Source organism: Streptomyces sp. NPDC102462, assembly GCF_044765425.1.
Lineage (GTDB): Bacteria > Actinomycetota > Actinomycetes > Streptomycetales > Streptomycetaceae > Streptomyces.
Window position 1 is genome coordinate 57672 of record NZ_JBIWKB010000030.1, and the last position, 55132, is coordinate 112803.

Genomic DNA, 55132 nt, shown 5'->3' on the forward strand with positions numbered 1-55132 from the left:
CCGTGCTGAGGGTGGCAAGGCGGCTGTTGACGCGGGCACCGATGCAGGCGTGCGCGTCCTCGCCGTACTGGGCGTAGGCGGCGTCCACGCAGGTGGCCCCCTCGGGCAGGCCCAGCGTGCCGCCGTCGGGCCGGAAGACGGTGATCTCGCGGTCCTGGGCGAGGTCTTCGCGCAGCGTGGACCAGAAGGTGTCGGGGTCGGGTGCGCCCCGCTGCCATTCGAGGAGCCGGGACAGCCAGCCGGGGCGGGTCGGGTCGGCGCGCTCCCCGTCGGCCGCCGACGCGTGCTCGTCCGCGGGTGGGGCGTAGGGGTTGCCGAGGGCGACCACGCCCGCCTCGGCGACGCGGTGCATCTGGTGGGTGCGGATGAGGACTTCGACGACCTGGCCGTCCGCGCGGGCGACGGCCGTGTGCAGCGACTGGTACAGGTTGAACTTGGGTACGGCGATGAAGTCCTTGAACTCCGAGACGACGGGCGTCATGCAGGTGTGCAGCTCGCCCAGCACGCCGTAGCAGTCCGCGTCCTCGTTGACCAGCACGAGCAGCCGCCCGAAGTCGGCGCCGCGCAGTCGTCCACGCTTGCGGGTCACGCGGTGAACGGAGACGAAGTGCCGCGGGCGGATGAGGACTTCGCCCTGGATGCCGGCTTCGCGCAGGACCGTGCGGGCCTCGTCGGCGACCTCGGTGAGGGGGTCGTCGGACCGGGCCGCGTTGGCGGCGATCAGCTGCCGCGTGTGCTCGTACTCCTCGGGATGGAGGATCGCGAAGACCAGGTCCTCCAGTTCGGTCTTCAGTGCCTGGACGCCCAGCCGCTCGGCGAGCGGAATGAGGACATCGCGGGTCACCTTGGCGATCCGGGCCTGTTTCTCGGGGCGCATCACGCCGAGGGTGCGCATGTTGTGCAGCCGGTCGGCGAGCTTGATCGACATCACCCGGACGTCGTTGCCGGTGGCGACGAGCATCTTGCGGAAGGTCTCGGGCTCGGCGGCGGCGCCGTAGTCGACCTTCTCCAGCTTGGTGACCCCGTCGACCAGGTAGCGGACCTCCTCGCCGAACTGGTCGCGCACCTGGTCCAGCGTCACATCGGTGTCCTCGACGGTGTCGTGCAGCAGGGAGGCCGTCAAGGTCGTGGTCTCGGCGCCGAGTTCGGCGAGGATCAGGGTCACGGCGAGGGGGTGCGTGATGTACGGCTCGCCGCTCTTGCGCATCTGGCCGCGGTGCGATGACTCCGCCAGGACGTAGGCGCGGCGCAGCGGTTCGAGGTCGGCGTCGGGGTGGTGGGCGCGGTGGGCTTCGACGACGTGGCCGATGGCGTCGGGCAGCCGGTCACGGGCGGCCGGGCCGAGCAGCGCGGCCCGGCCGAGCCGGCGCAGGTCGATCCGGGGGCGGGCCTTCCTGCGGGGCGCTGTAGGGGCTACAGGACCAGGGGTCGCGGGGTTCGTGGCCTCCGCACTCATGGGCACCTCCGGCTCGTGGACCGGCGGACGGAGCCCCAGGGCGTACGCGGCTCAGGGATGGCGACGTTCCCCCGTCCGTGCCGGTGCTTGATGCTATCGAGCCCACCACGCCCGACTGACCGCCTCTCGCCGAGCGTGAAACGGATCACCCATTCGAGCGACGTTCTGGGGGTTTACGGTTTTGCGCCAGGTGCTCAGCGGTCGGCCGTGGTTTCGAACCGGCGCGGGTCCCGATGCCCGCGGATCCATGCGTCCGGGGCGGCCGGGGCCACGGTTCACGTGGTCAGCGGGCGGCGTTTTCCAGCCACTCGGCGTCGATCTCGCCCTCGGCCACGATCACCGCGGGGCCGGTCATCTCGATCTCGCCGTCCGGCCGCTCGGTGATCACGAGGCGTCCGCCGGGCACGTCCACGGCGTAGGTGGCCGGGCTTCCGGTGACGGCCGGGTCGGTGCCGTCGCGGCGGGCGGCGGCCACGGCGACGGCGCACGCGCCCGTGCCGCACGAGCGGGTCTCGCCGGAGCCGCGTTCGTGCACCCGCATGGCGACGTGCCGGGGACCGCGGTCGACGACGAACTCGATGTTGACCCCTTCGGGGTAGGCGGCGGCCGGGCTGAACGGGGGCTGGGTGCGGAGGTCGCCCGCGTGCGCGAGGTCGTCGACGAAGGCGACGGCGTGCGGGTTGCCCATGTTCACGTTCCGCGCGGGCCAGCTGCGCTCGCCGACGCTCACCGTCACGGCGCCCTCGGGCAGGCGCGCGCTGCCCATGCCGACCGTGACGTCGCCGTCCTTGGCGATGTGGACGCTCTTCACGCCCGCGCGCGTGGCGATGGCCAGGTCGCCTTCGGTCACATGCCCGGCGTGCTGGAGATAGCGCGCGAACACCCGGACTCCGTTGCCGCACATCTCCGCGACCGAGCCGTCGCCGTTGCGGTAGTCCATGAACCACTCCGCTCGGGGCGCCATCCCCGCGGCCTCCGGGTGCGCGGCGGAGCGCACCACGTGCAGCACGCCGTCGCCGCCGATGCCGGCGCGGCGGTCGCACAGGGCGGCGACGGCGGCCGGGGTGAGGTCCAGGGCGTTCTCCGGGTCGGGGACGATCACGAAGTCGTTCTCGGTGCCGTGACCCTTGAGGAAGGCGATCCGCGTGCTCATTCCTCGATCGTACGGGGTCACTACGACATCCCCACCGCCCGGCAACCGACGCGCCACCCCACCGACGCCCCGGGCCGCGCGGCCCTCGGGCGGCGGCCCCGTGGGCCTCCGCCGATGCCTGCGGCCGAGCGGGGTTCGGAGGGCGGCGCGGTCGGATCAGTGGCGGAGGCGGGCCACGCGCCACACGGCGAGGACCGCCACCACGGCCACGATCAGGACGTAGGCCAGGACGACCCGCCAGTCGGGGCGGCGTCCGGAGCCCCGCGGGGGCAGCCCCGGCAGGGTGTGGCCGACGCGGCGGGCGGCCATCATGCCCCAGCCCGCGGAGCAGGAGCAGATCAGCAGGCCCAGCATCGCGATCACCGCGCCGCTGTCCCCGAAGTCGAAGGCGAGCGGGAAGGCGAACATCAGGGAGCCGACCGCGGCCAGGCCCACAATGGGCGCGAGCTGCCAGATCCGCAGCCTGCGCTGCGGGCGCAGTTCGACCTCGACCTCCGGCCCGCCGGTGAACATCTCCTCGGGCTCGGGTCCGTCGGCGGTCACGCCGCCCGGCGTCTCGTCGGGTCCGTCGGGGCTCAGGCGGTCCTCACCCTGCTCCGCTTCGCCGCCGTCGGTGGTGATGTGTTCGGTGCCTTGTGCGGTGTCGCGAGGGCCGGCCTCCATCGCCACGCGCCCTCCCAACTCGGACTCCACTTGGTCGATCGAAGCTCGATGATGGCATGGCGCCGAAGGCCCCGATGACCGGCGGCGCATCCCGATGCCATCACGTGATCAGGCTGTGACCGGTCGTTCGAGCAACGCCAGTGCGAGGTGCGGGAGTTCCGAGCGATCCGCCGCGGCCCCACTCAACCAGTGCACCCGGGGGTCGCGCCTGAACCACGAATCCTGGCGGCGCGCGAAGCGTTTGGTGGCACGGACGGTCTCCGTGCGCGCCTCCTGTTCGGTGCAGTCCCCGGACAGCGCCGCGAGGACCTGCTGGTAGCCGAGCGCGCGCGACGCCGTACGCCCCTCGCGCAGGCCGCGCGCCTCCAGGGCCCGCACCTCGGCCACGAGGCCCGCCTCCCACATGCGGTCGACGCGGCGCGCGATGCGCTCGTCGAGTTCGGGGCGGGCCACGTCGACGCCGATCTGCACGGTGTCGTACACCGAGTCATGGCCGGGAAGGTTGGCGGTGAACGGCCGGCCGGTGATCTCGATCACTTCCAGGGCGCGGACGATACGGCGGCCGTTGCTGGGGAGGATCGCCCGGGCGGCCTCGGGGTCCGCGGCGGCGAGACGGGCGTGCAGCGCTCCGGAGCCGCGCAGCGCGAGTTCGTCCTCCAGCCGGGTCCTGACCTCGGGGTCGGTGCCGGGGAACTCCAGGTTGTCCACCGCGCCGCGGACGTACAGGCCGGAGCCGCCGACCAGGATGGGCCAGCGCCCCTCGCCGAGCAGTGCCTCGATCCGGGTGCGGGCCAGCCTCTGGTACTCGGCGACGGATGCGGTGACCGTGACGTCCCAGATGTCCAGCAGGTGGTGCGGGACGCCGCCGCGCTCCTCCGGTGGCAGTTTGGCCGTGCCGATGTCCATGCCGCGGTAGAGCTGCATGGAGTCTGCGTTGATCACCTCGCCGCCGAGCCGCTGGGCGAGGAGGACGCCGAGGTCGGACTTGCCCGCGGCGGTGGGTCCGACGACGGCGATGACTCGGGGGGCCAAGGGTGCACTGCTCACCGCACCAGTCTCGCAAACCCCGCGGCCACGCCTCGAACGGGTGCTGCGAGGGCCGGCGTGCGACCCGCCCCGGGGCTGCGGGGTCACGCCCGGGATGCGTCGGGTCACGCGGGATCGCGCCCACGCGGGTACCGTATGGAACGGATGTGGGCACTTCGGCCCGGCTTCTCGCGACCCTGGCAGGGGCCGTGGCGAGGGAGCCGCGGGGGCGGCGGGGAACGGTGCGGGTGCCCGCAGGCAACCGTCCCGCAAGGAAGGTGGACCATGGGTCTTTTCGACAATGTGAAGGCCAAGCTGGGCCCGGCCAAGGACAAGGTGTCCGACCTCGCGCAGCAGCACGGGGGCAAGATCCAGGGCGGCATCGACAAGGCCGCCAAGGTGGTCGACGAGAAGACCAAGGGCAAGTACAGCGACAGGATCCACGCGGGCACCGACAAGGCCAAGGGCGCCATGGACCGGCTCGCGCACAAGGGCGGTTCCGAAGCGGCCGGCGGCACGACCGGCACGAGCGGCACCGCGGGAAGCACGGGGGCGACGGAAACGAAGGGGACGACGGGCACGACGGAGACGCCCCCGCCGTCCTCCTGATCACGCGGGTCCGCGTCCGGGACGCGGACCCGCCGCCGTGGCCCCGTGGCACCGCGAAGGGTGCGCCCGAGGCCGCCGCAGGCCACGGCACCGGGGCGTGCGGTCGGCCATCACACGCCCGGGTCCTGGGCGCCTAGGACCAGGCCGCCACCAGGTACCCCACGCCGTAGGGCGCGTCCTCGTAGAGCAGGGTGCCGGTCAGGTCCGCGCCCTCGGCGGCGCCGGCGAGGACCTGCCAGGGTGCACGGCCCGACGCCTTCAGCTCCTGCGCCAGTTCGGCGTCCAGTGCCGCGAGTGCCGCCAGGTCCGCCGACCCCAGCGCATGCGCGACCTGCGCGTCGAACGGCGCCGCCCGCTCGTCCAGATAGCCCGGCGCCTTGAGCGTGCGGCAGGCGCTGGCGTCGCCCATCACCAGCAGTGCCGTCCGCGCGGCCCGCGCGCCGATTTCCCTTCCCACTTCGATACACCGCTCGGGCGCGAGCGGTTCCCCCACGCCGAGTCCCTCGATCGGGGCATCCGCCCAGCCGGTCCGCTCCAGCAGCCAGGCGGCGACGGCGAGCGACGGCGGCAGGGCACGCTCGGGGGCCGACCCGCCGTCCGGCCCGAGCCGCACGTCGAGGTCGACGCCGAAGCCGCGGAAGGAGCCCCGGGCGCCCTGCGGGTGGGCGCCGCGCCCGTCCGGCGCGGCGGGTCCCACGACGACCAGCCGGTCGGGGCGGGCGGCGGCGAGCACGCCGACCGCGTCCGCGCACGCGGCGCGCGCGGCGTCCAGCTCCGCCGCGGCGCCCGCGGCGACCTCGGGCACGAGGAGGGGCGGGCAGGGGCAGGCTGCGGCGGCGACAAGCATGATCGGCAGCGTACGTCAGTCGCAGCCGCAGGCACTGGTGGCGGCCGGCAGGGACTCCGGGACACCGATCCTGGGCAGGCCCAGCATGACGCCCGCCGGCTTGGCGGACTCGGCCGCGGTCCGCTTCTCCCATGCGTCGCCCGCGCGCGTGCGGCGCACGTCGAGGACCGGTCCCTCGGCGAGCAGGTGGTGCGGGGCGGCGTACGTCACCTCGACGGTGACCACGTCGCCGGGGCGCACCGGCTGCTCGGGCTTGGTGAAGTGGACCAGGCGGTTGTCGGGGGCGCGGCCGGACAGCCGGTGCGTGGCGCCGTCCTTGCGGCCCTCGCCCTCCGCGACCATCAGCTCCAGGGTGCGACCGACCTGCTTCTTGTTCTCCTCCCAGGAGATCTCCTCCTGGAGGGCGACCAGCCGTTCGTAGCGCGCCTGGACGACCTCCTTGGGGATCTGGTCGTCCATGGTGGCGGCCGGGGTGCCGGGGCGCTTGGAGTACTGGAAGGTGAACGCCTGCGTGAAGCGGGCCTCGCGGACGACATGGAGGGTCTGCTCGAAGTCCTCCTCCGTCTCCCCCGGGAAGCCCACGATGATGTCGGTGGTGATCGCCGCGTGCGGGATCGCGGCGCGGACCTTCTCGAGGATGCCGAGGTAGCGCTCCTGCCGGTACGAGCGGCGCATCGCCTTCAGGACGGTGTCGGAGCCGGACTGGAGCGGCATGTGGAGTTGCGGCATGACGTTCGGCGTCTCGGCCATGGCGGCGATCACGTCATCGGTGAAGTCCCGGGGGTGCGGCGAGGTGAAACGCACCCGCTCCAGGCCCTCGACGGCGCCGCAGGCACGCAGCAGCTTGCTGAACGCCTCGCGGTCGCCGATGTCGGAGCCGTAGGCGTTGACGTTCTGGCCGAGCAGCGTGATCTCGCTGACGCCCTCGGCGACCAGGGCCTCGACCTCGGCGAGGATGTCGCCGGGGCGGCGGTCCTTCTCCTTGCCGCGCAGCGCGGGGACGATGCAGAAGGTGCAGGTGTTGTTGCAGCCGACGGAGATCGACACCCACGCCGCGTACGCGCTCTCGCGGCGGGTCGGCAGCGTCGAGGGGAACGCCTCCAGGGACTCGGCGATCTCGACCTGGGCCTCCTCCTGCACGCGGGCGCGCTCCAGCAGGACGGGGAGCTTGCCGATGTTGTGCGTGCCGAAGACGACGTCCACCCAGGGCGCCTTCTTCACGATCGTGTCGCGGTCCTTCTGGGCCAGGCAGCCGCCGACCGCGATCTGCATGCCGGGGCGCCGGGCCTTCTTCGGCGCGAGCCGGCCGAGGTTGCCGTACAGCCGGTTGTCGGCGTTCTCTCGCACGGCGCACGTGTTGAAGACGACGACGTCGGCGTCGCCGTCGGAGCCTTCGGGGGCGCGCACGTAACCGGCTTCTTCGAGCAGCCCGGACAATCGCTCGGAATCATGAACGTTCATCTGGCACCCGTAGGTCCGGATTTCGTAGCTCTTGGATTCTCGAACGTCCACTGCGGGGCTCCGGTCGCTGCTGCTGGTCATTCCTCAAGGGTAGGCGCTTCGGGGAGGGCCCCCGCCCCCGGAGGCCCGGCCCAGGGCGCCGCGTGACCGTCAGGCGCCGCCGGGGATCCAGCCCTGGCGGCGCAGGACCGAGGAGACGTCCGGGGCCTCGTAGTGGTCGCCCTTGAGCACCTTGCCGTCGGCCCGGCGGGAGACCGGGCCGTCGGGTCCCCGCTTGCTCATGTTGGAGCGGTGCACCTCGGCCAGCACCGCGTCGAGGTCGATGCCGTGGACCAGCGCCGTGCCGTACGCCACATAGACCACGTCGGCCAGTTCGTGCGCGAGCCGGTCGAGGGGGCCCGCCAGCGAGACCTCGGCGACCTCCGCGGCCTCCTCTGCGAGCAGGTCCCCGCGGTGCGCGGCCAGTTCGGGGGACACCTCGGTGGGTCTGCTGCGGGCGTCGAGGCCGAAGGCCAGATGGAACTCACGGACGAGGTCGGCGGGCGAGAAGGTCATACGGCGACTGTAGCGGCCACCTGTGACATCGCCGGCGGCCCGTCCGGCTGCCACTCCATCCACGCCCTGCCCCGCGTGAGCACGGCACCAAGCACGCCCCTGGCTGCCGTGCACGCGCGCGGAGACGATCGTGCGGCTACCCGCCAACACACAGCCCTCACCCGGCCGTCAACGCCCCCACTCCGCTGTGCCCGGGTCCCGGCCGCCCTCCCCCGGCCTGGTCAGGAGTGTGGGCCGGCTGGCAGGATCGCGCGCATGTCCAAGGTGATCCCCCGTATCGGCAGGCGCCGTGCGGTGCAGGGCGCGGCCGTCGGTGTCGTCGCCCTCGCCCTGCTGGCGTGGTGGCTGCTGCCCCTGGGCGAGGACCCGCCGACCGGGACGATCGTCTTCAGCACCGGCACCCAGCGCGGGGTGTACCAGGAGTACGGGGAGCGGCTGCGCACCGAACTCGACAAGGACATGCCGGGCTTGAAGGTGAAGCTGCTGAACAGCGCCGGCTCGCAGGAGAACGTGCAGCGGGTGGCGACCGGCGAGGCCGACTTCACCATCGCGGCGGCCGACGCGGTGGAGACCTATGTGCTCGACGACCGGCCCGGCGCCCGGGACCTGCGCGGCGTGGCCCGGCTGTACGACGACTATGTGCAGTTGATCGTCCCGCGTAACTCCGATGTGCGGACGGTCGCGGACCTGAAGCACAAGCGGGTGGCCATAGGTCCGTTCGACTCCGGGGTGCGGCTGATCGCCAACCGGGTGCTCAGGGCCGCGGGCATCGATCCCGGCAAGGACATCACGCCCCTGGCCGACGGCATCGACACCGGGCCCGACCGGCTGAAGCGAGGCGACATCGACGCGTTCTTCTGGTCGGGCGGTCTGCCCACCAAGGGGCTGTCCGAGGTGGCCCGCACCTTCGCCCTCCGGTTCGTTCCGATCGGGGCCGACCTGGTGGCCCGGCTGCACGGCCAGGGCGACGTCACCCGCTACTACCGCACCACCAACATGCCCGAGTCCGCCTACCCGTCCGCCCAGCAGGGCATGACGGTGGCGACGATCGCGGTCTCCAACCTGTTGATGACCCGCAAGGACGCGGATCCGAGGCTCACCGAGTGGCTGACCCGCACGGTGATCAAGAGCCGTGACGACATCGGCAGCCACGTCCACTCCGCGCAGTTGGTCGACCTGCGCACCGCGATCTACACCGACCCGCTGACGCTGCACGAGGGCGCACGGCGGTACTACCGGTCGGTCAAGCCGTAGGCGCGCTCACGGCCACGGGCCGGTGCCGGGGCACCGTCACCGTCACCTTCAGGCCGCGCGGCGCGTGGTGCCCGTACGCGATCGAGCCGCCGCCCGCCGCGAGCAGGGCCCGGGTGATGGACAGGCCGAGGCCGGAGCCCTTGATGTTCTGGTGCCGGCCGCTGCGCCAGAAGCGGTCGCCGATGCGGGCCAGTTCCTCGTCGGACAGGCCGGGCCCGGTGTCCGTGACCACGACCGTCGAGGTCTCGCCGTCGCGGGCGACGGTCACCTCGACGGTGCCGTCCTCGGGCGTGAACTTCACCGCGTTGTCGATCACCGCGTCGAGGGCGCTGGACAGCGTGATCGGGTCGGCCCAGGCGGTGGTGGGCGGGCAGTCGCCGACCAGCCGGACGCCCTTGACCTCGGCGGCCGGTGCCCAGGCTGCCACCCGCTCCGCGGCGAGCTGGCCGATGTCGGTCAGTCGCAGGTCCGCCTCGGCGTGCTCGGCCAGGGCCAGGTCCAGCAGGTCGTCCAGGACCTGGGCGAGTCGTCTGCCCTCGGTCTGCACGGAGGCGATCTCCTCGTTGCCCTCGGGCAGTTCGAGGGCGAGCAGTTCGATGCGCAGCAGCAGCGCGGCGAGGGGGTTGCGCAACTGGTGGGAGGCGTCGGCGACGAAGGCCCGCTGCTGCTCCAGCACGCTTTCGACGTTGTCCGCCATCTCGTTGAACGAACGGGCCAGCCTGCGCAGTTCCGGCGGACCGCCGGCCGCGGCCACGCGTGACTTCAGGCGCCCGGTGGCGATGTCATGGGTGGTGGCGTCCAGGACGCGCACGGGCCGCAGCACCCAGCCGGTCAGCCTGAGGGCGGCACCGACGGCGAGCAGCATCGCGGCGATCTCACCGGCGCCGACGAGCAGCCAGCCGCGCAGCGTCCGTGAACGCATCGCTCCGGTCGGCGAGTCGGTGACCACCACGGCCGCCACGTCGCCGTCGCGGATCACCGGCGAGGCGACGACGAGCCGGGTGCGCTGCCAGGGCCACACCTGCTCCGGGTCGTGGCTGCGCCGGCTGAGCAGCGCCTCCTCGAAGGCGTCGCGCACCTCGCCCTCCTCGGGCAGCAGCCAGTCGCCGGGCGCGTTCGCCATCGGCGAGGCGTTGCGGTAGAAGACGCCGGCGCGGATGCCGTAGACCTCGAAGTAGCTGGTGAGTTCGCGGCGCAGGGTCTCCTTGCGCTCGTCCTCGGTCGAGCGGCGCGACCCGGCGGGCGCGTCGGTGACGAACTGGGCCAGCGCGGCGAACCGGGCCGTGTCGTCGATCCGGTCGACGACCACCGTCTGCTGCTCGGCCGCCGCGCTGCTGACGGCCAGCGGGACGCCGAGCGCGAGCAGCACGGCCGCCATCAGGACGATGAGCAGCGGGAGGAGACGTGTGCGCACCCGTGCCCGCTAGGCGGCCGGGGCGACGAGCCGGTAGCCCACGCCGCGTACGGTCTCGATCAGCGCGGGCATGCGCAGTTTGGCGCGCAGGGAGGCGACGTGCACCTCCAGGGTGCGGCCCGTGCCCTCCCAACTGGTGCGCCAGACCTCGCTGATGATCTGTTCCCGCCGGAACACCACGCCCGGCCGCTGGGCGAGGAGCGCGAGCAGGTCGAACTCCTTGCGGGTCAGCTGGATCACCGTGCCGTCCACCGTGACCTGGCGGGTGGGCAGTTCGATGTGCACGGGGCCGAGCCGCAGCGCGCTGTCGCCGCTGGTCGCTGTGGCCTCATGGACGGTGCGCCGGCTGACGGCATGGATCCGGGCGAGCAGTTCCCCGGTGTCGTACGGCTTCACCACGTAGTCGTCGGCGCCGAGGTTGAGGCCGTGGATCCGGGAGCGGACGTCGGAACGCGCGGTGACCATGATCACCGGGGTGCTGGTGCGTTTGCGGATCTTGCCGCACACCTCGTAGCCGTCCTGGTCGGGCAGGCCGAGGTCGAGCAGGACCACGCCGAAGCCGGGGCCCTCGGGGACGAGCGCCCGCAGCGCCTCCTCGCCGCTGCGCGCGTGCGTGACGTCGAAGCCGTGCCGGGCGAGGATCGCGGACAGTGCCGCCGCGACGTGGTTGTCGTCCTCGACGAGCAGCAGTCTCATCCCCGCCCCCTCCGGTTCAGCGGTCGTACCGTCCCGGTTCTCCATCGGCCACTAAAAGGTGCCCACGCACAGGAATGTTGCCCACGCGCGCGTGCACCATGGCAGTGACGCCGATGGACGAGGACGGCGTCAAGAGGGTTCCGGTTACCCACCGCATCCGTTACCCGGCCGATACGTGACCAGCTCGCAACTGCTACGACACGTGTCCGATTGCTATCGGATCGTGATGCTCAGATTCCCCTCAGATGTAATGACGCTTGTCGCAGGGGCTCACTACTGTCCTCCGAAACCGAGGAGGACGGAGCCTGAGAGCGATGACCGAAGTATCGGTGGCCAAGGAAGACGTGGCCGCGACCGGCGATCTGGTCGTCCTGAAGAGCGTCAACAAGCACTTCGGCGCGTTGCACGTGCTCCAGGACATCGATCTGACGATCGCTCGCGGCGAGGTCGTCGTGGTCATCGGACCCTCCGGGTCCGGTAAGTCGACCCTGTGCCGCACCATCAACCGCCTGGAGAGCATTGACTCGGGCACCATCACGATCGACGACAGGCCGCTGCCCGAGGAGGGCAGGGAACTGGCCCGGCTGCGGGCGGACGTCGGGATGGTGTTCCAGTCCTTCAATCTCTTCGCGCACAAGACCGTGCTCGACAACGTGATGCTGGGGCAGGTCAAGGTCCGCAAGGCGGACAAGAAGCAGGCCGAGGAGAAGGCCCGGGCCCTGCTCGACCGGGTCGGCGTCGGTACCCAGGCCGACAAGTACCCCGCGCAGCTCTCCGGCGGGCAGCAGCAGCGCGTGGCCATCGCCCGGGCCCTGGCGATGGACCCGAAGGTGATGCTTTTCGACGAGCCGACCTCCGCACTCGACCCCGAGATGATCAACGAGGTCCTGGAGGTCATGCAGCAACTCGCCCGCGACGGCATGACCATGATCGTCGTCACCCATGAGATGGGCTTCGCGCGCTCGGCCGCCAATCGCGTGGTCTTCATGGCGGACGGCCGCATCGTCGAACAGTCCACGCCGGACCAGTTCTTCAGCAACCCGCGCAGCGACCGGGCCAAGGACTTCCTGTCGAAGATCCTGCACCACTGACGGCACCCGCACGCTTGACGGACGAACCGGTTCACCCGCACCGCCGGCCCGCTTCCTCACCACACGAAGGATGTTCACCATGAAGCTCCGCAAGGTCACCGCAGCCTCGGCCGCCGTGCTCGCCCTCTCCCTGGCCGCCACCGCGTGCGGTTCCGACGACAAGGACGGCAGCGGTTCCTCCGGCGGTGGCAAGAAGATCACCGTCGGCATCAAGTTCGACCAGCCCGGCATCGGCCAGAAGACCCCGCAGGGCTACTCGGGCTTCGACGTGGACGTGGCCACGTATGTCGCCAAGAAGCTCGGCTACAGCGAGGGCCAGATCGAGTGGAAGGAGTCGAAGAGCGCCGACCGCGAGACGATGCTCAAGCGCGGTGACGTCGACTTCATCGCCGCCTCCTACTCGATCACCCCGGAGCGCCAGCAGCAGGTCGACTTCGCCGGCCCGTACCTGCTGGCCCACCAGGACGTGCTGATCCGCGCGGACGACGACAGCATCAAGTCAGCCTCGGACCTCAACAGCAAGAAGCTGTGTTCGGTGACCGGTTCGACCTCGGCGCAGAACGTCAAGGACAAGCTGGCTCCCAAGGCCCAGCTCCAGGAGTACCCGACGTACTCGGCGTGTCTGACCGGTCTGCAGAACAAGGTCATCGACGCGCTCACCACCGATGACTCGATCCTCGCCGGCTACGCCTCGCAGTCCCAGTTCAAGGGCAAGTTCAAGCTCGCCGGCCTCAAGATGACCAACGAGAACTACGGCATCGGGGTCAAGAAGGGCAGCGACCTCAAGGACAAGATCAACAAGGCCCTCGAGGACATGGTCTCCGACGGTTCCTGGCAGAAGGCCGTGGACAGCAACTTCGGTCCTGCCAACTACAAGAACGAGCCCGCCCCGAAGATCGGCGACGTCAAGAGCTGAGGCAGTGCCCGGCCGGTGCGCCGCCGTGACGGCGGCGCACCGGGGCATCCCTACACGCGGAAGCACGGGAGATCGTGTTCGACTTTCTTGAGGGTTACGACCTGCTGGGAGCCTTCTGGGTGACGGTGCAGCTGACGCTGCTGTCCGCCGTGGGCTCCCTGATCTGGGGCACCCTGCTGGCCGCCATGCGGGTGGGCCCGGTGCCGCTGATGCGCGGTTTCGCAACCGCCTACGTGAACATCGTGCGGAACATCCCGCTCACGGTGATCATCCTGTTCAGCTCGCTCGGCCTCTACCAGACGCTGAGCGTCAGCCTGGGTGCGGACGACGTCAAGACGATCAGCTTCCGGCTGGCCGTGCTCGGCCTGATCCTGTACACGTCCGCCTTCGTCTGCGAGGCACTGCGCTCCGGCATCAACACGGTGCCGGTCGGGCAGGCCGAGGCCGCCCGGGCGATCGGCCTGAACTTCACCCAAGTGCTCACCCTGGTGGTGCTGCCGCAGGCCTTCCGTGCGGCCGTCGGCCCGCTGACGAACGTGCTGATCGCGCTGACCAAGAACACCACGGTGGCGGCCGCGATCGGCGTGGCGGAGGCCGCGTATCTGATGAAGGAAATGGTCGAGAACGAGGCGCAGTTGGTGCTGATCTCAGCCATCATCGCCGTCGGCTTCTGCTGTCTGACGCTGCCGACCGGTCTGCTCCTCGGCTGGGTCGCCAAGAAGGTGGCGGTGAAGCGATGAGTTCCGTCCTGTACGACGCCCAGGGCCCGCGCGCCAAGCGGCGCAACGTCCTCTACACGGTGGTCTTCGCCCTCGCCGCGGCCGCCGTCCTGTGGTGGGTGTTCAGCGCCCTCGCCGACAAGGACCAGTTGGCCTGGGAGAAGTGGAAGCCGTTCCTCGGCGGCACCGAGGCCTACACGACCTACATCTGGCCCGGTCTGGAGAACACCCTCAAGGCCGCCGCCCTGTCCATGATCATCGCGCTGCCGCTGGGTGCGGTCCTCGGCATCGCCCGGCTCTCGGACCACGTGTGGGTGCGCGTCCCGGCCTCGGTCGTGGTCGAGTTCTTCCGCGCGATCCCGGTCCTGGTCCTGATGATCTTCGGGATGGCCTGGTACTCCGAGTACACCAACGTCGGCTCGGACGACCGTCCGCTGTACGCGGTCGTCACCGGCCTCGTGCTCTACAACGCGTCCGTCCTGGCCGAGATCGTCCGGGCCGGCATCCTGTCGCTGCCCCGGGGCCAGTCCGAGGCCGCGATGGCGATCGGTCTGCGCAAGAACCAGACGATGCGGCTGATCCTGCTGCCGCAGGCGGTCACCGCGATGCTCCCGGCGATCGTCAGCCAGCTCGTGGTGATCGTGAAGGACACGGCGCTCGGCGGCGCCGTCCTGACCTTCCCCGAACTGCTCGCCTCGGCCAACACGATGAGCGCCTATTACGGGGCCAACACGATCGCCTCCTTCACCGTGGTGGCCGTGATCTTCGTGGCGATCAACTTCTCGCTCACCTCCTTCGCGGGCTGGCTTGAGCGACGGCTGCGGCAGGGCAAGAAGTCCACCGGCGCGGTGCTCGGCGCCGACGCGGCCGCCGAGCTGGCCGCCCCGGGCGAGCACGAAGAGGTGACGAAGGTCGGATGATGCCGACGGGGGCCATTGAGCACGCCGGGCGTGGTGAGCGCGACGGGCGCGGCGCGCGCTCGCTGAGCCGGAAGCGCCTGATCAGCACGATGACCCCGAGCAGCCGATGATCTGACGAAGCGACAATTCCGTGGGGGCAGTGGCATGATCGCCACTGCCCCCGGTCACTTGACGCAAACACCGCCAATGGGTTGCATACGTTCTGTGATCGTGCACCCTGCTCCACCTTCTTGTTCACCCACGTCCGTCCAGGCACAGCTGCGGGCAGGGGGCGCCGCGCCGTGGACCCGGTGATCATCGTCGGAGCGGGGCCCGTCGGGCTCACGCTGGCCCTGGCGCTGGCCCGCCAGGACGTGCCGTCCGTCGTCCTGGACGAGGGTCCCGGCACGGAAGAACCGCGCGCCGCGCGCACCGTCGTGCTGCGCGAGGACACCGCCGCCCTGGTGACCCGGCTCACCGGCGTCCCGCTCGCCGAGCGGGGGCTGCGCTGGGCCGGATGGCGGTCGCTGCGGCGCAAGCAGGTGATGGGCGAGATCGAGTTCGACGACGAGGAGCCGGGCCCGCTGCATCTGGCGCAGCACGTGCTGACCGGCGCCCTGCGCGCCGCGCTCGCCGACGAGCCGCTGGCCAGGCTGGCCGTGAACAGCCGCCTCGACACGATCGAGCAGGAACGCTCCGGCGTCACCGCCCACACCCGGGACCCGGGCGGCACCTGGTGGCGCGGCAGCTATCTCGTCGGCTGCGACGGTCCCCGCTCCACCGTGCGCAAGCTCCAGGACATCCGCTTCCCCGGCCGTACGGCGGTGGAGCGGCACGCCGTGGCCGCACTGCGCGCCGAACTGCCCCGGCCCGGCTGGGGGTTGCTGCACCGGATGCCGCCGTGGCGGGCGTCCGGGCCGTTCGCCGGCGAGGTGACCGCCCGCCCCCTGCCGGACGGTGTGTGGCGCCTGGACTGGCTGCTGCCGCCGGGCAAGGACCTCGTCACGCCCGAACTCCTCGTCGCCCGGGTCCGCGAGACCCTGGCCGGCTGGACGGGCGGCACCACACCGCCGTACGAACTCCTCGACACCGGGGTCCACACGGTGCACCACCGGCTCGCCCGCAGGTGGCGGGTGGGGCGGGTGTTCCTCGCCGGGGACGCCGCCCATCTGCTCGGCGCGCTCGGCACCCAGGGCCTCGACGAGGGACTCAGGGACGCCGACAACCTCGCCTGGAAACTGGCGCCGGCCTGGCACCATGGCCCGCACGAGGCGCTGCTCGACTCCTACCAGGCGGAGCGGCGCGCCGTGGTCGCCGCGCGGCTGCGCGCCACCGACCAGGTGCTGCCGGTGCTGCGCGGTGGTGGCGGACTGCGCGCCTACGTTCCCGGCACCGCCCGTGGCCATGACACGCTGCTCACGGACGGTCATCTGGGACGGGGGCAGCTGGGCGCGCCGGGGTCGTACGCCGACTCCCCGCTCGCGCCCGAGCACCTCGATGCGGAGGTCCCGGTCGACACGCCGCCGGGCGCCCAGGTCAGCGACGTGCGGGTCACCGCCGAGGACGGCACCTTCGTGCGGTTGCGGGACCGTCTCGGCCGCGGAGCGCTGCTGGTCGTGCTGATCGCCCCGGGCACGGGGGTGTGGGACCGCAAGCACTGGGTGACCGCCGGGATCATGCCCCGTCTGGCGGCGGCGGTGGCCGCGCTGCCGTACCCGGCCGAACTGCTGGTCGCCGAGTCCTACCCCGGCGCGCCCGCGCACACCGTGCTTCTCGTACGCCCCGACGGGCACCTGGTCACCGCGCTGGGCGGGGTCCGGCCGGCCGACCTGTACTCGGCCGCGCAGGCGGCGCTGGGCGGCGCCGCGAAGGAGGAGGCCGAGGCCGCCGCTGGGGCGGGTTCCGGGGCGCGCTGACCCTTCTCTTTCTCCCCTTCTCTTTCTCCTGGTCCTTCTTCTGGTCTTTCTCCTGGTCCGGTCCACATTCCGACGATGAGTTGACCGCTGCGCTCCCGCAGTGGTGTACTCCGCTTCGTGATCGACACCTGTGTGCGCCTGTGGCGGAGGGTCCATATGGACCTGGTCCGCTATGCGGGCTGCGTGTGTCGCCGCACCTGCTGAATTCGCACCCCTCTCTCCTCCGCGCGCCCCACCTGACCTGCGGCGCGCTCTCCGCGAACGCTCAACAGGACGGTGTACGTGTCTGTCTCTCCCTCCGCATCTGCTTCCTCCGCCGCCCCGGCCACCTCTGCCGCGACGGCCCCGCCCACTCAGGCGGACCTCCTCGACTTCGTCCGGCGGACCGCCGCCGACGCCGAGCTGATCGCCTCGCTTCCGCTCGACCCGGAGGGGCGCACCTGGGTGCGCCTGGACGGGCCCGGCGGCAGTGAGGCCTGGCTGATCGGCTGGCCTCCCGGTACCGGTACCGGCTGGCACGACCACGCCGAGTCGATCGGTGCCTTCCTCACCGCGGTGGGCGAGTTGAAGGAGAACTCGTTCGCCGCCCGGCTGCCCACCGACGGCTGGAAGACGCTGGAACTCACCGAGGGCGTGGACCGCGAGCGCCGGCTGCCGGCCGGGCGGGGCCGTTCCTTCGGTCAGCACCATGTCCACGAAGTGCTCAACGAGTCGACCGAACGGCATGCCGTCTCCGTCCACGCCTACTACCCGCCCCTGCCGCAGATCCGCCGCTACAGCCGCAGCGGTCAGGTACTGCGTCTGGAGCAGGTGGAGCGCCCCGAGGACTGGCAGTGAGCGAGTCGTCGGGCGCGGGCGGGGCCGAACCGCCGCTCGGCATCGACGAGTTGCTGGCGCAGGTGCGCGCGGGCTATCGGCGGATCGAGCCCCGTGAGGCGTATGACGCGGCGCGGGGCGGGGAGGCCCTGCTGGTCGACATCCGGTACGCGGCGCTGCGCGAGCGCGATGGTCTGATCCCCGGCGCACTGGTCATCGAGCGCAACGAACTGGAGTGGCGCCTCGATCCCCGGGGCAGCCATCGCGTGCCCGAGGCCACCGGCCACGACCTGCGCGTCGTGGTGATCTGCAACGAGGGTTACGCGTCCAGTCTGGCAGTCTCCTCTCTGCACCGGCTCGGTCTGCACCGGGCCACGGACCTGATCGGCGGTTTCCAGGCGTGGAGAGCGGCGGGGCTGCCGGTGGCGTCCTGACCCAGGGCTTCCTCCTCGCCGGGCCGTGCTCCCCCGGCCCTCCGCGTCCGGCCCTCCGGGTACGGGGGGAGGCCGGGGGACGGCGTCGGCACCGGTCCTCGGTGGCGCGACCGCTCGGCGTCTCGGCCGCCCCGCCCGCGTGACCTATCTCGTCGACCGGTCCCTGCTGGGTCAGAACTCCTCGCCGTCGAGGAAGTCCGTGTCCTCGCCCTCCTCCTCCAGCGCCTGCCGGACCACCCGAAGGGCCATGCCCTCGGGGTAGCCCTTGCGGGCGAGCATCCCGGCCAGGCGCCGTATGCGTCTGTCCCGGTCGAGGCCGCGGGTGGAACGCAGCTTGCGGGCGACGAGGTCGCGGGCGGTCGACTCCTCCTGCTCGGCGTCGAGTCGGGCCACGGCCTCGTCGATCAGTGCCGAGTCGACCCCTTTGGTACGCAGTTCCCGGGCGAGCGCGCGCCGGGCCAGCCCCCGGCCGTGGTGCCGCGACTCCACCCAGGCGTCGGCGAACGCGCTGTCGTCGATCAGGCCGACCTCCTCGAACCGCGACAGCACCTCCTCGGCGACGTCGTCCGGGATCTCCTTCTTGCGCAAGGCGTCCGCCAGTTGCTTGCGCGTGCGCGGGGTCCCGGTGAGCAGGCGCAGACAGATCGCCCGCGCCCGCTCAGCCGGGTCCCCTGGAGACTCCTCCTGCTCAGCCCTCGACAAGGAGAAGGAGCCTCCGTCTTCGTCGGCCGGTCCCCCGAAGCCCCGCCGACGACGCCCGCGCGGGCCGCCGCCACGACGCCCGCCACCGGGCGGTCCGCCCCCGTGTGGTCCTTCGCCGCGGGGCCCACCCCCGTAGGGCCCCACGCCTCGTGTCCCCTCGCCGTGCGAGCCACCCCCGTACGGCCCCTCGTCGTGGCGGCTGTCCCCGTGCCGCCCCTCGTCGTGGGGCCGGCCGCGGTGGGGCTCGTCACCGTACGAATCCCGCGGGCCGCCGGGGTCGAAGGCGCCGGCCCCTCCGCTGGGTTCGCCCCGAAACGGCCGGTCGTCGGCGAACGCCCCCTCGCCGTCCGGGCCGTCGCCCGGCCGGGCGGGGCCGACGCCACCTCTGCCCGTCCGCTCCCGGTGAGCGTCGAGGTGCGCGTACTCGGCCCAGTCGGTTCGTCGTGTCACGGGTCAGCTCTTGGCTGCGGCGGCCTTGGGCTTGGTGGCCTTGGCGGCGGCCGGGGCGGGCGCCGTCTTCGCCGCGTCGCCCGGAGCGGCGGCGACCGCCACGGCCGGTTCGGCGGCGGGCTCCTCCGGCCGCACTCCGACGCCCAGCTTCTCCTTGATCTTCCGCTCGATCTCGTTGGCCAGGTCGGGGTTGTCCTTGAGGAAGTTGCGCGCGTTCTCCTTGCCCTGGCCGAGCTGGTCGCCCTCGTACGTGTACCAGGCGCCGGCCTTGCGGACGAAGCCGTGCTCCACGCCCATGTCGATCAGGCCGCCCTCGCGGCTGATGCCCTGGCCGTAGAGGATGTCGAACTCGGCCTGCTTGAAGGGCGGCGCGACCTTGTTCTTGACGACCTTGCAGCGGGTGCGGTTGCCGACCGCTTCCGTGCCGTCCTTCAGCGTCTCGATCCGGCGGATGTCGATGCGCACCGAGGCGTAGAACTTCAGGGCCCGGCCACCGGTCGTGGTCTCCGGGGAGCCGAACATGACGCCGATCTTCTCGCGGAGCTGGTTGATGAAGATGGCGGTGGTCTTGGACTGGTTGAGCGCGCTGGTGATCTTCCGCAGCGCCTGGCTCATCAGCCGGGCCTGCAGACCCACGTGGCTGTCGCCCATCTCGCCCTCGATCTCCGCGCGCGGGACGAGCGCGGCGACGGAGTCGATGACGATCAGGTCGAGCGCGCCGGACCGGACCAGCATGTCCACGATTTCCAGCGCCTGCTCGCCGTTGTCCGGCTGGGACAGGATCAGGTTGTCGATGTCGACGCCCAGCTTGCGCGCGTACTCGGGGTCGAGGGCGTGTTCCGCGTCCACGAACGCGACCTGGCCGCCTGCCTTCTGCGCGTTCGCCACGGCGTGCAGGGTCAGGGTCGTCTTGCCGGAGGACTCGGGTCCGTAGATCTCGACGACACGGCCGCGCGGCAGGCCGCCGACGCCGAGGGCCACGTCGAGCGCGGTCGACCCGGTCGGGATGACCTCGATGGGCTCCTTCGACCGCTCGCCCATGCGCATGACCGCGCCCTTGCCGAATTGCCGTTCAATCTGCGCGAGCGCGGCGTCGAGCGCCTTCTCGCGGTCGGTTCCTGCCATGGGTTCCACCCGGTTTGCTTGAGTCGATCGCTTCACGTCAAAGACGCTAACGCCTGCCACTGACAATGCGTCCCGACGCCGACCCGGCCTGTGGATAACTCCGGCACTTCTCCACCCGAACCGGGCCGAAACCCCCCGTCGAGAACCTCGCCTGGACCTCCATAAGAATGGATGTTCGATTTTCATGTCAAGCGCACCACACGGCACTTACGCTCGTCCAGCCACTGGTGTCCTGTGCCGTCGAAGCCTGATCGGCGAGCGGGCGGCGCCGGTACGTCCGTTCCGTCGGCCGAGGCGGGCTTCGCGGGCCGATGGCGAACATGCGGTGGCTGTCGGGCTCCCGCAGACGACGGTGCCTGCGCCAGGACGTCGCCGACCGGCTGATGGAGATCTTCAGTGAGCCGCGCCCGTTGCGGCCCAGCGCCACCGCCCGTGGCAGGGACGGCGCCCGCCAGGCCGTTCCAAGGTCGATACCGCTGGACGAACGCCGGTGAAACTGGGTAGCCGTTCAGGCCCGGCGCTGCATGCGGAGATCCCCGGCGTCGGCTCCGTCGAGACCTGGGGCCAGCTGATACAGGTGAGCCGGCTTCGTCGCGCGACGTCCGTGACCGTCAGTGATCCACGCCGCTCAAACGATGCCGCTGTGCGGCCTTGCGGGGCGTGAAAGGGTCGGGGCATGGCTCACTCACCCATGCGGATCCATGCCCTCATCGTCGATGCCACCAACCCCGAGCGGCTTGCCGCGTTCTGGTCCGATCTGCTGGGCAGGCCGGTCGTGGGCCGTACCGGACCGTATGTCTGGCTGCGGCGCGAGAACGGCCTGGGCCTGGGCTTCCAGCAGACCGTGGAGCGCAAGGCGGGCAAGAACCGCATGCACTTCGACATCACCTCACCCGATCCGGCCGCCGAGCAGCAGCGGGTCGAGGCGCTGGGCGGGCGCCGACTGGAGGAGTATGCCGACGGCGGGTTCCTGGTGATGGCCGACCCCGAGGGCAATGAGTTCTGCATCATCCCCGAGGGCCCCTTCGAGTTGGACGACGAGGGCCGCGCGAACTACCTCGGCTGACCGGCGTTCCCGTGCTCAGCGTGTCATCGACCGGCCCTGAGTCCGGCCTCCCGGACCCGCCGTCGCCCTGAGACCGCCACGGGGACGAACCGAACAGGCGACGGCAGCGCGGGAGTCGCGCCGCATCAGCGGACCACGTCGAAGACCTGCTTCTGCAACCCGTTGGCGTAGACGTCGTGCTCGACCAGCTTCAGCTTCTGGGTGTCCTTGTCCGTGGTGCTGAACAGACGCTTGCCCGCGCCCAGCAGCAGCGGGAAGACGAGCAGGTGGTAGCGGTCGATCAGGCCCGCGTCGGACAGGCCGTGGTTCAGGGATGCGCTGCCGTGGACGATGATCGGGCCGCCCTCGGTCTCCTTCAGTGCGGCGACCTCGTCGAGCGAGCGCAGGATCGTGGTCTCCCCCCAGTTCGAGACCAGGCCGTCCTCGGTGAGGGTGGTGGAGACGACGTACTTCGGCATCGTCTTGTAGTCCGCGAAGTCCTCCATGTCCGGCCAGACGGGACTGAAGGCCTCGTAGCTGACCCGGCCCATGAGGATCGCGGCGGCTTCCTCCTGTTCCCGCCCCTTGATCTCGTACGCCTCGGGGACGAACTCGATGTCCTTGAAGGTCCATCCGGCATTCCGGTAGCCGGACTCGCCGCCCGGGGCCTCGACGACGCCGTCGAGCGAGATGAAGGCGGTGCTGATCACAGTACGCATCGAGGCTTCCTTGCTGTCTTGTGTCGGGTGTTTCGATCACTGGGTGCGCACGCGCGGTGCCGGCGCGAGGAGAGCCGCCACGGTCCGGATCAGCTCCACAGCGACGTCCAGCACGCCCCAGAGTGGAACCGACAAGAAAAATTGTCAAGGAGATCTGAGTTGTCGGAATCCTCGATGAGGCCGTCGCACCGCTGCTTCCCACGGCGTACGGCGGGTGTCTCCGGCTGGACGACGACCTCGGGCCACGCGCTCGGGAGTCTTGGCGCATGGATGATCCGCGCCCCGTCGAGCGTCTTTGTCACGCGATCGGTCTGCTTCTCGTCGTCTCCGGTGTCGTGCACCTGGCCGTGTTCGCCGTCGACGGCGGCCCCTGGTACGGCCCCGTCTCCTGGCGCAAACCCGTCACGTTCGGGCTCTCCTTCGGAGCGACGCTGATCGCGATCACCTGGGTCACCTCGTATCTGCGCATCGAGCCACGGCTGCGCGCCGCCCTGCTCACCGTGTTCGCCGCCGACTGCGTGGTGGAGGTCGGCGGCATCACCCTGCAGGCCTGGCGCCGGGTGCCCTCGCACCTCGACATGGAGACGCCCTTCGACACCGCGGTGTCCATGACGCTCGCGATCGGCGGCGGCGTCCTCGTGGTGCTGCTCACCGTGTTCGCGGTGGTCGCCTTCCGGCACCGGCCGGCCGGGCCGCCTGGCATGGCACCGGCGGTGCGTGCGGGATTCGCCGTCCTGCTCGTGGCGCTCGCCTCGGGTGCCGCGATGATCGCGCGCGGGGTGGTGCTCACCCGCACCGGCCACCAGGAGGCCGCCTACCATTCGACGGCCCCGCTCAAGCCGCTGCACGGGGTGAGCCTGCACGCCGTGCTGGTGCTGCCGGCGCTGGCCTGGCTGCTGTCCCGCACGTCCTGGAGCGAACGGGCCCGGCGGCGCACCGTGGCCGTCGCGATCGGCTGCTATGTGGCCGCGGTCGCCGCGGCCGGGGCCTGGGCGGTCCTCACGTACTGAACGCGACGCGCACCGAACGCGTCGCCGCGCCCGACCCTCAGGCGGAGCCCTCCTCCTGGGCCTCCGGTTCGGCCGGTACCGGCCGCCGCGTCCACTGCGTCCACGCGTGCGTGAGACGGCCGGGCCCACTCGTGCCGCGCGCCCGTTGGCCCTGCACCCGGGGGTCGTCCGTGACGTCGTACCGCTTCACGTATGCGCCCAGGAACGCCTGCAGCGTGGCGACCGCGGGAATCGCGATGAGCGCGCCGACGGCGCCGAGCAGCGCGGTGCCCGCGATGACCGACCCGAAGGCGACGGCGGGGTGGATGTCGACGGTCTTCGCGGTGAGCTTGGGCTGCAACCCGTAGTTCTCGAACTGCTGGTAGATCACGACGAAGACCAGGACCCACACCGCGTACCAGGGATCGACCGTGAACGCGATCAGCATGGGCAGCGCACCCGCGAGGTAGGTGCCGATGGTCGGGATGAACTGGGAGACCAGACCCACCCAGACGCCCAGGACGGGCGCGTAGGGGACGCCGAGGGCCTGGAGCAGGACGTAGTGCGCGATCCCGGAGACGAGCGCCATGAGCCCACGGGAGTACAGGTAGCCGCCCGTCTTGTCCACGGCGATCTCCCAGGCGCGCAGCACCTCCGCCTGGCGTGCGGGAGGCAGCACCGAGCACAGGGCGCGACGCAGCCGCGGCCCGTCGGCGGCGAAGTAGAACGAGAACAGCCCGATCGTCAGCAGCTGGAACAGGCCGCCGAGCACCTGGGCGGACACGTCGAGCACCCCGGCGGCGCTGGTCTGCGCGTACTTGCGCAGCCAGTCGGAGTGCAGCAGCCCCTCCTGGACGTCGACCCGTCTGAGTTCCGTGTGGAACGTCTCGTTGATCCAGTTGATGACCGAGTCGAGATAGTCGGGGAAGCCCTCGACCATCTTGACGATCTGGCCCGCGAGCATCGAGCCGAGCAGGGTGACGAACCCCGCCGTGACGATCACCAGGCCGAGGAAGACCAGGAAGGTGGCGAACCCGCGGCGCATGCCGCGCCCGGCCATCCAGCTCACCGCGGGCTCGATGGCGAGGGCCAGGAAGAACGCGATGAGGATGTTGATCAGCAGACCGGTCACCTGGTGGAAGGCCCAGCTGCCCAGTTGGAACGTGGCGATGAGGGCGAGCGCGAGCACCATGGCGCGCGGCAGCCAGCGCGGCATGCGGGCGCCCGGCGCGGCGCGGTCGGCCGGAGGCCGGGCGGGCGGCGTCGTGCCGGGCGGGGATGCGTGCCGGGTCGTCTGCCCGGTCTCGTCAGTGGGGGCCACGGTGCAAGTCTCGCCCACGCCACCGACAACCCGCTGGCCCCCTCCGGTCTTCGTGACCGATCAGCGCCTTTCCCCCGGCACGTCCATGACGGTGCAGACCACGCGCCACACGTCCTTGGCGTCCCAGCCCGCGTCCAGCGCCTGGTGCACCGTGCGTCCGCCCAGCTCCGCCATCACATGATCGCGCGCGAACGTGTCGGCGTATCCCGGACCGAAATGATCCGCCATCCGCTGCCAGAAGACCGTCAACCGCATGAATCCAGTATCCCGCCCCTGAGAGTGGGCCCTGCCCGGGACCCCGTGCCGAGACCGCTTTCCGCCCTACGGTCTGTCGCATGGCCGAATCCGGAGCTTCCCCACTCCCCCCTGCGCCCACGGCGCACTCCCCGCTCTTCCGCGCCGAGCACTTCGTCTGGCTCACCGCGCGTGTGCTGGAGCAGCGCCTGTTCGCGTACCACTTCCTGAACGGCGGCGTCGATCCGGTGGAGACGGCACTGGACGCCTACCGCAACGAGGACGGCGGGTACGGCCACGCCCTGGAGCCCGATCTGCGCGGCCCGGTCAGCCAGCCACCGCACACCCGTCACGCGCTGGGCGTCCTGGACGCCATCGGACGCTGCGGCGGACAGCGGGTGGAACGCGTGTGCCGCTATCTGACGTCGGTGTCCACAGCCGACGGCGCTCTGCCCCCGGTCGGTCCAGGCCAGCGCGGCTACCCGACTGCCCCGTCCGTGCCGGTCGCGGACGGCCTGCCGAGCGACCTGCTCACCACCGCTCCGGTGGTCGGCCTGCTGCACCGCAACGAGGTGTGGCACGCCTGGCTGTTCCGGGCCACGGACTTCTGCTGGCGGGCCATGGAGTCGCTGGAGAGGCCGCACCCCCGTGAGATCACGGCGGCGGTGGCCTTCCTGGACGCCGTGCCCGACCGCCCGCGCGCGCAGGCGCTGGCCGACCGGCTGGGCCGCCTGGTGCGGGAGCAGCGGTTCGCGACGCTGGACGCCGCGAACCGTTCGGCGGACGAGCCCGGCACGCCTCACCAGGCCCTCGCGTCCGGCCACGACCCGGCGGAGCGCCGCTTCCCGCACGACTTCGCCCGGACTCCGGACTCGCTCGCGCGCGCGTGGTTCACCGAGGAGGAGATGGCGCGCTCGCTGGACCACCTCGCCGTGCTCCAGCAGGAGGACGGCGGCTGGCCGGCCCGCCACGCCCGGTGGGCCCCGGGCATCACCCTGGAGACCCGCCCCATGGTCACGATCGAGGCCCTGCGCACGCTGAGAGCACACGGCCGGCACGTGGGTTGACGCATGTGGGCCGACACGGACGCGAGCCCGCCACGCACGGGCGCGTGCGGGGCGCTGCTGCCCAGTCCGAGGCCCAGGGGGGTCGTGAGGGCCACGCGCGGGCGCGCAGGGGCGGCCTTGAGGTGCCGCTGGAACACCGTGCTCGCCGGCCACGCGCGGGCGCGTGCCGGCAGGGCGCGGCCGGGCCGGGGCGGGGTCAGCCATGGCTCGCCACGCGCGGGCGCGGGCGGGCCGAGCAGACGGCGGTCGGTCCGGGCCCGGCGTCAGCCGCCCATGGCGCGCACTCCCGCCGTCACCAGCACCGCCGCCGCGACGACGAGCAGGAACGGGGCGCGCAGCATCAGCGCCACGGCGGCCGCCGCGAGCCCGGCCGCCTGGGCGTCCAGCACGAGCGCGTGGCCGTTCGCGAACGTCTGCTGCGCCGTGAGGGCGGCGAGGAGGGCGACGGGCAGCAGGGCGGAGAGCCGTTTGACGAGCGGCCGTTCCAGGGCGCCCGCGGGCACCAGCAGGCCGGCGAGCTTGACGGCGTAGCAGCCGAGGGCGGTGGCCCCGATGGCGATCCAGGTGTTCAACGTGCTTCCCCCGTCGTCCGGTCCGGTGTCGTGCGATCTGGTGCGGGCTGAGGACGAGGGGCGCCGCGGGTCCGTCCGCCGCGGCGGCCCTCCACGAACAGGGCGAGCGGCGCCGCGAAGGCGGCCACCAGCACGGGCACCCCGGCGGGCAGGACGGGCAGCAGACCGAGTCCCAGGACCACCGCGAGGCCCGCCACGGCTCGCTCGGTCACGGACTTCAGCATGGGCGCGAGCAGCGCGAGGAAGACGGCGGGTCCGGCCGCGTCGAGGCCCCACGCGTCGGTGTCCCCGATGGCCTCGGCGCCCAGGGCGCCGAGCAGCGTGGTGAGGTTCCACAGCACGTACAGGCTGGCCCCGGTGACCAGGAAGCCGAGGCGGGCAGCGCGCCGGGTCGGCTGCGCCAGCGAAACGGCGGTGGTCTCGTCGATCACCCACTGGGCCGCGAAGGGCCGCATCGCGCGGCCAAGGGCCAGCAACTGGGACAGGCGCAGTCCGTAGAACGCGTTGCGCACTCCCAGGAAGAAGGCACCTGCCGCGGCCGTGACCGGGCCGCCGCCGGCCGCGAGCGCTCCCACGAGCGCGAACTGGGAGGCGCCGGTGAACACCAGGAGGCTGAGCGCACAGGTCTGCGGCACGCTCAGTCCGCTGCCTGCCGAGGTCACCCCGAAGGCGAAGCCGGACAGTCCTACGGCGACTCCGACTCCGAGCGCGTCCCGGACGACGGCGGAGTCGGCTTTCCCTGGATCTTCGGCGCGTATGTCTGCGAGCGCTCTCTGTTCTGCCACGCCTCGGACGGTACGAGCACCCGCCGCCGCGGGTCTTGTACGTTCTTGCGCTCACGCTGGTACGCCCCGGGAGGCACGCCGACGATCCGGGCGAAGTGCCGGTTGAGGTGCGGCTGGTCGGTGAACCCGACGGTGACGGCCGCCTCGGCGGGTGTGGTGCCCACGTCCAGCAGGCGCCGCGCCCGGCGCACCCGGGCGTCGGTCAGCCAGGCGTGCGGCGGCATGCCGTACGCGTCGCGGAACGCCCGCAGCAGGGCGAAGGGGCTGGTTCCGAGGTCGGCGGCGAGCCGTTCCAGCGTGGGCGGCTCGGTCATCCGTTCCTCCAGCTCGGCACGCGCGCGTGCCGCGATCCGGGCTCCCGCCGAGCGGACCTCGTGCCGGGGCACCGGCCCGCCGTTCAGCCGCAGCAGCCGGGTCACCGCCACCCGCAGCAGGGTGTCGGCGGCGAGCGCGTTGCCCTCGTCGGCGGCGCGCAGCACCTGGTGGACGAGACCGACCGCGTACGGGTCGTCGAGGACGGGGCTGACGAAGCCGGGGGTGCCGCGGATCCCGGTGGTCTCGGCGGCTATCGCGGCCACCACGTCGGGCGACGGGTAGACGGCTCCGTACCGCCAGCCCTCGGGGCCGCCCGCCCGGCCGGTGTGTGCGGTGTCCGGGTTGACCAGCGCCAGCGCTCCGGCGCCGGCTACGACGTCCGACCCGCGGTGGTGGAAGACCTCGACGCCGTCGACGATGGCCGCGATCACGAAGTGCTCGTGGGTGTGCCGGACGAAGGTCTTGCGGATGTAGCGGGCGCGCAGCAGGTCGACACCGGGCAGTTCCTCGTACTGCCAGTGCCGCGCCAGCTCGCCCGACCCCGCCATGCGGTCATTGTCCGTCACACCGCCGCCGCGACCCGCCGCCGCGGGCCTGGTCGCGGTTGGTGCCGGTGCGGTCCCGGCTGATGCGGTGCCGGTCCCCGCCGGTGCCGTCATCGGCATCCGTCCCTACGGACCCGGTACCCGCCGGTGCCGTCAGCGGCCCCTGTCGATACGGTCCCGGTCCCGGCCGGCCCGGCCACGATCGCCGCCGGCACCCGGCACCCGGCGGATCGGCACCGGCACCGGCACCGGCACCGGCGGCATTTGCCCAGGTCAGGGCGTTTGTCAGTGCTCGGGTGCAGGATGGACGCATGGTCAGCTCCGCACATCGAGCCCTCGACGGCTTCTCCCCCGCGACCCGCGGCTGGTTCACGGGGGCCTTCTCCGCGCCCACCGCGGCCCAGGCGGGCGCGTGGCAGGCCATCCGCGAGGGCTCCGACGTGCTGGTGGTGGCCCCGACCGGGTCCGGCAAGACGCTGGCCGCGTTCCTCGCGGCCCTGGACCAGCTCGCCTCGACCCCACCGCCCGCCGATCCGAAGAAGCGCTGCCGTGTGCTGTACGTCTCACCGCTCAAGGCCCTCGCGGTCGACGTCGAGCGCAACCTGCGCAGCCCGCTGACCGGCATCCGGCACGAGTCCCTGCGCCTGGGCCTGTCCGAGCCCGAGGTCAAGGTCGGCATCCGCTCCGGCGACACCCCGGCCACCGAGCGCCGTGCCCTGTCCACGCGCCCGCCGGACATCCTGATCACCACTCCCGAGTCCCTGTTCCTGATGCTGACCTCGGCCACCCGCGATGCGCTGACCGGCGTCGAGACGGTGATCCTGGACGAGGTGCACGCGGTCGCGGGTACCAAGCGCGGCGCGCATCTCGCGCTCTCCCTGGAGCGGCTGGACGAGTTGCTGCCCAGGCCGGCCCGCCGCATCGGCCTGTCGGCGACCGTCCGCCCGGTCGACGAGGTGGCCCGGTATCTCTCGCCGCGGCGCAAGGTGGAGATCGTCCAGCCCGAGTCCGGCAAGGAGTTCGACCTCTCCGTCGTGGTCCCGGTGGAGGATCTGGGCGAGCTGGTCGGTTCCCCGGTCGCCGACGGCGGCGAGGGCGCGGAGCGGCCGTCGATCTGGCCGCATGTGGAGGAGCGGATCACCGACCTGGTGCAGGCCCACCGGTCGACGATCGTGTTCGCGAACTCCCGGCGCCTCGCCGAGCGCCTGTGCAACCGGCTCAACGAGATCGCCTACGAGCGGGCGACCGGCGAGCCCCTGGGGGAGCACCACTCCCCCGCCCAGCTGATGGGCGGGTCGGGCGCGGCCCAGGGCGCGCCGCAGGTCATCGCCCGCGCCCACCACGGCTCGGTCTCCAAGGAGCAGCGTGCCCTGGTTGAGGAGGACCTGAAGGCGGGCCGGCTGCCCGCCGTGGTGGCCACCTCCAGCCTGGAGCTGGGCATCGACATGGGCGCGGTCGACCTCGTCGTGCAGGTGGAGTCCCCGCCCTCCGTCGCCTCCGGACTGCAGCGTGTCGGCCGTGCCGGTCACCAGGTCGGTGCCGTCTCCACCGGCGTGGTCTTCCCGAAGTACCGCGGCGACCTGGTGCAGGCCGCGGTCGTCACCGAGCGGATGCGCTCCGGCGCCATCGAGTCGCTGAAGGTCCCCGCCAACCCGCTGGACGTCCTCGCCCAGCAGCTGGTCGCCATGACGGCGCTGGACACCTGGCAGGTCGACGACCTGCTGGCCACCGTGCGCCGTGCCGCGCCGTTCGCCTCGCTCCCGGAGTCGGCGTTCACGGCCGTCCTGGACATGCTCGCGGGCCGCTATCCGTCCGACGCCTTCGCCGAACTGCGTCCGCGCGTGGTGTGGGACCGGGTCGCCGGCACGGTCACCGGCCGCCCCGGCGCGCAGCGGCTCGCCGTCACCTCCGGGGGCACGATCCCCGACCGGGGCCTCTTCGGCGTCTTCCTCGCCGGCGCGGACCCGAAGAAGGGCGGCGGCCGGGTCGGCGAACTCGACGAGGAGATGGTCTACGAGTCGCGGGTGGGAGACGTCTTCACGCTGGGCACGAGTTCCTGGCGCATCGAGGACATCACGCGCGACCGCGTTCTGGTCTCCCCGGCGCCCGGCGTGCCGGGAAGGCTGCCCTTCTGGAAGGGCGACCAGCTGGGCCGCCCGCTCGAACTGGGCCGCGCCGTGGGCGCGTTCCTGCGCGAGGTCGGCTCGCTCGCGAAGGACGACGCCCGGCTGCGGCTGCTCGCCGCGGGCCTCGACGCCTGGGCCGCGGACAACGTCCTGTCCTATCTGGACGAGCAGCGCGAGGCGTGCGGTCACGTCCCCGACGACCGGACGATCGTGGTGGAGCGCTTCCGGGACGAGCTGGGCGACTGGCGCGTCGTCGTCCATTCCCCGTTCGGTGCGCAGGTGCACGCCCCGTGGGCCCTCGCGCTCGGCGCCCGCCTGTCCGAGCGGTACGGCATGGACGCGCAGGTCATGCACGCCGACGACGGCATCGTGCTGCGCCTGCCCGACGCCGACCTGATGGGCCTGGATCTGCTCGAACAGGAGCCCCTGAAGGCGTCCACGGCCTACGACGCCGAGCAGGCGCCGGTCGGCGCGGCGGACGTCGCCTTCGACAAGGGCGAGGTCGACAGGATCGTCACCGACCAGGTCGGCGGCTCGGCGCTGTTCGCCTCCCGCTTCCGCGAGTGCGCCGCCCGCGCGCTGCTGTTGCCGCGCCGCAACCCCGGCCGCCGCACCCCGCTGTGGCAGCAGCGCCAGCGGGCCGCGCAACTGCTCCAGGTGGCGAGCGAGTTCGGCTCGTTCCCGATCGTCCTGGAGGCGGTCCGCGAATGTCTCCAGGACGTCTTCGACGTCCCCGGGCTCACCGAGCTGATGGGGGACATCGAGTCCCGCAGGGTGCGCCTGGTGGAGGTCACGACCCCCGAGCCGTCGCCGTTCGCGCGGTCCCTGCTGTTCGGCTACGTCGCCCAGTTCCTGTACGAGGGCGACTCCCCGCTGGCCGAGCGCCGTGCCGCCGCGCTGTCCCTGGACTCGCGGCTGCTGGCCGAGCTGCTGGGCCAGGCGGAGCTGCGCGAACTGCTCGACGCTGAGGTGCTGACCGAGCTGGAGCGGGAGCTCCAGTGGCTCACCGAGGACCGCCGAGTCAAGGACGTCGAGGGCGTGGCCGACGTGCTGCGCCTGCTCGGACCGCTGACCGAGGCCGAACTGACCGAGCGTGGCGCCGACCCGCGGTGGGCCGGGGAACTGGCCGCCGCCCGCCGCGCCATCCGGGTCCGCATCGCCGGAGCGGACCACTGGGCGGCCGTCGAGGACGCGGGCCGACTGCGCGACGCGCTCGGCACGGCGCTGCCGGTGGGGGTGCCCGAAGCCTTCACCGAGCCCGTCAAGGACCCGCTCGGCGACCTTCTCGCCCGGTACGCGCGCACCCACGGCCCGTTCACCTCGGCCACCGCTGCGGCCCGCTTCGGCCTGGGCGTGGCGGTCACGGAGGGAGCCCTCCAGCGGCTCGCGGCGGGCGGCCGGGTCGTCCAGGGCGAGTTCCATCCGGCGGGGATCGGCCAGGAGTGGTGTGACGCGGCCGTCCTGCGCAGGCTGCGCCGCCGTTCGCTGGCCGCGCTGCGGCACGAGGTGGAGCCGGTGCCGCCGCCCGCGCTGGCGCAGTTCCTGCCGCAGTGGCAGCACATCGGGAAGGGGCACGGCCTGCGCGGCATCGACGGACTGGTGCGCGCCGTCGAGCAGTTGCAGGGTGCGTCCGTCCCGGCGTCCGCCCTGGAGAAGCTGGTCCTGCCGTCGCGGGTGACGAACTACAGTGCGTCGATGCTCGACGAACTCACCTCGGCCGGTGAGATCGTCTGGGCGGGAGCGGGGGCGCTGCCCGGCAAGGACGGCTGGGTGTCGCTGTACCTGGCGGACGCGGCCCCGCTGCTCCTGCCGCCGCCGCACCCCCTGGAGCTGACCGCGCTGCACCAGTCGGTGCTGGACGCCCTCTCGGGCGGCTACGGCCTGTTCTTCCGGCAGATCGCGGACCAGGTCCGCGCCACCACCCACCCGGACGTCACCGATGCCCAACTGGCCGACGCCCTCTGGGAGCTGGCCTGGTCCGGGCGGCTGACGAACGACACGCTCGCCCCGATGCGCTCGCTGCTGGGTTCGGGCCGCACGGCGGGCGCCACGGCCCACCGGGCCAGGCGCACCGTCCCGCGCGGTCGCTACGGCTCGCTGACGGCCGCAGCCCGCCCCGTCTCCCGCGCCGGCCCGCCGACCGTCGCCGGCCGCTGGTCCCTGCTCCCGGAGCATGAGCCGGACGGCACCGTGCGCGCCCACGCCCTGGCTCGCACCCTGCTCGACCGGCACGGCGTGGTCACCCGGGGAGCGGTCGCCGCCGAGGGCGCGGAGGGCGGCTTCTCGGCCGTCTACCGGATCCTGTCGGCCTTCGAGGAGAGCGGCCAGGCCCGGCGCGGCTATGTCGTCGAAGGGCTGGGCGCCGCGCAGTTCGCGATGGACGGGGCCGTCGACCGGCTGCGAGCGGTCGCCAACGCCCGCGAGCGCGGCGACGGACTGCCCGCCCCCGGCGCCTCGAACGGCAGCCCTCACGGCTCCATGGGGAGCGGCACCCCGGGGTCCGCTGGGTACGGCATCCCCGACTTCGCGCACGAGGGCTCCCAAGGCTTCGACCCGCCCGACGACGATGCTTCGGCCAGCGGGTTCGAGCGGGCCTCCGGCGCGTTCGGCGGGCCGGGCGGCGCGGACGGAACCGACGGGACCGACTGGGCCAACGGGACCGACTGGGCCTCCCCGGAGGAAGACCTCTCCTGGCCACCCGGCCACCGCACCGCACCGGGCGACTACGTCTCCCCGAAGGACCTCAGGGACCTCGCCTCCCCCGGGCACGGCGGCCCGCGAGGGGGCCCTGCCCTGCCGTACGGCGCCGGACACGGCGACCGCCGTACCCGTACGTCCGCCGCCGACACCCGGGCGGTCGTCCTCGCCGCGGCCGACCCGGCGAACGCCTACGGCTCGGCCCTGCCCTGGCCCGAGCCGCCGACCGGGGCCGGGCACAAGCCGGGCCGCAAGGCGGGTTCGCTGGTGGTGCTGGTGGACGGCGAGCTGACGCTCTACATGGAGCGGGGCGGCAAGACCCTGCTGGCCTGGCCCGCAGCCGCGGACACCGAGCCCGCCGACGATCCCCGCCTCCCGGCCGCCGCGGGCGCCCTGGCCGCCGCTGCCCGCGCGGGCGCCCTGGGCACGGTCACGGTGGTGCGCGTGAACGGCGCCTCGGCGCTCACCTCCCCCATCGGCACTCTCCTGGAAGGAGCCGGTTTCGTGGCGACCCCGCGCGGCCTGCGCCTCAGAGCCTGACCAACGGCCGCCGGCCCACCGCGCGCAGGCAGGCACCGCCCGCCGCGGCGACGGACCCGCCCCACCCGGCCCCGCCGAGGTCCGGCGGCACACGGAACGGGAGCGGGCCGTCGTACCCACCCAGCCGGTCCCCGCCGAGCCGGAGGCGCGCCCGGCCGCGCCCGCACCGCCCCCGGCACCGCTGCCACGTCTCGCCGCGCCCCCGCGCCGGGGCCCTCGCCGGCTCGGCGTCAGTCGTATCGCGCCCGGCCGGACGGGGACGCCCGGAATCCCCACCCGCTCCGACCTGACCGCCCCCGAGGAACCCGCCGCGGCACGCAACGGCACCGGCGCGGACCGGATCGCGACGGCCACGCCCCACGCCCCGGCGCGCCCCCCGCGCCCGGTCCGCGGCAGCGCACCCCGGCGCCGCGGACACGACGGCGGCACCGGCAGGCAGGCGACCCACGCCCACGGCAAGGCGCGCCGCACAAGCGGCACCGGCGGGCACGCCGTCCCACGCCCACGGCAGGTGTCCCGCACAATCCGTGCACAGGCAGGTGCGCCGACGGCCACGGGCCGTGCCACCCTGGACGCATGCCCGAGGGTGACACGGTCTGGCAGGCCGCGAGGCGGCTGCACGGCGCGCTCGCGGGCCGGGTGCTGACCCGCAGCGATCTGCGAGTGCCCAGGTACGCCACGGTCGACCTCACCGGGCGCACGGTGCTGGACGTCACGCCGCGCGGCAAACACCTGCTCACCCGCATCGAGGGCGGTCTCACGCTGCACACGCATCTGCGCATGGACGGCGCCTGGAGGGTGTATGGCGACGGCGAGCGCTGGAGCGGCGGTCCGGCGCACCAGATCCGCGTCATCCTGGGCACCGGGGAGCACACCGCGGTGGGCTACCGGCTCCCGGTGCTGGAACTGCTGCGCACCACGGAGGAGTCCCGCGTCGTGGGCCATCTCGGCCCCGATCTGCTCGGTCCCGACTGGGATCCGGAGACCGCCCTCGCCAATCTGCTCGCGGACCCTGCCCGGCCCCTCGGCGAGGCCCTGCTCGACCAGCGCAACCTGGCGGGCATCGGCAATGTCTACAAGAGCGAGCTGTGCTTCCTGCTCGGCGTCACCCCATGGCTGCCGGTGGGCGCCCTGCCCGACGACCGCGCCGCACAGCTGCCCGCCCTCGCGAAGAGGCTCCTGGAGGCCAACCGCGACCGGCCGGTCCGCACCACCACGGGTCGGCGCGGCCAGGACCTGTTCGTCTACGGCCGGGCGCCCCGGCCCTGCCTGCGCTGCCACACCCAGGTCCGGGTGGCCGACCAGGGCGACGGCTCACGGGAGCGGCCCACGTACTGGTGCCCGCACTGCCAGCGGGGCCCGGCCCCGGCACCGGGTTCCCCGCAGTCCCGCGGAATCCGCCCCCGCGGCACCAATTGACGATCCGTCAGAAACGCTCGTACGGTCGCTTCATGACCGTCGACGCGTACGACCTCACCGGACGCACCGCATTCGTCACCGGCGCGGCGAGCGGCATCGGTCGTGCCTGCGCCGTGCTGCTCGCCGAGGCGGGCGCGACCGTGCACTGCGCCGACCGGGACGCGGCCGGCCTGCGCGAGACGGCGGCCCGCGTCGAGGCCCGGGGCGGCACCGCCCGCACCCACCGGCTGGACGTCACCGACCGGGCCGGGCTGCGGCAGGCCGTACGGTCCTGCGAGCGTCTGGACGTGCTGGCGGCGGTCGCCGGGATCATGCACAGCAGCCCGGTCCTGGAGACCACCGACGAGGACCTTGACCGAGTCCTGGACGTCAACTTCAAGGGCGTCCTCCACGCCTGCCAGGAGGCGGCGCGGCTGATGCTCGACCGTGGGGCGGGCGGCAGCATCGTCACCATGGCCTCGGGCGCCGTCGACACCGGTGGCCCGGGGCTGCTCTGCTACGGCGCGGCGAAGGCGGCCGTGGTGCAGCTCACGAAGACGCTGGCGAGCGAGGTCGGCCGGCACGGCATCCGGGTCAACGCGGTCGCCCCCGGCTGGATCCGCACCCCGATGACCGCCCGCCACGACGACGCGGCACAGGCCCACACCGAGGCCCTGATGAGCCGCATGTCGCCGCTGGGCCGGGTCGGCGAGACGGAGGAGGTGGCACACGCCGTGCTGTACCTGGCGTCCGACGCGTCCTCGTTCACGACGGGCCAGATCCTGCGTCCGAACGGGGGAGTCGCGATGCCCTGGTGACATCACCGGCCCGCCAGGCGGCCACCCACCGCTCGGGCCCTACGGCGCCCGCGGCGCTCGCCTTCGGCATGCAGTGCACCGGCAGCAGGCTGAGCCCCCACCCGCCGGCCGCGACGGCGCCCTCCAGCGCCCCCACATCCGCGCCCAGCACGATCCGTACGACGGCCCACGACCACGCCGCGCCGAACCCCAGACCTATCCCCCACCGCACTGCCCGCCGCACCATGGCCGTTCACCTCCAGCCGGACGCTAGAACGCCGCCTCACCCGCCGTGGAGGCGCATGGACGGCTCACCGATGCGGCACCGGTCCGCACCCGGACGACCTCCGGGCGGACGGACCCACCGAACGGGTCCGCCACCCGTCCTCCACCCAGAACGTCCAGAAGGCAAAGAACATCCAGCTGGAACGTCCCGTGGTGAAGCCGCGGATCATCCATGGATCTGCACCAGAACGCCTTCCCGGGAGCGGGATTCGGGCTGCCTTCCGGTCGGCGCCGGAGATTCGCCGTCCTTCGTGTGAGTGTCCCCCGGCCGGGCCCGAGCCGCATCCAGGACGACCGCGTCCGCTCCTCGGCCTGCGCGTGCCCACGCACCCTGCCGAGCGGGCAAGGGCCGTTCAGCCGGCTACGAGGCGACGCAGTGAGCGCTTCTGGAGCAGGCCGCCCAGGACGGCCAACGCGATGGTGACGACGAACAGCGTGTTCAGCACGATCATCGAATGCCCTGCCACTGTGAAGGACATGCCGACCGCCAGGCCCGTGGCCTGCGACACCGCCCCATAGCCCCACAGGTCCGGCCGCACCACGTGGCGGCGCAGCCACGGCACCAGCCACCCGGTGGCCAACGCCACGCAGCCACAGGCAGCCAGCAGGCCGAAGGCCACCGCGGCCGCACCGACAAGGAACATGTCCATGTCCCCACCCCTCCCCATTCGGCGGCCCTACCATACCGCGCCGCGCATCACAGGAACGCAGGGCGACGGCCCGCTCAGCCGTTCTCCGCCTGGAACATCCAGTGGTGTTTTTCCAGGTCGGCTGTGATGCCGATGAGGATGTCCTGGGTCACGGGGTCGGGTTCTGCGGTCGCGGTCACCCGCTCCCGCATGCGTGTGATCACCACGGCCAGCGCGTCCACGATCGTCCGCACCGCGTCGGCGTCCCTGACCCAGCCCTCGGGCGTCACGCCGATGCCGCTGCCGGTGGCCACCGTCGCCGCGCGCCCGTCGGGCGGCACACCCAGCGTGGCCGCCCGCTCGGCGACGGTGTCCGAGTGGGTGCGGGCGGTGGCGACGACGTCGTCGAGTTGGAGATGGACGGACCGGAAGCGAGGGCCGACGATGTTCCAGTGGAGTTGCTTGGCCACCAGTGAGAGGTCCAGCAGGTCGACGAGGGCTCCTTGCAGCACCTCGGCCACGGTCTTGAGGTCCGCATCGTCGGACAGGGGGCTCTTGACGACGTACATCCACAGCCTCCGTTGGTTCACCCGGTCATATGTCCCTCCACCATGACCGCCCTCCCCGGTACCGGCAAATGGGCGCAAAGTGCACTGCGAGGGCCCAGGAGCCCGGCCCGCGCGCAGCACGAAGGCCCCGGCCGCGCCGCGCGGGGTTCTCCCCGCGGCAGCCCCGGCCGGGGCCTTCCACGTGTCGCGTTACTGGGCCACGCGCGTGAGGGTCACGCGGCGACCACGTCCACCGCCTCGGCGGGGGCCTTGATGGTCACCCGTTCCGGTGGCACACCGGTCACCGAGACGGAACCCAGCATCGGACGAACCGGCGTGGGCACGGACTCGGTGGCCGCGGCGGACTGGGCCAGCTCGGCGAGGGCGAGTTCGTCGCTCACTTCCCGCATGAGTTCGGACATCCGTACGTCCAGCGCGTCGCAGATGGCGGAGAGCAGTTCGGAGGAAGCCTCCTTCTGCCCCCGCTCCACCTCGGAGAGATAGCCGAGCGAGACTCGGGCGGACGAGGAGACTTCGCGCAGAGTACGGCCCTGGCGTTGGCGCTGCCGACGCAGCACGTCACCAAGCAGGCGACGGAGCAGAATCATCGGTGGCTCCCTCCTCGGACCGCGTAGCCGCATCCTTCTCGCCCCACCGTACCGCCTCGCGCTGCGGCCGTGCGGGGAGCGATGTCGTGTTCACTCAGGGCTGCAAACATCAAAACCCCCCGTTCTGTTCCGTATCCTGTGCCCGCTCATTCCCGGTCTGTTCGCCCACAAGCTCCTTCAGGAGCAGTGCCAGTACGCTCCGTACACTCTCCATACGGATTTCCGCACGCAGGCCGTTCAACCGCAGGGCCTCCACTTTTCCGCCACCGGCAGAACCGGACCCCGGTCCACGGGGACCGTCGACGGCGACGAACACCGTGCCCACGGGCCGGCCGTCCTGCGGCTCGGGCCCGGCCACACCGGTCGTCGCGATGCCCCAGTCGGCGCCGAGTGCCGCGCGCACCCCGGCCGCCATCTGCGCCGCGACCTGCGGATCCACCGCTCCGTTGCGGTCCAGCAGGCCGGCGTCGACGTCCAGCAGCCGGTGTTTCAGGTCGGTGGCATAGGCGGTGATCGAACCGCGGAAGGACTTCGAGGCCCCGGCGACCGCGGTGATCTCCGCCGCGACCAGACCGCCGGTCAGCGACTCCGCGACGGCGAGCGTCTCGCCCCTCACGGTCAGTAGCCGCACCACTTCGGCAGCCGCGGAATTCACCCTTCGGACTCCTCCGACACCGCCGTCCGCTCGGCCATTCCCCGCCTGCGCAGCACAATGGCCTGTCTCACATAGTCGAGTCCGGTCACGACCGTCAGCACGACCGCCGCCGCCATCACCCAGAACCTCAGGGTGGCCAGCCAGCCCGTCAGCGCCAGCACATACATCCCCACGGCCACGCCCTGGGTGAGCGTCTTGAGCTTGCCGCCGCGGCTCGCGGGAATGACGCCGTACCGGATGACGAGGAAACGCAGCAGGGTGATGCCCAGTTCCCGGCCCAGGATGACGACCGTCACCCACCAGGGCAGGTCGCCGAGGGCCGAGAGACAGATCAGCGCCGCCCCCATGATCGCCTTGTCGGCGATGGGGTCGGCGATCTTCCCGAAGTCGGTGACCAGGTTGTAGGTGCGTGCCAGGTGGCCGTCGAACAGGTCGGTGATCATGGCGATGGCGAAGGCGGCCCAGGCGAGCGAGCGCCACGCCGGGTCATAGCCGCCGTCGGCCAGCATGAGGGCGACAAAACCGGGGACGAGGAGCAGCCGGAGCATCGTCAGCAGATTGGCGACGTTCCAGACGCTGGCCTGGTTGACGGCCGCCGCCGCCAGCTTCCCGCCGCGCGCGGTCCGCGTCGCGCCCTGCGCGCCGGAGACGGCCGCGCCCGCCGGTCCTTCGGCGGCGGAGCCCGGGGCCCCCTGCGCGCCGGAGGAGCCGCCCGCAGCGGATGCCGGGACTCCCGTCATCTGCCCGCCTCCTCACTACACGCGAGCGAGCCCTCAAGCGGCTCGGCCACCAGGTCGACACCTTCCGTACCGACCACCTTCGCCTCGACCATACGACCGACGCCCAGGCCCGCGCCGCTCGTGAGCAGCACCTGGCCGTCCGTCTCCGGCGCCTGGTGCGCGCCGCGGCCGTACACCCCGTCCTCGGTGTCGTCGCCGGCGCCGTGGCCGTCCTGTCCGACGGACTCGACCAGCACGTGCACGGTTTCGCCCACGCGCTCCTCGGCCCGCTGCGAGACCAGTTCCTCGGCCAGCCGGGACACATGCGCCAGCCGCTCGGCCACGACGTCCTCGTCGAGCTTGTCGTCGTACGTCGCCGCCTCCGTGCCCTCCTCGTCGGAGTAGCCGAAGACGCCGATGGCGTCCAGCCGGGCGTGGTTCAGGAAGCGTTCGAGTTCGGCGAGGTCGGCCTCCGTCTCGCCGGGGAAGCCGACGATGAAGTTGGAGCGCACGCCGGCCTGCGGGGCCTTGGACCGGATGGTGTCGAGCAGTTCCAGGAAGCGGTCGGTGTCGCCGAAGCGGCGCATCGCGCGCAGCACGGCGGGAGCGGAGTGCTGGAAGGACAGGTCGAAGTAGGGGGCGATCTTCGGCGTGGAGGTCAGCACGTCGATCAGCCCCGGGCGCATCTCGGCCGGCTGGAGGTAGCTGACCCGCACCCGCTCGATGCCGTCGACCTCGGCCAGCTCGGGCAGCAGCGACTCCAGGAGGCGGATGTCGCCCAGGTCCTTGCCGTAGGAGGTGTTGTTCTCGGAGACCAGCATGATCTCCTTGACGCCCTGCTCGGCCAGCCACCGGGTCTCGTTCAGCACGTCGCTCGGGCGGCGCGAGATGAAGGAGCCGCGGAAGGAGGGGATGGCGCAGAAGGAGCAGCGCCGGTCGCAGCCGGAGGCGAGCTTGACCGAGGCGACCGGGGATCCGTCCAGGCGGCGGCGCAGGGGCGCTCGCGGTCCCGACGCCGGGGCGACGCCCTCGGGGAGGTCCGCCGGCGCGTGCCCCGGCAGGGCGACCGAGGCGGCCGACTCCTGGCGCTCGGCGGGGCTGATCGGCAGCAGCTTGCGCCGGTCGCGCGGGGTGTGCGCGGCGTGGATACCGCCGCTCAGGATCGTCTGCAGACGGTCGGAGATGTTCGCGTAGTCGTCAAAACCGAGTACGCCATCGGCCTCGGGGAGGGCGTCCGCCAGCTCCTTGCCGTACCGCTCGGCCATACAGCCCACCGCCACGACGGCCTGCGTTCTGCCCTGTCCCTTGAGGTCGTTGGCCTCCAGGAGCGCGTCGACGGAGTCCTTCTTGGCGGCCTCGACGAAGCCACAGGTGTTGACCACGGCGACATCGGCGTCCGTGGCGTCCTCGACGAGTTGCCAGCCGTCCGCCTCCAAGCGGCCTGCGAGCTCCTCCGAGTCCACCTCGTTACGGGCGCAGCCGAGTGTGACGAGTGCGACGGTACGGCGTTCAGGCATGCGCTCAAGACTACTTCGTCTCACTGACAGCCCTTGTCGACGGGGTTGGCGATCATGGCTGACCCCGTCGACGGAACACCCCGGGTGCCCCTCTAGCCGACCTCGGGGTCGCCCTTGGTGTAGGTGAGGCGTTCCACGGCTCCGGGCTGGAAGTCGTCCTGGATCTTCTTGCCGTTGACGTAGAGCTGGATCGCCCCGGCGTCGCCGAGGATGAGGTTGATCTTCGAGCTGTCCTGGAAGGTCTTGGAATCGCCCTTCTCCAGGAGTCCGTCGAACAGCATCCGGCCGTTGTGGTCCTTGGCCGAGATCCAGCTGCGTCCGTCGGCGGCGCTCACCTGGACGGTCACCTTGTCCTGCGGGGCGGCCGCGATGGCGCTGTCGGACGGCGCGGGCGTCTGGTCGGCGGGCTTGGTGTCGGTCGGCTTCGGCGTGGCCGGCTTGCTGGTCGTGGGCGTGGCGCCCTCGGCGACCTGCGCCTTGGCGTCGTTCCCGCTGTCGCCGCCCTTGAACGCGGTGAAGCCGACGAAACCGATCACGGCGACGATCGCGGCGACCATGGCCGCCGTCCAGTTGGGTCCGCGCCGCTCGGGCCGGATGCGTTCCGCCTCGAACAGCGGGGCGGCCGGCGTGGGCGCGGGCCGCCCGCCGTGGTCGGTGTCGTACTGCGCGAGGAGCGGGGCGGGATCGAGGCGGACGGCCTTGGCCAGGGTCCGGATGTGCCCGCGGGCGTACACGTCTCCGCCGCACGGGGCGAAGTCGTCCGCCTCGATGGCGTGCACGATGGCGATGCGGACGCGAGTGGCGCTGCTGACGTCGTCGACGGTCAGCCCGGCCGCGATGCGCGCCTGCTGGAGGGCGCGACCGACGGAGACTCGGGGTTCCTCGGACACATCTGGGAACGGACGCTCGTCTTCAGGGGAGTTGCCGATGGACACGGGGGCGCCTTTCGAGCGTGTAGCCACCTGTGCTGGAAGTTCAGTCTAGGGGGGGTGCGAAAGGGTGGGGCAACCGGGCGGTACGACTTTGTACGCCATCGGAATGGCCGGTCATCCCGATGCCGGGTCAGGCCCGGACCGCTCCGGGGTCCGCGCCTGACCGCTCGCTCAACTTGACGTATGTCAAAGGGAAACGGTTGCTCGCCGGTCTCTAACGGGTGGATCACGGTGCCGCCGTCACCCGTCACGGACCGCCGAACGGCCTGTCCCTAACCTTCAGACTCCCCGCGTATCACGGCGAGCACGCCGTCGAGTTCGTCGGGTTTCACCAGAACGTCCCGGGCCTTGGATCCCTCGCTGGGCCCGACGACGCCGCGGGACTCCATGAGGTCCATGAGCCGGCCCGCCTTGGCGAACCCGACGCGCAGCTTGCGCTGCAGCATCGACGTCGAACCGAACTGTGTGGAGACGACCAGTTCGGCCGCCTGGCACAGCAGGTCGAGGTCGTCTCCGATGTCCTCGTCGATCTCCTTCTTCTGTTTGGTGCCGACGGTGACGTCGTCCCGGAAGACGGGAGTCATCTGCTCCTTGCAGTGCCGGACGACGGCCGCGACCTCCTCCTCGGTGACGAAGGCGCCCTGCATACGGGTCGGCTTGTTGGCGCCCATCGGCAGGAACAGTCCGTCGCCCTTGCCGATCAGCTTCTCGGCGCCGGGCTGGTCGAGGATGACGCGCGAGTCGGCGAGCGAGGAGGTGGCGAACGCGAGCCGTGAGGGCACGTTCGCCTTGATCAGACCGGTGACCACGTCGACCGACGGGCGCTGGGTGGCGAGCACCAGGTGGATGCCGGCCGCGCGCGCGAGCTGCGTGATGCGCACGATCGCGTCTTCCACGTCGCGCGGCGCGACCATCATCAGGTCGGCCAGCTCGTCGACGATGACCAGCAGGTACGGGTAGGGCTGGAGTTCTCGTTCGCTGCCCTCCGGCGGCTTCACCTTGCCGACCCGGACGGCCTCGTTGAAGTCGTCGATGTGCCGGTAGCCGTAGGCGGCGAGGTCGTCGTAGCGCAGGTCCATCTCGCGCACCACCCACTGGAGCGCCTCGGCCGCCCGCTTGGGGTTGGTGATGATCGGCGTGATCAGGTGCGGGATGCCCTCGTAGGCGGTCAGCTCCACGCGCTTGGGGTCGACCAGGACCATGCGGACGTCCTCGGGGGTCGCACGCATCATGATCGAGGTGATCAGGCAGTTGATGCAGGACGACTTGCCGGAGCCGGTGGCGCCCGCGACGAGCACGTGCGGCATCTTGGCGATGTTCGCCATCACATAGCCGCCCTCGACGTCCTTGCCGAGCGCGACCAGCATCGGATGGTCGTCCTCGGCGGCGTCCGCGAGGCGCAGCACGTCACCGAGGTTGACCATCTCCCGGTCGGTGTTCGGGATCTCGATGCCGACCGCGGACTTGCCGGGGATGGGGCTGATGATCCGCACGTCGGGGCTGGCGACGGCGTACGCGATGTTCTTGGTGAGCGCGGTGATCCGCTCGACCTTGACGGCGGGGCCCAGCTCGACCTCGTACCGGGTGACCGTCGGCCCGCGGGTGAAGCCGGTGACGGCCGCGTCGACCTTGAACTCGGTGAAGACGTTGGTGAGCGACGCGACGATCGCGTCGTTGGCCGCGCTGCGCGCCTTGCCCGGGCCGCCGCGCTCCAGCAGGTCGAGCGAGGGCAGGGAGTAGGTGATGTCGCCGGACAGCTGGAGCTGTTCCGCGCGCGGGGGCAGGTCGCGGATCTGGTCGGGTGCCGCCTTGGTCAGGTCGGGCACGACCGCGTCGGCCTTCAGCTTCTCCTGCTTGGGGCGCGCGGTCGGCACCGCGACCGGCGTCGGGGTGGTCTCCTCGCGGTCGCCCACGCTGACGCCCTGGGTGAGGTCGGCCACCAGCGGCGAGGGCGGCATGCCGTGCAGGACGGCGCCGTCGAGGTCGGCGGCGGCCGCCGCGGCGATGTCCACGGCGTCCAGCCGCCGGTCAGGCGCGGGCTGCGGCACCGCGGAGCGCCTGGGCCGGCCCCGGCGCTTGGAGAGCGCTTCCTGCTCGGCCCCCTCCGGGTCGTACGCCGGGGAGCCGCCCTGGCGTCCGCGGGGGCGCGCGGGCAGCGCCTCGCGCCACTGCTCCTCGTAGCGGTCGTCGTCCTCGGTGAGCCGGTCGCCCTCGGGGTCGTGCAGCACGCCGAGGCGTACGCCGAGCGCCCGCAGCCGCTGCGGGACGGCGTTGACCGGGGTGGCCGTGACGACGAGCAGCCCGAAGACGGTGAGCAGCACGAGCAGCGGCACGGCCAGTACGTCGGTCATCGTGTACGACAGCGGGGTCGCCGCCGCCCAGCCGATGAGACCGCCGGCGTCTCTTATGGCCTGCATCCCGTCGCTGCGGGCGGGCGAGCCGCAGGCGATGTGGACTTGGCCGAGCACGCCGATGACCAGCGCCGACAGCCCGATCACGATGCGGCCGTTGGCCTCTGGCTTCTCGGGATGGCGGACGAACCGCACGGCGATCACCGCGAGCAGTATCGGCACCAGCAGGTCGAGCCGGCCGAAGGCGCCGGTCACCAGGATCTCCACGAGGTCACCGACCGGGCCGCGCAGATCGGCCCAGGTGCCGGCGGCGACGATCAGCGCGATGCCGAACAGCAGCAGCGCGACGCCGTCCTTGCGGTGCGCCGGGTCGAGGTTCTTCGCACCCTGCCCTATCCCGCGGAAGACGGCGCCGACAGCGTGCGCGAGTCCGAGCCAGAGCGCGCGCACCAGCCGGTAGACGCCCCCGGTGGGGCTGGGCGCCGGTTTGGGCGCCGGCTTCTTCGCCGCGGCCTTCTTGGCAGGAGCCTTCTTCGCGGGGGCCTTCTTCGCCGCAGCCTTGGCCGGAGCAGCCGCCTTCTTGGCGGGCTGCTTCTTGGCTGCGGAGGGACGTGAGGCCATAGATGTGAGATTACCGGGAGAGACGACAGTGGACACGCGTGCCCAGAGCTTCACCCGTTCGTGTCGCCCGTACCTGGGCACGGAACTGACGCACGCTCATGCGCAACTGCGGGCCGTGCGGGCGTCAGTTCTGTCTCGGCAGCGACGGGGCACCGCTGCCGGTGCCGGGCTCCAGCGCGTCGAGCGCCCGGCGCAACCCCGTGAGTTTGCGTTCGAGATGGGCGGCCGTGGCCACCGCCGCCGCGTCCGCGGACTCGTCGTCCAGTTGCTTGGACAGCGCCTCCGCCTGCTCCTCGACGGCCGCGAGCCGCGCCGAAAGCTCCGCGAGCAGCCCCGCGGGCTCCTTGCCGGGGCCGACCGCGCCCTTGCCGCCGCCCTCCAACTGGAGCCGCAGCAGCGCCGCCTGCTCCCGCAGCTGACAGTTCTTCATGTACAGCTCGACGAACACCGAGACCTTCGCGCGCAGCACCCACGGGTCGAAGGGCTTGGAGATGTAGTCCACCGCGCCCGCGGCGTATCCCCGGAAGGTGTGGTGCGGGCCGTGATTGATCGCGGTGAGGAAGATGATCGGGATGTCCCGCGTCCGCTCCCGCCGCTTGATGTGCGCGGCGGTCTCGAAGCCGTCCATGCCCGGCATCTGGACATCCAGCAGAATGACCGCGAAGTCGTCCGTGAGCAGTGCTTTGAGCGCTTCCTCCCCGGACGATGCCCGCACCAGCGTCTGATCGAGCGCAGAGAGGATGGCCTCCAGCGCCAGCAGATTCTCCGGCCGGTCATCGACCAGGAGGATCTTGGCCTTCTGCACCATGGCCCGCCCTCCTCGCCCCGGCGGTACACCGGGCGCCGCCCCAGGGGACGACTCCCTTTCGCCGCCCGTCCTTGTGCCGGTCATGGTAGCCGCACCCCGCCCGTCACCACACCCTGTCACCGCGATGTCACTGTGCACATAGCAAAAACGCGGCAGGGGACCGGATGGTTCCCCGCAACCCACACCATCACACGACCTCCTCGTGCATCCACTGCCGCATCACCGTCAGCAGATGGTCCGGATCGACCGGCTTGGTGACGTAGTCGGACGCCCCCGACTCGATCGCCTTCTCCCGGTCGCCCTTCATCGCCTTCGCGGTCAGCGCGATGATCGGCAGCCCGGCGAACTGGGGCATCCGGCGGATCGCGGTCGTCGTCGCGTACCCGTCCATCTCGGGCATCATGATGTCCATCAGCACGACCGCCACGTCGTCGTGCTGTTCCAGGACCTCGATGCCCTCGCGGCCGTTCTCGGCGTACAGCACGGACAGACCGTGCTGCTCCAGGACGCTGGTGAGGGCGAAGACGTTGCGGATGTCGTCGTCGACGATCAGCACCTTCTCGCCGCCGAACCGCACTCCCCTGCGCGCCTGCGGGGCCGGCTCCTGCTCCGCGGCCGGCCACTGCCCGGGCCGCTGTTCGACGGCCGGGGCGCCCTTGCGACGGCGCCTGAAGAGGGCCGCGGCGCCGTTCTGCGTCTCCTGGTACGACTTCACCTCGGCCGGCGTCTCGATCTCGACGCCGGACAGCTCGGACGGCGGCTGCGCGGAGGCCACCAGGTCGCCCGCCGCCAGCGCGGGCGCCGCCTGCTGGTAGCCCTGCGGCGGCAATTCGCTCGGGTGCAACGGCAAATACAAGGTGAACGTGGAGCCGCGTCCCGGTTCGCTCTGCGCGTGGATCTCACCGCCGAGCAGCTGCGCGATCTCCCGCGAGATCGACAGCCCGAGGCCCGTGCCGCCGTACTTGCGGCTGGTCGTGCCGTCCGCCTGCTTGAACGCCTCGAAGATGACCCGCATCTTGCTGGCCGCGATGCCGATCCCCGTGTCGGTCACCGAGAACGCGATCAGCTCCGCGTCCGGGTCGGTGAGCGAACCGGCCTCCAGCAGCTGCTCCCGGACGCCCACCGGGACGTCCGCGCCGGCCGGCCTGATCACCAGCTCGACCGATCCGGAGTCGGTGAACTTCACCGCGTTCGACAACAGGTTCCGCAGCACCTGGAGCAGGCGCTGCTCGTCGGTGTGGAGCGTGGCCGGCAGCTCCGGAGAGACCCGTACGGACAGGTCGAGCCCCTTCTCCGCGGTCAGCGGGCGGAAGGTGGCCTCCACGTAGTCCACCAGCTGGACGAGCGCGATACGGGTCGGCGAGACGTCCATCTTGCCCGCCTCGACCTTCGACAGGTCCAGGATGTCGTTGATCAGCTGGAGCAGGTCGGAACCGGCCCCGTGGATCGTCTCGGCGAACTCGACCTGCTTCGGCGTCAGGTTGGAGTCGGCGTTGTCGGCGAGCAGCTTGGCCAGGATCAGCAGCGAGTTGAGCGGGGTGCGCAGCTCGTGCGACATGTTGGCCAGGAACTCGCTCTTGTAGCGCATGGAGACCGCCAGTTGCTCGGCGCGCTCCTCCAGGACCTGCCGCGCCTCCTCGATCTCGGTGTTCTTGACCTCGATGTCCCGGTTCTGCTGGGCCAGCAGCTCGGCCTTCTCCTCCAGCTCCGCGTTGGACGCCTGCAGCGCCTTCTGCCGGTTCTCCAACTCGGCCGACCGCTCCCGCAGTTGCTCGGTCAGCTCCTGCGACTGCTTCAGCAGCACCTCGGTCTTGGTGTTCACGGAGATGGTGTTGACGCTGGTCGCGATCATCTCGGCGATCTGGTTGAGGAAGTCCTTCTGGATCTGCGTGAACGGCGTGAAGGACGCCAGCTCGATCACTCCGAGCACCGTGCCCTCGAACAGCACCGGCAGCACGATCACCTGGGCGGGCGGCGCCTCGCCGAGCCCCGAGGAGATCTTCAGGTAGCCGCTGGGCGCGTTCTCCACCAGGATCGTGCGCTTCTCCTGGGCGGCCGTCCCGATCAGCGCCTCACCGGGGCGGAACGACGTCGGCATGGAACCCATCGAGTAGCCGTACGAACCGAGCATGCGCAGCTCGTAGGCGTCCTCGCTCTCGTCGTTCATGTCCTTGCCGTCGACCAGCGGCATCGCCAGGAAGAACGCGCCGTGCTGCGCGGAGACCACCGGCGTCAGCTCGCTCATGATCAGCGAGGCGACGTCCTCCAGGTCGCGTCGGCCCTGCATCAGCGCGGAGATGCGCGCGAGGTTGCCCTTGAGCCAGTCCTGCTCCTTGTTGGCGATCGTGGTGTCGCGCAGGTTGGCGATCATCTTGTTGATGTAGTCCTGAAGCTCCTGGATCTCACCGGAGGCGTCGACGTCGATCTTCAGGTTCAGGTCGCCCCGGGTCACCGCGGTCGCCACGCGCGCGATGGCGCGCACCTGCCGGGTCAGGTTCCCGGCCATCTCGTTCACGGACTCGGTCAGGTCGCGCCAGGTCCCGTCCACGTCACGCACGCGTGCCTGCCCGCCGAGCTGACCTTCCGTGCCCACCTCGCGGGCGACCCGGGTGACCTCCTCGGCGAAGCTCGACAGCTGGTCGACCATGGTGTTGATGGTCGTCTTGAGTTCCAGGATCTCGCCCCGGGCATCGATGTCGATCTTCTTCGTCAGGTCGCCCTTGGCGATGGCCGTCGTGACCATGGCGATGTTGCGCACCTGGCCGGTCAGGTTGGACGCCATCTGGTTCACCGACTCGGTGAGGTCCTTCCATGTGCCGGCCACGCCCGGGACGTGCGCCTGGCCGCCGAGGATGCCGTCCGTGCCCACCTCGCGGGCCACCTTGGTGACCTGGTCGGCGAACGAACTCAGCGTCTTGACCATCGTGTTGATGGTGTCGGCGAGCTGCGCCACCTCGCCGCGCGCCTCGATCGTCACCTGGCGCGTCAGGTCGCCGTTGGCGACGGCCGCCGAGACCTGGGAGATGTTGCGCACCTGCATGGTCAGGTTGTTGGCCATGAGGTTCACGTTGTTGCTGAGGTCCTTCCAGATGCCCGTGACACCCGGCACATGCGCCTGGCCGCCGAGGATGCCCTCGGTGCCCACCTCACGGGCCACCCGGGTCACCTGCTCGGCGAAGGACGACAGCTGGTCGACCATGGTGTTGACCGTGGTGACCAGTTCGAGGATCTCACCCTTGGCGTCGACGGTGATCTTCTTCGACAGGTCTCCCTTGGCGACGGCGGTGGTGACCTCGGCGATGTTGCGGACCTGGATGGTCAGGTTGTTCGCCATGAAGTTCACGGACTGCGTGAGGTCCTTCCAGGTGCCCGCGACCCCCTGGACCTCCGCCTGGCCGCCCAGCATGCCCTCGGTGCCCACCTCGCGCGCGACGCGCGTGACCTCCTGGGCGAACGACGACAGCTGGTCGACCATCGTGTTCAGGGTGTTCTTCAGCTCCTGGATCTCCCCGCGCGCGTCCACGGTGATCTTCTGGGACAGGTCGCCCCGCGCCACCGCCGTGGCCACCTGTGCGATGTTGCGGACCTGGGCGGTGAGGTTGCCTGCCATGCCGTTCACCGAGTCGGTCAGGTCGCGCCACACGCCCGCCACGCCGGGCACCTGCGCCTGCCCACCGAGGCGGCCCTCGGTGCCCACCTCACGGGCCACCTTGGTCACCTGGTCGGCGAAGGCGGACAACTGGTCCACCATCGTGTTGATGGTGTTCTTCAGCTCCAGGATCTCCCCGCGCGCGTCGACGTCGATCTTCTGGGACAGGTCGCCCCGCGCCACCGCCGTCGTCACCTGGGCGATCTGCCGCACCTGGGAGGTCAGATTGCCCGCCATGAAGTTGACGGAGTCCGTCAGCTCCTTCCAGGTGCCCGAGACGCCGTCCACGCGGGCCTGACCGCCCAGACGGCCCTCCGTGCCCACGTCCCGGGCCATACGGGTCACCTGGTCGGCGAAGCTCGACAACTGGTCCACCATCGTGTTCACGGTGTTCTTCAGCTGAAGCATCTCGCCGGAGACGTCGACCGTGACCTTCTGCGACAGATCGCCGTTGGCCACCGCCGTCGTCACCTGGGCGATGTTGCGGACCTGACCGGTGAGGTTGCGGAACGCCGTGTTGACCGAGTCCGTGAGGTCCTTCCAGGTGCCCGCCGCGCCCGGCACCTGCGCCTGGCCGCCCAGCTCGCCCTCGACCCCGACCTCCCGCGCCACCCGCGTGACCTCGGCGCCGAACGCGGAGAGCTGGTCCACCATCCCGTTGACGGTGTTCTTCAGCTCCAGCATCTCGCCGGCCACGTCGACGGTGACCTTCTGCGACAGATCACCGCTCGCCACCGCCATGGTCACCGTGGCGATGTCCCGCACCTGGGTGGTCAGGTTCCGGAACACCGTGTTCACCGAGTCCGTGAGGTCCTTCCAGGTCCCCGCGGCGCCCGGCACGTTCGCCTGCCCGCCGAGCCGCCCCTCGCCGCCGACCTCGTTGGCCACGCGCGTGACCTCGTCGGCGAAGATCCGCAGCGTCTCGGTCATCTGGTTGATCGTCTCGGCGAGCTGCGCGACCTCGCCGCGCGCCGGGACGGTCACCTTCTGTGACAGATCACCGTTGGCGACCGCGGTGGTGACCTGTGAGATTCCCCGCACCTGGGCGGTGAGGTTGCCCGCCATGGTGTTGACCGAGTCGGTCAGTTCCTTCCACACGCCGGCCACCCCGGGCACCTGTGCCTGGCCGCCCAGGATGCCCTCGGTGCCCACCTCGCGCGCGACCCGCGTCACCTCGGACGAGAACGCGGACAGCTGCTCCACCATCGTGTTGACGGTGTTCTTCAGCTCCAGCATCTCGCCCGCCACGTGCACGGTGACCTTGCGCGACAGATCACCGCGCGCGACCGCGGTGGTCACCAGGGCGATGTCCCGGACCTGCGCGGTGAGCCGGTTGGCCATGGTGTTGACGGACTCCGTCAGGTCCTTCCACGAACCGGACATGCCGCGCACCCGGGCCTGGCCGCCCAGCTTGCCCTCGGTGCCCACCTCGCTGGCCACGCGCGTGACCTCGTCCGTGAACGTGGACAACTGGTCGACCAGATTGTTGACGGTCCGCCCGACCCGCAGGAACTCGCCGCGCAGCGGGTGCCCGGTGCCGTCCGGCCCGTGCGTGCGCAGTTCCATGCGCGGCGACAGATCGCCCTCGGCCACCGCGGTCAGCACCCGGCCCACCTCGGAGACGGGCCGTACGAGGTCGTCGACGAGCGCGTTGGACGCGTCGATCGCGGCGGCCCAGGAGCCCTCGCAGGCCCCCGTCTCCAGCCGTTCCGTGAGCTTCCCCTCACGTCCCACCATGCGCCGCACCCGCGACAGCTCACCCGTCAGATGCAGATTGCGGTCGGCCACCTCGTTGAAGACCGCGGCGATCTCGGACATCACACCGTCGCCGGAGACGGTGAGCCGCTTGCGGAAGTTTCCCTCGCGCATGGCGACGAGCGCCGCCAGCAGCCGGTTCAGGGCAGCGGTGTCCACCGTGGTGGTGCCGCCCTGCTTGCCCAGGGAGCGTCCGCCTTTCGCGCGCGTCTTCGTGGCCCGCGTCGCTGCGCCAGACTCCACTGTGTCCCTCCCGCGGGGGTCGACCGTCACTGCTGTGCTCGTCGGGTACTGCCGATCGGTGTTCCGGTTACTGCCGCGTACCGGTTACCGCTGCGTATTTCTTCCAGATCGATCCGGCCGCACCAAGGGCTGCTGCCCCCCGTGCACAGAACACACTCAGCCTGTCCGGACCTTCACAAGAAGCTTGCCCAGTGTTTCACCCCTGCGGAACCAGGCCATAACAGTTCGGCAGCTTCGCACATCGTCCGCACACCCTGGGGGCGTAAAGACAGGCGACCGGCATCCGTCCGGACGGCGAAGGTAAGTAACCTTGCATGCGGCTGTCCAGCCGCACCGGTCCGTCCGGCCTGGGCGGTGGCAGGAGAACGACCGGGCATCGGAGGGGCGGCCGCAGAACCATGACCACCGGACTGATCCCCGGGGGACAGCCCCCGGAGAGGCCGAAGGGGGCACGGATGCCGCAGCAGCGGCGCGAGCGGGACGGCCACGCCGCCCTGCCCGTCGACAACCGGCCGAGGAGTTCTGTGATCACCGCGCGCGCGGCCGCCAGCTTCGAGCCCGTCGGACGATCCGTCGCGACCGCCCGCTCCTTCGTCCGCGACACCCTCCAGGGCTGGGGCTTCGCCGACATCGTCGACGACGCCGTGGTCCTCACCAGCGAACTCGTCACCAATGCGGTGGTGCACGCGGGCACGCACGCCGATGTGCTGTGCCTGCGCACCGAGGACGGTGTACGCATCGAGGTCGCCGACCGCTACCCGGAGCGTGAGCTGCCCGTGCAGAGCGCCGCGATCGCCATGGGCAGCCCGGACCGCGAGGGCGGCCGCGGACTCCAGCTGTGCGCGGCCCTGGCCGCCCGCTGGGGTGTCGAGTACACGCCCACGCACAAGAACGTCTGGTTCCAACTCGACCTGCCCGAACGACCGGTCGGCACCCGCGCGGCCGGCCCGTCCCTGCCCGCGGACCTGCTCCCGCTCGCCGACGGCCGGGTCCGGGTCGCGGTCGTGCAGATCGACCGCGAGGGCGCCATCACGTCCTGGAACGAGGACGCGGAGGAGTTGTTCGGCTACAGCGCCGACCAGGTCACCGGCAAGCCCCTGACCGACCTCGCGGCCTGGCCGCACACGCCCGGCACCAGCACCGGCATCGTGGAGGCGCTGCGCCTGTCGCGCTGGGAGGGCAGCTACGGCATCCGCGGCGCCGACGGCCGGGTCACCTCGGTGTACGCCTCGCACCTGCGGGTACGCGACACGGGCGGCGAACCCTCCACCGTCTGCCTGCTGGTGCGGGACCACGAACGCGCCGTCCTGCAGACGCCGTTGCGCGTCCCGGCCTCCGACGGTCCCCAAGTCTCCGACGGCCAGAGCGCCGACCCGTTCGAGGTCTTCATCGGCTCCCCCGCCCCGGACGACCTCGACGGCCTCCTCCAGCGCACCGTGGAGCGCGCCCGCGACATGCTCGACGGCGACTCCGCCTTCCTGCTGCTGGCGACCGACGACGAGACAGAGCTGGAGGTCCGCGCCTCCACCGGCCTGCCCTCGGCCCGTCAGCGCTTCGCGCGCGTGCCCGTAGAGGCGGGCCCCGGCCGGTACGGCTCGGCCCGCATGCCCGCCGTCCACGACGACCTCACGGCCGTGCCGGGCGCCGTTCCGCTGCTGGCCGGCACCGGCATGCGCTCGGTGGTCACCGTCCCGCTCAAGGTGGAGGGCCGCCTCACGGGCTCCCTGGGCGTCGCCGCGGAGGCACCAGGCCGATACTCCAACGAGGAGGCGCTGCGCCTCCAGTTCGCCGCCGACCGGATCGCCCTGGCCGTGGAATCGGCCCGCCTGGGCGAGCTGGAGCGGCTGCGCCGTGGCTCGCTGAGCTTCCTCGTGGAGGCTTCCGACCTGCTCGCCGGCACCCTGGACCGGGACCAGACACTGGCCCTGATGGCCCAGATGACGGTGCCCACCCTGGCCACCTGGTGCGCCGTCTACACCATCGCCGACCAGGCATCGGACCCCTATCTGTCGTACGTCCTGCACGAGGACGAGGAACTCATCGACGGCATCAAGTCGTTGCTGTCGAAGATCGCGCCGCCGGACCCGGTGCCCACCCCGGGTGCCCGGGTCTGGACGGCTCCCGGCGAGGTGGCCCACCAGGCGGCGCTGCGCACGTCCATGCGCAGTCTCGGTCTGGCCGGCGGACCGCCCCACCAGGTCTCCTCCGGCATCGGCCCGACGCTCGCCACGGCCTCCGCGGTCGGCGGCGAGACCGTGGTCCTGCCGCTCGTCGCCCGCAACCGCGTCATCGGCATGCTGACCCTGGGCAAGCCGACCGACGAACACTTCCGGCAGGAAATCCTCGAACTGGCCGAGGACCTGTCCCGCCGGGCCGCCCTGGCCCTGGACAACGCCCGGCTGTACTCGGAGCGCACGGCCATCAGTCAGGCCCTCCAGCGCAGCCTCCTGCCGCCGGGCACCCCGCACATCGAGGGCGTCGAGGTCGAGGTCATCTACCGCGCGGCCGGCGAGGGCAACGAGGTCGGCGGCGACTTCTACGACGTCTTCCCGATCAGCGACGACGCCTACGGCTTCGCCATCGGCGACGTGTGCGGCACGGGCCCCAACGCTGCGGCCGTGACCGGCCTCGCCCGCCATGCGCTGCGCCTGCTGGCCCGCGAGGGCCTGAGCGGCCCGGCGGTACTGGAACGCCTGAACTCGGCCATCCTCGACGAGGGCTCCCGCAGCCGGTTCCTGACACTCCTGTACGGCGAGATGCGCCCGCAGACGGACGGCAGCGCGGAGTTGAAGGTGGTGTGCGCCGGCCACCCGCTCCCCCTGCGGCTGCGCCAGGACGGCACGGTGGAGCCGGCGGCCGAGCCCCAGCCCCTCCTCGGCGTCATCGAGGATCTGGAGCTGTACGAGGAAACGGTCACCCTCGACCCGGGCGACGTGCTGCTCTGCGTCACGGACGGCGTCACCGAACGCCGGGAAGGCGCCCGCATGTTGGGCGACGACGGACTCGCGGACGTCCTCACCACCTGCACGGGCCTGACGGCCGGCGCGGTCGCGTCCCGCATCATGCGCGCGGTGGAACGCTTTGCCTCCGACGCGCCATCAGATGACATGGCCATCCTGGCGATGCGCGTACCGGAACTCCAGTAGAACGCCAGGGCCGGGAAAGAACCGAGGCATGAGAAAGGGCTCCACCCGACTGGGTGGAGCCCTTTCTTGCCGGAGCCCCCAAACGGAATCGAACCGTTGACCTTCTCCTTACCATGGAGACGCTCTACCGACTGAGCTATAGGGGCCTGTCGCCTTTTTGAGGTTTCCCTCGCGGCAACGGTCCAGAGCATACCCTGAAGGGAGCCGTGCTCCCAAACTCGTTCAGTGCCGCTCAGAAGGCGGGCTGAAGCAGTCCGCCGAGCGCATTGCACGCGGAGGCGATCCGCTGCATGTCCCGCTTCGTCAACGAGGCGTCCACGGGCAGCGCCAGCGTCTCGTCGGCGGCCCGCTCGGTCTCCGGCAGCGACACACACCGACGGAACTCCGGCATCCGGTGCACGGGCGTCTTCACCGGCACCCGGCACTCAACTCCCCTGGCCCGTACGGCCCGTGCGAAGGCGTCCCGGTCCGGTCGGCCGTTCCCCGGCACGCGCACGACGTACTGCTGGAAGGTGTGCCCGTCACCGCTGTCAGGGGTGCGCACACCGCGCAGCCGGGCGTCGAGGTAGGCGGCCCGCTGCCGCCGTTGGGCGATCTCGTCGTACGGCACCTCGGACTCGGTGTGCTCCAGCACCAGGAGCCCGTGCCGCTGCCCCGTCCCGTGCAGTTGCGCCAGGTCCGCCCGCCGCCCGAAGCGGTGCACGACGACCACCGCAGCGGTACGGGAGGTTACGGCCGCTTCGACGGCGCAGGCGTCCAGGCAGTACGTCACCGGGTCTATGTCGGCGAACACCGGGAGCGCACCGACGAGGGTCACGGCCTCGGCGACCTCGATGTTCCCGAAGGCCGGCACGACGACCTCGTCGCCGACTCCGACACCGGCGGCCCTGAGCATGGCAGCAGTACCCATGTGCTGGATGCTGAGCGCGCAACGTGAACGTCACGTTACGACAAACAGAAAAGGGTTGGGCCCCGAACCGAAGTTCGGGGCCCAACCCTTTTCAAGAATAGTTCGGCGGTGTCCTACTCTCCCACAGGGTCCCCCCTGCAGTACCATCGGCGCTGTAAGGCTTAGCTTCCGGGTTCGGAATGTAACCGGGCGTTTCCCTCACGCTATGACCACCGAAACACTATGAAACTATGAACACCCACACCACCCCGACAAAGGGATGGGGCTGTTCGTGGTTTCAGAACCAACACAGTGAACGCGAGCGTCTGAGGACAAGCCCTCGGCCTATTAGTACCGGTCACCTCCACCAGTTACCTGGCTTCCAGATCCGGCCTATCAACCCAGTCGTCTACTGGGAGCCTTAC

General features: G+C 71.6%; 46 protein-coding genes, 1 tRNA gene and 2 rRNA genes (1 of these 49 running past the window's edge). 18 read left to right on the forward strand and 31 right to left on the reverse strand.

Going from position 1 to position 55132, the window contains the following annotated elements:
- From ACIRFL_RS24865 to miaA, 4 genes are all read right to left on the reverse strand, one after another.
- Positions 1 to 1456, reverse strand: the 5' portion of a protein-coding gene (locus ACIRFL_RS24865) for a RelA/SpoT family protein (protein WP_404032264.1). It extends 839 nt beyond the left edge of the window; only the first 1456 of its 2295 coding nucleotides appear in the window; its start codon is at positions 1454 to 1456; its stop codon lies beyond the left edge, outside the window.
- A gap of 283 nt (positions 1457 to 1739) precedes the next feature.
- On the reverse strand, positions 1740 to 2609 hold the full coding sequence (dapF, locus tag ACIRFL_RS24870) for a diaminopimelate epimerase (protein WP_404032268.1): 870 nt from the start codon (positions 2607 to 2609) through the stop codon (positions 1740 to 1742).
- A 156-nt stretch (positions 2610 to 2765) separates the two neighbouring features.
- The gene (locus tag ACIRFL_RS24875; RefSeq protein WP_404032382.1) at positions 2766 to 3272 is read right to left on the reverse strand and encodes a hypothetical protein; all 507 of its coding nucleotides are present in this window, start codon (positions 3270 to 3272) and stop codon (positions 2766 to 2768) included.
- Positions 3273 to 3380: 108 nt separating this feature from the next.
- Positions 3381 to 4319, reverse strand: a complete 939-nt coding sequence (gene miaA / locus ACIRFL_RS24880; protein ID WP_404032271.1) for a tRNA (adenosine(37)-N6)-dimethylallyltransferase MiaA — start codon at positions 4317 to 4319, stop codon at positions 3381 to 3383.
- 264 nt (positions 4320 to 4583) lie between these two features.
- Here miaA and ACIRFL_RS24885 point away from each other — a divergent pair, with 264 nt between their 5' ends.
- Entirely contained in the window at positions 4584 to 4907 is a 324-nt protein-coding gene (locus ACIRFL_RS24885) for an antitoxin (protein WP_404032273.1), read from the forward strand.
- A 133-nt stretch (positions 4908 to 5040) separates the two neighbouring features.
- Here the strand turns inward: ACIRFL_RS24885 and ACIRFL_RS24890 are convergent, their stop codons facing one another.
- The 3 genes from ACIRFL_RS24890 to ACIRFL_RS24900 all read right to left on the reverse strand — a co-directional run bounded on the left by ACIRFL_RS24890 (position 5041) and on the right by ACIRFL_RS24900 (position 7770).
- Entirely contained in the window at positions 5041 to 5754 is a 714-nt protein-coding gene (locus ACIRFL_RS24890; RefSeq protein WP_404032276.1) for a class III extradiol dioxygenase subunit B-like domain-containing protein, read from the reverse strand.
- A gap of 15 nt (positions 5755 to 5769) precedes the next feature.
- Positions 5770 to 7296: a tRNA (N6-isopentenyl adenosine(37)-C2)-methylthiotransferase MiaB gene (gene miaB / locus ACIRFL_RS24895; protein WP_404032279.1), complete on the reverse strand. Its 1527-nt coding sequence runs from the start codon at positions 7294 to 7296 to the stop codon at positions 5770 to 5772.
- 69 nt (positions 7297 to 7365) lie between these two features.
- Positions 7366 to 7770 (reverse strand): MazG nucleotide pyrophosphohydrolase domain-containing protein, encoded by a 405-nt coding sequence (locus ACIRFL_RS24900; RefSeq protein ID WP_404032282.1) that lies wholly within the window; start codon positions 7768 to 7770, stop codon positions 7366 to 7368.
- A gap of 255 nt (positions 7771 to 8025) precedes the next feature.
- Between ACIRFL_RS24900 and ACIRFL_RS24905 the strand changes: the two genes are divergently transcribed.
- The gene (locus ACIRFL_RS24905; protein WP_404032284.1) at positions 8026 to 9024 is read left to right on the forward strand and encodes a TAXI family TRAP transporter solute-binding subunit; all 999 of its coding nucleotides are present in this window, start codon (positions 8026 to 8028) and stop codon (positions 9022 to 9024) included.
- Here ACIRFL_RS24905 and ACIRFL_RS24910 read toward each other — a convergent pair.
- Together ACIRFL_RS24910 and ACIRFL_RS24915 are read right to left on the reverse strand one after the other, a co-directional pair.
- A complete protein-coding gene (locus ACIRFL_RS24910; protein ID WP_404032287.1) occupies positions 9014 to 10438 on the reverse strand; it encodes an ATP-binding protein in 1425 nt (474 codons plus the stop codon). The two genes, ACIRFL_RS24905 and ACIRFL_RS24910, sit on opposite strands and share 11 nt — an antisense overlap.
- Before the next feature lie 9 nt (positions 10439 to 10447).
- A complete protein-coding gene (locus ACIRFL_RS24915) occupies positions 10448 to 11134 on the reverse strand; it encodes a response regulator transcription factor (protein WP_404032289.1) in 687 nt (228 codons plus the stop codon).
- 314 nt (positions 11135 to 11448) lie between these two features.
- Between ACIRFL_RS24915 and ACIRFL_RS24920 the strand changes: the two genes are divergently transcribed.
- The 8 genes from ACIRFL_RS24920 (at position 11449) to ACIRFL_RS24955 (ending at position 17925) form a co-directional block, all read left to right on the forward strand.
- A complete protein-coding gene (locus ACIRFL_RS24920; protein ID WP_404032291.1) occupies positions 11449 to 12225 on the forward strand; it encodes an amino acid ABC transporter ATP-binding protein in 777 nt (258 codons plus the stop codon).
- A 79-nt stretch (positions 12226 to 12304) separates the two neighbouring features.
- Entirely contained in the window at positions 12305 to 13141 is an 837-nt protein-coding gene (locus tag ACIRFL_RS24925; RefSeq protein WP_404032294.1) for a glutamate ABC transporter substrate-binding protein, read from the forward strand.
- A gap of 74 nt (positions 13142 to 13215) precedes the next feature.
- Positions 13216 to 13881, forward strand: coding sequence for an amino acid ABC transporter permease (locus ACIRFL_RS24930; RefSeq protein WP_404032297.1), 666 nt, complete (start codon positions 13216 to 13218; stop codon positions 13879 to 13881).
- Positions 13878 to 14780 carry an amino acid ABC transporter permease gene (locus ACIRFL_RS24935; protein ID WP_404032300.1) on the forward strand — a complete coding sequence of 301 codons (903 nt, stop codon included), beginning with the start codon at positions 13878 to 13880 and terminating at the stop codon, positions 14778 to 14780. Before ACIRFL_RS24930 ends, ACIRFL_RS24935 begins: the two co-directional genes overlap by 4 nt.
- 281 nt (positions 14781 to 15061) lie before the next feature.
- Positions 15062 to 16675: an FAD-dependent monooxygenase gene (locus tag ACIRFL_RS24940; RefSeq protein ID WP_404032302.1), complete on the forward strand. Its 1614-nt coding sequence runs from the start codon at positions 15062 to 15064 to the stop codon at positions 16673 to 16675.
- Between the two features lie 156 nt (positions 16676 to 16831).
- Positions 16832 to 16879 (forward strand): hypothetical protein, encoded by a 48-nt coding sequence (locus ACIRFL_RS24945; RefSeq protein ID WP_351741692.1) that lies wholly within the window; start codon positions 16832 to 16834, stop codon positions 16877 to 16879.
- Between the two features lie 78 nt (positions 16880 to 16957).
- Positions 16958 to 17512 carry a cysteine dioxygenase gene (locus tag ACIRFL_RS24950; protein WP_404032305.1) on the forward strand — a complete coding sequence of 185 codons (555 nt, stop codon included), beginning with the start codon at positions 16958 to 16960 and terminating at the stop codon, positions 17510 to 17512.
- Complete coding sequence (locus ACIRFL_RS24955; RefSeq protein ID WP_404032308.1) at positions 17509 to 17925, forward strand: rhodanese-like domain-containing protein; 417 nt, start codon at positions 17509 to 17511, stop codon at positions 17923 to 17925. Before ACIRFL_RS24950 ends, ACIRFL_RS24955 begins: the two co-directional genes overlap by 4 nt.
- Before the next feature lie 171 nt (positions 17926 to 18096).
- Here ACIRFL_RS24955 and recX read toward each other — a convergent pair whose 3' ends face one another.
- Positions 18097 to 19077 carry a recombination regulator RecX gene (recX, locus tag ACIRFL_RS24960; RefSeq protein WP_404032310.1) on the reverse strand — a complete coding sequence of 327 codons (981 nt, stop codon included), beginning with the start codon at positions 19075 to 19077 and terminating at the stop codon, positions 18097 to 18099.
- Between the two features lie 3 nt (positions 19078 to 19080).
- Positions 19081 to 20202, reverse strand: a complete 1122-nt coding sequence (gene recA / locus ACIRFL_RS24965; protein ID WP_404032312.1) for a recombinase RecA — start codon at positions 20200 to 20202, stop codon at positions 19081 to 19083.
- Between the two features lie 320 nt (positions 20203 to 20522).
- On the opposite strand from recA, the gene ACIRFL_RS24970 reads away from it, so the two are divergent.
- Together ACIRFL_RS24970 and ACIRFL_RS24975 are read left to right on the forward strand one after the other, a co-directional pair.
- Positions 20523 to 20696: a hypothetical protein gene (locus ACIRFL_RS24970; protein WP_404032315.1), complete on the forward strand. Its 174-nt coding sequence runs from the start codon at positions 20523 to 20525 to the stop codon at positions 20694 to 20696.
- A gap of 182 nt (positions 20697 to 20878) precedes the next feature.
- Positions 20879 to 21268 carry a VOC family protein gene (locus ACIRFL_RS24975; RefSeq protein WP_404032318.1) on the forward strand — a complete coding sequence of 130 codons (390 nt, stop codon included), beginning with the start codon at positions 20879 to 20881 and terminating at the stop codon, positions 21266 to 21268.
- A 125-nt stretch (positions 21269 to 21393) separates the two neighbouring features.
- Here ACIRFL_RS24975 and ACIRFL_RS24980 read toward each other — a convergent pair whose 3' ends face one another.
- Positions 21394 to 21966 (reverse strand): dihydrofolate reductase family protein, encoded by a 573-nt coding sequence (locus ACIRFL_RS24980; protein WP_404032321.1) that lies wholly within the window; start codon positions 21964 to 21966, stop codon positions 21394 to 21396.
- A 266-nt stretch (positions 21967 to 22232) separates the two neighbouring features.
- Here ACIRFL_RS24980 and ACIRFL_RS24985 point away from each other — a divergent pair, with 266 nt between their 5' ends.
- Positions 22233 to 22976, forward strand: a complete 744-nt coding sequence (locus ACIRFL_RS24985) for a hypothetical protein (protein ID WP_404032324.1) — start codon at positions 22233 to 22235, stop codon at positions 22974 to 22976.
- 37 nt (positions 22977 to 23013) lie between these two features.
- Here the strand turns inward: ACIRFL_RS24985 and ACIRFL_RS24990 are convergent, their stop codons facing one another.
- Positions 23014 to 24276: an AI-2E family transporter gene (locus tag ACIRFL_RS24990; RefSeq protein WP_404032327.1), complete on the reverse strand. Its 1263-nt coding sequence runs from the start codon at positions 24274 to 24276 to the stop codon at positions 23014 to 23016.
- 60 nt (positions 24277 to 24336) lie between these two features.
- Positions 24337 to 24531 carry a DUF3046 domain-containing protein gene (locus tag ACIRFL_RS24995; protein WP_404032330.1) on the reverse strand — a complete coding sequence of 65 codons (195 nt, stop codon included), beginning with the start codon at positions 24529 to 24531 and terminating at the stop codon, positions 24337 to 24339.
- Positions 24532 to 24611: 80 nt separating this feature from the next.
- Here ACIRFL_RS24995 and ACIRFL_RS25000 point away from each other — a divergent pair, with 80 nt between their 5' ends.
- Positions 24612 to 25577, forward strand: coding sequence for a hypothetical protein (locus ACIRFL_RS25000; protein WP_404032333.1), 966 nt, complete (start codon positions 24612 to 24614; stop codon positions 25575 to 25577).
- Positions 25578 to 25840: 263 nt separating this feature from the next.
- On the opposite strand, the gene ACIRFL_RS25005 is transcribed toward ACIRFL_RS25000, so the two are convergent.
- From ACIRFL_RS25005 to ACIRFL_RS25015, 3 genes are read right to left on the reverse strand one after another with little or no spacing between them, the layout of a single operon-like run.
- Positions 25841 to 26149 carry an AzlD domain-containing protein gene (locus ACIRFL_RS25005; RefSeq protein ID WP_404032336.1) on the reverse strand — a complete coding sequence of 103 codons (309 nt, stop codon included), beginning with the start codon at positions 26147 to 26149 and terminating at the stop codon, positions 25841 to 25843.
- The gene (locus ACIRFL_RS25010; RefSeq protein ID WP_404032339.1) at positions 26146 to 26934 is read right to left on the reverse strand and encodes an AzlC family ABC transporter permease; all 789 of its coding nucleotides are present in this window, start codon (positions 26932 to 26934) and stop codon (positions 26146 to 26148) included. The genes ACIRFL_RS25005 and ACIRFL_RS25010 overlap by 4 nt, the downstream gene beginning before the upstream one ends.
- Positions 26835 to 27797 (reverse strand): AraC family transcriptional regulator, encoded by a 963-nt coding sequence (locus tag ACIRFL_RS25015; protein WP_404032342.1) that lies wholly within the window; start codon positions 27795 to 27797, stop codon positions 26835 to 26837. The genes ACIRFL_RS25010 and ACIRFL_RS25015 overlap by 100 nt, the downstream gene beginning before the upstream one ends.
- A 308-nt stretch (positions 27798 to 28105) precedes the next feature.
- Here ACIRFL_RS25015 and ACIRFL_RS25020 point away from each other — a divergent pair, with 308 nt between their 5' ends.
- The 3 genes from ACIRFL_RS25020 (at position 28106) to ACIRFL_RS25030 (ending at position 35373) form a co-directional block, all read left to right on the forward strand.
- Complete coding sequence (locus ACIRFL_RS25020; protein WP_404032345.1) at positions 28106 to 33157, forward strand: ATP-dependent helicase; 5052 nt, start codon at positions 28106 to 28108, stop codon at positions 33155 to 33157.
- 576 nt (positions 33158 to 33733) lie between these two features.
- On the forward strand, positions 33734 to 34576 hold the full coding sequence (locus ACIRFL_RS25025) for a DNA-formamidopyrimidine glycosylase family protein (protein WP_404032348.1): 843 nt from the start codon (positions 33734 to 33736) through the stop codon (positions 34574 to 34576).
- Between the two features lie 32 nt (positions 34577 to 34608).
- Positions 34609 to 35373: an SDR family NAD(P)-dependent oxidoreductase gene (locus tag ACIRFL_RS25030; RefSeq protein WP_404032351.1), complete on the forward strand. Its 765-nt coding sequence runs from the start codon at positions 34609 to 34611 to the stop codon at positions 35371 to 35373.
- A 617-nt stretch (positions 35374 to 35990) separates the two neighbouring features.
- On the opposite strand, the gene ACIRFL_RS25035 is transcribed toward ACIRFL_RS25030, so the two are convergent.
- The 10 genes from ACIRFL_RS25035 to ACIRFL_RS25080 all read right to left on the reverse strand — a co-directional run bounded on the left by ACIRFL_RS25035 (position 35991) and on the right by ACIRFL_RS25080 (position 50672).
- Positions 35991 to 36287: a hypothetical protein gene (locus tag ACIRFL_RS25035; RefSeq protein ID WP_404032354.1), complete on the reverse strand. Its 297-nt coding sequence runs from the start codon at positions 36285 to 36287 to the stop codon at positions 35991 to 35993.
- Positions 36288 to 36361: 74 nt separating this feature from the next.
- A complete protein-coding gene (locus ACIRFL_RS25040) occupies positions 36362 to 36835 on the reverse strand; it encodes a Dps family protein (RefSeq protein ID WP_404032357.1) in 474 nt (157 codons plus the stop codon).
- 212 nt (positions 36836 to 37047) lie between these two features.
- Positions 37048 to 37422 (reverse strand): helix-turn-helix domain-containing protein, encoded by a 375-nt coding sequence (locus ACIRFL_RS25045; protein ID WP_019981938.1) that lies wholly within the window; start codon positions 37420 to 37422, stop codon positions 37048 to 37050.
- 109 nt (positions 37423 to 37531) lie between these two features.
- Positions 37532 to 38077 (reverse strand): CinA family protein, encoded by a 546-nt coding sequence (locus ACIRFL_RS25050; protein WP_404032360.1) that lies wholly within the window; start codon positions 38075 to 38077, stop codon positions 37532 to 37534.
- Complete coding sequence (gene pgsA, locus ACIRFL_RS25055) at positions 38074 to 38817, reverse strand: CDP-diacylglycerol--glycerol-3-phosphate 3-phosphatidyltransferase (RefSeq protein WP_404032363.1); 744 nt, start codon at positions 38815 to 38817, stop codon at positions 38074 to 38076. Before pgsA ends, ACIRFL_RS25050 begins: the two co-directional genes overlap by 4 nt.
- A complete protein-coding gene (rimO, locus tag ACIRFL_RS25060) occupies positions 38814 to 40313 on the reverse strand; it encodes a 30S ribosomal protein S12 methylthiotransferase RimO (protein WP_404032365.1) in 1500 nt (499 codons plus the stop codon). Before rimO ends, pgsA begins: the two co-directional genes overlap by 4 nt.
- A 92-nt stretch (positions 40314 to 40405) precedes the next feature.
- Positions 40406 to 41248, reverse strand: coding sequence for a RodZ domain-containing protein (locus ACIRFL_RS25065; protein WP_404032368.1), 843 nt, complete (start codon positions 41246 to 41248; stop codon positions 40406 to 40408).
- A 269-nt stretch (positions 41249 to 41517) separates the two neighbouring features.
- Positions 41518 to 44217 carry a DNA translocase FtsK gene (locus ACIRFL_RS25070; RefSeq protein ID WP_404032371.1) on the reverse strand — a complete coding sequence of 900 codons (2700 nt, stop codon included), beginning with the start codon at positions 44215 to 44217 and terminating at the stop codon, positions 41518 to 41520.
- A 124-nt stretch (positions 44218 to 44341) separates the two neighbouring features.
- On the reverse strand, positions 44342 to 45025 hold the full coding sequence (locus ACIRFL_RS25075; RefSeq protein ID WP_404032374.1) for a two-component system response regulator: 684 nt from the start codon (positions 45023 to 45025) through the stop codon (positions 44342 to 44344).
- A gap of 187 nt (positions 45026 to 45212) precedes the next feature.
- The gene (locus tag ACIRFL_RS25080; protein ID WP_404032377.1) at positions 45213 to 50672 is read right to left on the reverse strand and encodes a HAMP domain-containing protein; all 5460 of its coding nucleotides are present in this window, start codon (positions 50670 to 50672) and stop codon (positions 45213 to 45215) included.
- 398 nt (positions 50673 to 51070) lie between these two features.
- On the opposite strand from ACIRFL_RS25080, the gene ACIRFL_RS25085 reads away from it, so the two are divergent.
- Complete coding sequence (locus ACIRFL_RS25085; protein WP_404032380.1) at positions 51071 to 53818, forward strand: SpoIIE family protein phosphatase; 2748 nt, start codon at positions 51071 to 51073, stop codon at positions 53816 to 53818.
- 73 nt (positions 53819 to 53891) lie between these two features.
- Here the strand turns inward: ACIRFL_RS25085 and ACIRFL_RS25090 are convergent.
- The 4 genes from ACIRFL_RS25090 to ACIRFL_RS25105 all read right to left on the reverse strand — a co-directional run.
- Positions 53892 to 53964 (reverse strand) — tRNA-Thr (locus tag ACIRFL_RS25090).
- 86 nt (positions 53965 to 54050) lie between these two features.
- Positions 54051 to 54713 carry a DegT/DnrJ/EryC1/StrS family aminotransferase gene (locus tag ACIRFL_RS25095; protein WP_404032385.1) on the reverse strand — a complete coding sequence of 221 codons (663 nt, stop codon included), beginning with the start codon at positions 54711 to 54713 and terminating at the stop codon, positions 54051 to 54053.
- 115 nt (positions 54714 to 54828) lie between these two features.
- A 5S ribosomal RNA gene (gene rrf / locus ACIRFL_RS25100) occupies positions 54829 to 54945 on the reverse strand.
- A 90-nt stretch (positions 54946 to 55035) separates the two neighbouring features.
- Positions 55036 to 55132: ribosomal RNA gene (locus ACIRFL_RS25105) — 23S ribosomal RNA — on the reverse strand; the annotation flags it as partial.

Excerpts from the sequence above, each read along its gene's own strand:
- ACIRFL_RS25040 (WP_404032357.1), bottom strand. The coding sequence starts at position 36,835 with ATGTACGTCGTCAAGAGCCCCCTGTCCGACGATGCGGACCTCAAGACC.
- pgsA (WP_404032363.1), bottom strand. The coding sequence starts at position 38,817 with ATGACGGGAGTCCCGGCATCCGCTGCGGGCGGCTCCTCCGGCGCGCAG.
- ACIRFL_RS24975 (WP_404032318.1), top strand. The coding sequence starts at position 20,879 with ATGGCTCACTCACCCATGCGGATCCATGCCCTCATCGTCGATGCCACC.
- ACIRFL_RS25035 (WP_404032354.1), bottom strand. The coding sequence starts at position 36,287 with ATGGACATGTTCCTTGTCGGTGCGGCCGCGGTGGCCTTCGGCCTGCTG.
- recA (WP_404032312.1), bottom strand. The coding sequence starts at position 20,202 with ATGGCAGGAACCGACCGCGAGAAGGCGCTCGACGCCGCGCTCGCGCAG.
- ACIRFL_RS24980 (WP_404032321.1), bottom strand. The coding sequence starts at position 21,966 with ATGCGTACTGTGATCAGCACCGCCTTCATCTCGCTCGACGGCGTCGTC.
- miaB (WP_404032279.1), bottom strand. The coding sequence starts at position 7,296 with ATGACCAGCAGCAGCGACCGGAGCCCCGCAGTGGACGTTCGAGAATCC.
- dapF (WP_404032268.1), bottom strand. The coding sequence starts at position 2,609 with ATGAGCACGCGGATCGCCTTCCTCAAGGGTCACGGCACCGAGAACGAC.
- ACIRFL_RS24970 (WP_404032315.1), top strand. The coding sequence starts at position 20,523 with ATGCGGTGGCTGTCGGGCTCCCGCAGACGACGGTGCCTGCGCCAGGAC.
- ACIRFL_RS25045 (WP_019981938.1), bottom strand. The coding sequence starts at position 37,422 with ATGATTCTGCTCCGTCGCCTGCTTGGTGACGTGCTGCGTCGGCAGCGC.
- ACIRFL_RS25085 (WP_404032380.1), top strand. The coding sequence starts at position 51,071 with ATGACCACCGGACTGATCCCCGGGGGACAGCCCCCGGAGAGGCCGAAG.
- ACIRFL_RS24900 (WP_404032282.1), bottom strand. The coding sequence starts at position 7,770 with ATGACCTTCTCGCCCGCCGACCTCGTCCGTGAGTTCCATCTGGCCTTC.
- ACIRFL_RS24875 (WP_404032382.1), bottom strand. The coding sequence starts at position 3,272 with ATGGAGGCCGGCCCTCGCGACACCGCACAAGGCACCGAACACATCACC.
- ACIRFL_RS24985 (WP_404032324.1), top strand. The coding sequence starts at position 22,233 with ATGGATGATCCGCGCCCCGTCGAGCGTCTTTGTCACGCGATCGGTCTG.
- ACIRFL_RS24935 (WP_404032300.1), top strand. The coding sequence starts at position 13,878 with ATGAGTTCCGTCCTGTACGACGCCCAGGGCCCGCGCGCCAAGCGGCGC.
- ACIRFL_RS24915 (WP_404032289.1), bottom strand. The coding sequence starts at position 11,134 with ATGAGACTGCTGCTCGTCGAGGACGACAACCACGTCGCGGCGGCACTG.
- ACIRFL_RS25020 (WP_404032345.1), top strand. The coding sequence starts at position 28,106 with ATGGTCAGCTCCGCACATCGAGCCCTCGACGGCTTCTCCCCCGCGACC.
- ACIRFL_RS24885 (WP_404032273.1), top strand. The coding sequence starts at position 4,584 with ATGGGTCTTTTCGACAATGTGAAGGCCAAGCTGGGCCCGGCCAAGGAC.
- ACIRFL_RS25025 (WP_404032348.1), top strand. The coding sequence starts at position 33,734 with ATGCCCGAGGGTGACACGGTCTGGCAGGCCGCGAGGCGGCTGCACGGC.
- ACIRFL_RS24925 (WP_404032294.1), top strand. The coding sequence starts at position 12,305 with ATGAAGCTCCGCAAGGTCACCGCAGCCTCGGCCGCCGTGCTCGCCCTC.
- rimO (WP_404032365.1), bottom strand. The coding sequence starts at position 40,313 with ATGCCTGAACGCCGTACCGTCGCACTCGTCACACTCGGCTGCGCCCGT.
- ACIRFL_RS24920 (WP_404032291.1), top strand. The coding sequence starts at position 11,449 with ATGACCGAAGTATCGGTGGCCAAGGAAGACGTGGCCGCGACCGGCGAT.
- ACIRFL_RS25070 (WP_404032371.1), bottom strand. The coding sequence starts at position 44,217 with ATGGCCTCACGTCCCTCCGCAGCCAAGAAGCAGCCCGCCAAGAAGGCG.
- ACIRFL_RS25075 (WP_404032374.1), bottom strand. The coding sequence starts at position 45,025 with ATGGTGCAGAAGGCCAAGATCCTCCTGGTCGATGACCGGCCGGAGAAT.
- ACIRFL_RS25095 (WP_404032385.1), bottom strand. The coding sequence starts at position 54,713 with ATGCTCAGGGCCGCCGGTGTCGGAGTCGGCGACGAGGTCGTCGTGCCG.
- ACIRFL_RS25015 (WP_404032342.1), bottom strand. The coding sequence starts at position 27,797 with ATGGCGGGGTCGGGCGAGCTGGCGCGGCACTGGCAGTACGAGGAACTG.
- ACIRFL_RS24905 (WP_404032284.1), top strand. The coding sequence starts at position 8,026 with ATGTCCAAGGTGATCCCCCGTATCGGCAGGCGCCGTGCGGTGCAGGGC.
- ACIRFL_RS24995 (WP_404032330.1), bottom strand. The coding sequence starts at position 24,531 with ATGCGGTTGACGGTCTTCTGGCAGCGGATGGCGGATCATTTCGGTCCG.
- ACIRFL_RS24890 (WP_404032276.1), bottom strand. The coding sequence starts at position 5,754 with ATGCTTGTCGCCGCCGCAGCCTGCCCCTGCCCGCCCCTCCTCGTGCCC.
- ACIRFL_RS25030 (WP_404032351.1), top strand. The coding sequence starts at position 34,609 with ATGACCGTCGACGCGTACGACCTCACCGGACGCACCGCATTCGTCACC.
- ACIRFL_RS25000 (WP_404032333.1), top strand. The coding sequence starts at position 24,612 with ATGGCCGAATCCGGAGCTTCCCCACTCCCCCCTGCGCCCACGGCGCAC.